At 71.8% G+C, this 56,339-nt stretch carries 51 protein-coding genes and 1 riboswitch (1 of these 52 only partly in view); of the genes, 23 read left to right on the top strand and 28 right to left on the bottom strand.

Annotated elements, in window-relative coordinates; all coding sequences use genetic code 11:
- The first annotated feature begins 119 nt into the window (after window positions 1–119).
- A riboswitch (cobalamin riboswitch) is annotated at window positions 120–273 on the top strand.
- A gap of 174 nt (window positions 274–447) precedes the next feature.
- The 8 genes from J5X86_RS25665 (at window position 448) to cobC (ending at window position 9,828) form a co-directional block, all read left to right on the top strand.
- Window positions 448–1,431: a cobalamin biosynthesis protein gene (locus J5X86_RS25665; protein WP_208519077.1), complete on the top strand. Its 984-nt coding sequence runs from the start codon at window positions 448–450 to the stop codon at window positions 1,429–1,431.
- On the top strand, window positions 1,428–3,056 hold the full coding sequence (locus J5X86_RS25660; protein ID WP_208519076.1) for a cobyric acid synthase: 1,629 nt from the start codon (window positions 1,428–1,430) through the stop codon (window positions 3,054–3,056). The genes J5X86_RS25665 and J5X86_RS25660 overlap by 4 nt, the downstream gene beginning before the upstream one ends.
- A gap of 64 nt (window positions 3,057–3,120) precedes the next feature.
- Window positions 3,121–5,265, top strand: coding sequence for a putative cobaltochelatase (locus J5X86_RS25655; RefSeq protein WP_208519075.1), 2,145 nt, complete (start codon window positions 3,121–3,123; stop codon window positions 5,263–5,265).
- Window positions 5,265–5,861 carry a cob(I)yrinic acid a,c-diamide adenosyltransferase gene (gene cobO / locus J5X86_RS25650; protein WP_208519074.1) on the top strand — a complete coding sequence of 199 codons (597 nt, stop codon included), beginning with the start codon at window positions 5,265–5,267 and terminating at the stop codon, window positions 5,859–5,861. The genes J5X86_RS25655 and cobO overlap by 1 nt, the downstream gene beginning before the upstream one ends.
- Complete coding sequence (locus tag J5X86_RS25645; RefSeq protein WP_208519073.1) at window positions 5,855–7,294, top strand: cobyrinate a,c-diamide synthase; 1,440 nt, start codon at window positions 5,855–5,857, stop codon at window positions 7,292–7,294. Before cobO ends, J5X86_RS25645 begins: the two co-directional genes overlap by 7 nt.
- 19 nt (window positions 7,295–7,313) lie before the next feature.
- Window positions 7,314–7,814 carry a cobalamin biosynthesis protein gene (locus tag J5X86_RS25640; RefSeq protein WP_208519072.1) on the top strand — a complete coding sequence of 167 codons (501 nt, stop codon included), beginning with the start codon at window positions 7,314–7,316 and terminating at the stop codon, window positions 7,812–7,814.
- A 72-nt stretch (window positions 7,815–7,886) separates the two neighbouring features.
- A complete protein-coding gene (locus J5X86_RS25635; RefSeq protein WP_208519071.1) occupies window positions 7,887–8,723 on the top strand; it encodes a sirohydrochlorin chelatase in 837 nt (278 codons plus the stop codon).
- On the top strand, window positions 8,713–9,828 hold the full coding sequence (gene cobC / locus J5X86_RS25630) for an Rv2231c family pyridoxal phosphate-dependent protein CobC (RefSeq protein ID WP_243981336.1): 1,116 nt from the start codon (window positions 8,713–8,715) through the stop codon (window positions 9,826–9,828). The genes J5X86_RS25635 and cobC overlap by 11 nt, the downstream gene beginning before the upstream one ends.
- A 420-nt stretch (window positions 9,829–10,248) precedes the next feature.
- On the opposite strand, the gene J5X86_RS25625 is transcribed toward cobC, so the two are convergent.
- On the bottom strand, window positions 10,249–11,145 hold the full coding sequence (locus tag J5X86_RS25625) for an SCO1860 family LAETG-anchored protein (RefSeq protein WP_208519117.1): 897 nt from the start codon (window positions 11,143–11,145) through the stop codon (window positions 10,249–10,251).
- A gap of 294 nt (window positions 11,146–11,439) precedes the next feature.
- A complete protein-coding gene (locus tag J5X86_RS25620; RefSeq protein WP_208519070.1) occupies window positions 11,440–12,549 on the bottom strand; it encodes an amidohydrolase family protein in 1,110 nt (369 codons plus the stop codon).
- 136 nt (window positions 12,550–12,685) lie between these two features.
- Between J5X86_RS25620 and J5X86_RS25615 the strand changes: the two genes are divergently transcribed.
- The 6 genes from J5X86_RS25615 to thpD all read left to right on the top strand — a co-directional run bounded on the left by J5X86_RS25615 (window position 12,686) and on the right by thpD (window position 17,855).
- Window positions 12,686–13,486, top strand: a complete 801-nt coding sequence (locus J5X86_RS25615; protein ID WP_208519069.1) for a SigE family RNA polymerase sigma factor — start codon at window positions 12,686–12,688, stop codon at window positions 13,484–13,486.
- Entirely contained in the window at window positions 13,486–14,301 is an 816-nt protein-coding gene (locus tag J5X86_RS25610; RefSeq protein WP_208519068.1) for a hypothetical protein, read from the top strand. Before J5X86_RS25615 ends, J5X86_RS25610 begins: the two co-directional genes overlap by 1 nt.
- A gap of 319 nt (window positions 14,302–14,620) precedes the next feature.
- Window positions 14,621–15,181, top strand: a complete 561-nt coding sequence (gene ectA / locus J5X86_RS25605; protein ID WP_208519067.1) for a diaminobutyrate acetyltransferase — start codon at window positions 14,621–14,623, stop codon at window positions 15,179–15,181.
- Window positions 15,182–15,255: 74 nt separating this feature from the next.
- Window positions 15,256–16,518, top strand: coding sequence for a diaminobutyrate--2-oxoglutarate transaminase (gene ectB, locus J5X86_RS25600; protein WP_208519066.1), 1,263 nt, complete (start codon window positions 15,256–15,258; stop codon window positions 16,516–16,518).
- Between the two features lie 40 nt (window positions 16,519–16,558).
- The gene (locus J5X86_RS25595; RefSeq protein WP_208519065.1) at window positions 16,559–16,963 is read left to right on the top strand and encodes an ectoine synthase; all 405 of its coding nucleotides are present in this window, start codon (window positions 16,559–16,561) and stop codon (window positions 16,961–16,963) included.
- 4 nt (window positions 16,964–16,967) lie between these two features.
- Window positions 16,968–17,855: an ectoine hydroxylase gene (thpD, locus tag J5X86_RS25590; RefSeq protein ID WP_208519064.1), complete on the top strand. Its 888-nt coding sequence runs from the start codon at window positions 16,968–16,970 to the stop codon at window positions 17,853–17,855.
- A gap of 148 nt (window positions 17,856–18,003) precedes the next feature.
- Here the strand turns inward: thpD and J5X86_RS25585 are convergent, their stop codons facing one another.
- Both J5X86_RS25585 and J5X86_RS25580 read right to left on the bottom strand, forming a co-directional pair.
- Window positions 18,004–19,050, bottom strand: a complete 1,047-nt coding sequence (locus tag J5X86_RS25585) for an aminotransferase class V-fold PLP-dependent enzyme (protein WP_208519063.1) — start codon at window positions 19,048–19,050, stop codon at window positions 18,004–18,006.
- Window positions 19,051–19,336: 286 nt separating this feature from the next.
- Window positions 19,337–20,920 carry an aldehyde dehydrogenase (NADP(+)) gene (locus J5X86_RS25580; RefSeq protein WP_208519062.1) on the bottom strand — a complete coding sequence of 528 codons (1,584 nt, stop codon included), beginning with the start codon at window positions 20,918–20,920 and terminating at the stop codon, window positions 19,337–19,339.
- A gap of 87 nt (window positions 20,921–21,007) precedes the next feature.
- Here J5X86_RS25580 and J5X86_RS25575 point away from each other — a divergent pair, with 87 nt between their 5' ends.
- The 4 genes from J5X86_RS25575 to J5X86_RS25560 all read left to right on the top strand — a co-directional run bounded on the left by J5X86_RS25575 (window position 21,008) and on the right by J5X86_RS25560 (window position 25,064).
- Window positions 21,008–21,778: an IclR family transcriptional regulator gene (locus J5X86_RS25575; protein ID WP_078640761.1), complete on the top strand. Its 771-nt coding sequence runs from the start codon at window positions 21,008–21,010 to the stop codon at window positions 21,776–21,778.
- Window positions 21,779–22,055: 277 nt separating this feature from the next.
- A complete protein-coding gene (locus J5X86_RS25570) occupies window positions 22,056–23,315 on the top strand; it encodes a histidine kinase (RefSeq protein ID WP_208519061.1) in 1,260 nt (419 codons plus the stop codon).
- A complete protein-coding gene (locus J5X86_RS25565) occupies window positions 23,312–24,013 on the top strand; it encodes a response regulator transcription factor (RefSeq protein WP_208519060.1) in 702 nt (233 codons plus the stop codon). Before J5X86_RS25570 ends, J5X86_RS25565 begins: the two co-directional genes overlap by 4 nt.
- A gap of 70 nt (window positions 24,014–24,083) precedes the next feature.
- Complete coding sequence (locus J5X86_RS25560) at window positions 24,084–25,064, top strand: aldo/keto reductase (RefSeq protein ID WP_208519059.1); 981 nt, start codon at window positions 24,084–24,086, stop codon at window positions 25,062–25,064.
- Between the two features lie 37 nt (window positions 25,065–25,101).
- On the opposite strand, the gene J5X86_RS25555 is transcribed toward J5X86_RS25560, so the two are convergent.
- From J5X86_RS25555 to J5X86_RS25505, 11 genes are all read right to left on the bottom strand, one after another.
- Window positions 25,102–26,547, bottom strand: coding sequence for an NCS2 family permease (locus J5X86_RS25555; RefSeq protein ID WP_208519058.1), 1,446 nt, complete (start codon window positions 26,545–26,547; stop codon window positions 25,102–25,104).
- 93 nt (window positions 26,548–26,640) lie between these two features.
- Window positions 26,641–27,861 (bottom strand): right-handed parallel beta-helix repeat-containing protein, encoded by a 1,221-nt coding sequence (locus tag J5X86_RS25550; RefSeq protein WP_208519057.1) that lies wholly within the window; start codon window positions 27,859–27,861, stop codon window positions 26,641–26,643.
- A gap of 210 nt (window positions 27,862–28,071) precedes the next feature.
- Window positions 28,072–28,881 (bottom strand): polysaccharide deacetylase family protein, encoded by an 810-nt coding sequence (locus tag J5X86_RS25545; RefSeq protein ID WP_208519056.1) that lies wholly within the window; start codon window positions 28,879–28,881, stop codon window positions 28,072–28,074.
- Window positions 28,882–29,054: 173 nt separating this feature from the next.
- The gene (locus J5X86_RS25540) at window positions 29,055–30,389 is read right to left on the bottom strand and encodes a sugar ABC transporter substrate-binding protein (RefSeq protein ID WP_208519055.1); all 1,335 of its coding nucleotides are present in this window, start codon (window positions 30,387–30,389) and stop codon (window positions 29,055–29,057) included.
- A 141-nt stretch (window positions 30,390–30,530) separates the two neighbouring features.
- Window positions 30,531–31,403: a PmoA family protein gene (locus J5X86_RS25535; RefSeq protein WP_208519054.1), complete on the bottom strand. Its 873-nt coding sequence runs from the start codon at window positions 31,401–31,403 to the stop codon at window positions 30,531–30,533.
- Window positions 31,400–32,614: a Gfo/Idh/MocA family protein gene (locus tag J5X86_RS25530; RefSeq protein WP_208519053.1), complete on the bottom strand. Its 1,215-nt coding sequence runs from the start codon at window positions 32,612–32,614 to the stop codon at window positions 31,400–31,402. The genes J5X86_RS25535 and J5X86_RS25530 overlap by 4 nt, the downstream gene beginning before the upstream one ends.
- A gap of 46 nt (window positions 32,615–32,660) precedes the next feature.
- Window positions 32,661–33,560, bottom strand: a complete 900-nt coding sequence (locus tag J5X86_RS25525; protein ID WP_208519052.1) for a carbohydrate ABC transporter permease — start codon at window positions 33,558–33,560, stop codon at window positions 32,661–32,663.
- Complete coding sequence (locus tag J5X86_RS25520; RefSeq protein WP_119986883.1) at window positions 33,557–34,483, bottom strand: carbohydrate ABC transporter permease; 927 nt, start codon at window positions 34,481–34,483, stop codon at window positions 33,557–33,559. The genes J5X86_RS25525 and J5X86_RS25520 overlap by 4 nt, the downstream gene beginning before the upstream one ends.
- A gap of 119 nt (window positions 34,484–34,602) precedes the next feature.
- Window positions 34,603–36,363 carry an L-arabinonate dehydratase gene (gene araD, locus J5X86_RS25515; protein ID WP_208519051.1) on the bottom strand — a complete coding sequence of 587 codons (1,761 nt, stop codon included), beginning with the start codon at window positions 36,361–36,363 and terminating at the stop codon, window positions 34,603–34,605.
- The gene (locus tag J5X86_RS25510; RefSeq protein ID WP_078640773.1) at window positions 36,360–37,262 is read right to left on the bottom strand and encodes a dihydrodipicolinate synthase family protein; all 903 of its coding nucleotides are present in this window, start codon (window positions 37,260–37,262) and stop codon (window positions 36,360–36,362) included. The genes araD and J5X86_RS25510 overlap by 4 nt, the downstream gene beginning before the upstream one ends.
- A gap of 79 nt (window positions 37,263–37,341) precedes the next feature.
- Entirely contained in the window at window positions 37,342–38,025 is a 684-nt protein-coding gene (locus J5X86_RS25505; protein WP_208519050.1) for a GntR family transcriptional regulator, read from the bottom strand.
- A 172-nt stretch (window positions 38,026–38,197) separates the two neighbouring features.
- On the opposite strand from J5X86_RS25505, the gene J5X86_RS25500 reads away from it, so the two are divergent.
- A complete protein-coding gene (locus J5X86_RS25500; protein ID WP_243981334.1) occupies window positions 38,198–38,812 on the top strand; it encodes a kinase in 615 nt (204 codons plus the stop codon).
- Here J5X86_RS25500 and J5X86_RS25495 read toward each other — a convergent pair.
- The 3 genes from J5X86_RS25495 to J5X86_RS25485 form a co-directional block, all read right to left on the bottom strand.
- The gene (locus J5X86_RS25495) at window positions 38,763–39,938 is read right to left on the bottom strand and encodes an MFS transporter (protein ID WP_208519116.1); all 1,176 of its coding nucleotides are present in this window, start codon (window positions 39,936–39,938) and stop codon (window positions 38,763–38,765) included. The genes J5X86_RS25500 and J5X86_RS25495 overlap by 50 nt on opposite strands.
- 191 nt (window positions 39,939–40,129) lie before the next feature.
- Window positions 40,130–41,329 carry a hypothetical protein gene (locus tag J5X86_RS25490; RefSeq protein WP_208519049.1) on the bottom strand — a complete coding sequence of 400 codons (1,200 nt, stop codon included), beginning with the start codon at window positions 41,327–41,329 and terminating at the stop codon, window positions 40,130–40,132.
- Window positions 41,326–42,285, bottom strand: coding sequence for a 5-dehydro-4-deoxyglucarate dehydratase (locus tag J5X86_RS25485; RefSeq protein WP_208519048.1), 960 nt, complete (start codon window positions 42,283–42,285; stop codon window positions 41,326–41,328). Before J5X86_RS25485 ends, J5X86_RS25490 begins: the two co-directional genes overlap by 4 nt.
- A gap of 292 nt (window positions 42,286–42,577) precedes the next feature.
- Here J5X86_RS25485 and J5X86_RS25480 point away from each other — a divergent pair, with 292 nt between their 5' ends.
- On the top strand, window positions 42,578–43,387 hold the full coding sequence (locus tag J5X86_RS25480; RefSeq protein ID WP_078640782.1) for an NAD(P)-dependent oxidoreductase: 810 nt from the start codon (window positions 42,578–42,580) through the stop codon (window positions 43,385–43,387).
- Between the two features lie 70 nt (window positions 43,388–43,457).
- Here the strand turns inward: J5X86_RS25480 and J5X86_RS25475 are convergent, their stop codons facing one another.
- Window positions 43,458–44,237, bottom strand: a complete 780-nt coding sequence (locus J5X86_RS25475) for a TetR/AcrR family transcriptional regulator (RefSeq protein ID WP_208519047.1) — start codon at window positions 44,235–44,237, stop codon at window positions 43,458–43,460.
- A 133-nt stretch (window positions 44,238–44,370) separates the two neighbouring features.
- Here J5X86_RS25475 and J5X86_RS25470 point away from each other — a divergent pair, with 133 nt between their 5' ends.
- A complete protein-coding gene (locus J5X86_RS25470; protein ID WP_208519046.1) occupies window positions 44,371–45,513 on the top strand; it encodes an NAD(P)/FAD-dependent oxidoreductase in 1,143 nt (380 codons plus the stop codon).
- 67 nt (window positions 45,514–45,580) lie between these two features.
- Here J5X86_RS25470 and J5X86_RS25465 read toward each other — a convergent pair whose 3' ends face one another.
- The 7 genes from J5X86_RS25465 to J5X86_RS25435 form a co-directional block, all read right to left on the bottom strand.
- Window positions 45,581–46,132: a cysteine hydrolase family protein gene (locus tag J5X86_RS25465; RefSeq protein WP_208519115.1), complete on the bottom strand. Its 552-nt coding sequence runs from the start codon at window positions 46,130–46,132 to the stop codon at window positions 45,581–45,583.
- 5 nt (window positions 46,133–46,137) lie between these two features.
- The gene (locus J5X86_RS25460) at window positions 46,138–47,568 is read right to left on the bottom strand and encodes an MFS transporter (protein ID WP_208519045.1); all 1,431 of its coding nucleotides are present in this window, start codon (window positions 47,566–47,568) and stop codon (window positions 46,138–46,140) included.
- Window positions 47,565–48,014, bottom strand: coding sequence for a MarR family winged helix-turn-helix transcriptional regulator (locus J5X86_RS25455; RefSeq protein ID WP_374229291.1), 450 nt, complete (start codon window positions 48,012–48,014; stop codon window positions 47,565–47,567). Before J5X86_RS25455 ends, J5X86_RS25460 begins: the two co-directional genes overlap by 4 nt.
- 96 nt (window positions 48,015–48,110) lie before the next feature.
- Window positions 48,111–50,315 carry a PQQ-binding-like beta-propeller repeat protein gene (locus J5X86_RS25450; protein ID WP_208519044.1) on the bottom strand — a complete coding sequence of 735 codons (2,205 nt, stop codon included), beginning with the start codon at window positions 50,313–50,315 and terminating at the stop codon, window positions 48,111–48,113.
- A gap of 13 nt (window positions 50,316–50,328) precedes the next feature.
- Window positions 50,329–52,464: a PQQ-binding-like beta-propeller repeat protein gene (locus J5X86_RS25445; RefSeq protein ID WP_208519043.1), complete on the bottom strand. Its 2,136-nt coding sequence runs from the start codon at window positions 52,462–52,464 to the stop codon at window positions 50,329–50,331.
- 125 nt (window positions 52,465–52,589) lie between these two features.
- On the bottom strand, window positions 52,590–52,796 hold the full coding sequence (locus J5X86_RS25440) for a DUF397 domain-containing protein (protein ID WP_208519042.1): 207 nt from the start codon (window positions 52,794–52,796) through the stop codon (window positions 52,590–52,592).
- Window positions 52,793–53,629, bottom strand: coding sequence for a helix-turn-helix transcriptional regulator (locus J5X86_RS25435; protein WP_208519041.1), 837 nt, complete (start codon window positions 53,627–53,629; stop codon window positions 52,793–52,795). The genes J5X86_RS25440 and J5X86_RS25435 overlap by 4 nt, the downstream gene beginning before the upstream one ends.
- Before the next feature lie 209 nt (window positions 53,630–53,838).
- On the opposite strand from J5X86_RS25435, the gene J5X86_RS25430 reads away from it, so the two are divergent.
- Window positions 53,839–54,285 carry an ATP-binding protein gene (locus J5X86_RS25430; protein WP_374229293.1) on the top strand — a complete coding sequence of 149 codons (447 nt, stop codon included), beginning with the start codon at window positions 53,839–53,841 and terminating at the stop codon, window positions 54,283–54,285.
- Here J5X86_RS25430 and J5X86_RS25425 read toward each other — a convergent pair.
- Window positions 54,250–54,825 carry a TetR/AcrR family transcriptional regulator gene (locus tag J5X86_RS25425; protein ID WP_208519039.1) on the bottom strand — a complete coding sequence of 192 codons (576 nt, stop codon included), beginning with the start codon at window positions 54,823–54,825 and terminating at the stop codon, window positions 54,250–54,252. The genes J5X86_RS25430 and J5X86_RS25425 overlap by 36 nt on opposite strands.
- Before the next feature lie 117 nt (window positions 54,826–54,942).
- On the opposite strand from J5X86_RS25425, the gene J5X86_RS25420 reads away from it, so the two are divergent.
- A complete protein-coding gene (locus J5X86_RS25420; RefSeq protein ID WP_208519038.1) occupies window positions 54,943–55,893 on the top strand; it encodes a DMT family transporter in 951 nt (316 codons plus the stop codon).
- Here J5X86_RS25420 and J5X86_RS25415 read toward each other — a convergent pair.
- Window positions 55,831–56,339 carry the 3' portion of an NAD-dependent epimerase/dehydratase family protein gene (locus tag J5X86_RS25415; RefSeq protein WP_208519037.1) on the bottom strand. Its footprint extends 403 nt past the window's final position, so the window shows 509 of its 912 coding nt (coding positions 404–912); its start codon lies off the right edge, out of view — the gene reads right to left on this strand; it ends in the stop codon at window positions 55,831–55,833. The two genes, J5X86_RS25420 and J5X86_RS25415, sit on opposite strands and share 63 nt — an antisense overlap.

The raw sequence follows: 56,339 nt of genomic DNA, 5'->3' as shown, positions 1-56,339 counted from the left end.
CGGCCGCCTCGTGTGCGGCCGCGCCTGTGGGGCTCGGCACACTCGGGCGTCATGGGTCATATGCGAGTTGACGGCCATTCGCGGCCCATGGTGGACTTCCCGAGCCAAACGGCGGCAGGAGAGGAAGCCGGTGAGAATCCGGCGCGGTCCCGCCACTGTCACCGGGGAGCACTCTCCCATCGCCTGTATGGGGTCACGGCTCGACCGTACGGTTGCTTTCGTACGCGGGGCTGGAAGACCGGGAGGGGCGCGGATCCGGGAGCCAGGAGACTTTCACCGCCGGTGACGTCGAACCAGGGCGCGGACCCTGAGTGAGGACATACCGCCATGCCCGGCACTGCCACGCCGCCAGCCTCCTCTGTCCCCACTGGCTCTTCCGGCCTCTTCAGCCCACCCGGCCCCTTTGGTTACATGTCGTCGCGCCGAGGCGTGACGGCGGCCTGACGGATGCGTGCCGATCACGCCTCGTTCGCGTGCGGCGCGGCCCTCGGCTTCCTCGGTGATCTCGCCACGGGCGATCCGCGCCGCGGCCATCCGGTCGCCGCGTTCGGGCGCGCCGCCGCGGCCGCCGAGCGCCGGCTGTGGCGTGACCACCGCGGTTACGGGGCCCTGCACACCGCGTTGTGCGCGGGCGGCGCGGCCGCTGGTGCCGCGCTGCTGACCCGCGCCGTACGGGCCCTCGGCGGGCGCGGTGGCGCGGAGGTCGCGCTGACCGCCGCCGCCACCTGGGCCGTGCTGGGCGGTACGACGCTGGGCCGTGAGGCACGGGCCGTCGGCGGCGCCCTGGCCGCGGGGGACCTGGAGGTCGCCCGGGAGCGGCTGCCGCATCTGTGCGGGCGCGATCCGCAGGCGCTGGACGGGCCGCAGATCGCCCGCGCGGTCGTCGAATCGGTCGCCGAGAACACCTCCGACGCCGTCGTGGGCGCGCTGGTGTGGGGGGCCGTGGGCGGCGTGCCGGGGCTCATCGGCTTCCGCGCCGTCAACACCCTGGACGCCATGGTGGGCCACAAGTCGCCGCGCTACCGGCGGTTCGGCTGGGCGGCGGCCCGTCTGGACGATGTGGTCGGCTGGCCCGGTGCGCGCCTTACGGCGGCCCTGGCGACACTCGCGGGCCCCGATCCGCGCGGTGCGCGGCGCGCCTGGCGGCGCGACGGCCGGCACCATCCGAGCCCCAACGCGGGCCCCGTGGAAGCGTCGTTCGCGGGCGCGCTCGGCGTACGGCTGGGCGGCACCCTCACGTACGGCGGCCGGGTCGAGCACCGGCCGGTGCTCAACTCCGGCGGGCGGCCGGTGGAGTCGGCCGACATCGAGCGGGCGATACGGCTGTCGCGGCGCGTCGGCGTCCTGGCGCTCGGGGTGTCCGTGGCGGCCCGGCCGGTCCTGAGGGCGTTGACGGGGCGGCTCCGGGCCGCTGGAAGGGGCGGCGGATGAGCGGGATACGCGGTACGGGCGGCACGGACGGTTCCGGGGCGCGGGGCGGGGGGCTGCTCGTCGCGGGCACGACCTCCGACGCGGGCAAGAGCGTGGTGACGGCCGGGATCTGCCGGTGGCTCGCCCGTAAGGGCGTCAGCGTGGCTCCCTTCAAGGCGCAGAACATGTCGCTCAACTCCTTCGTCACCCGGGAGGGGGCGGAGATCGGGCGGGCGCAGGCCATGCAGGCCGCCGCCGCGCGCGTCGAGCCGAGCGCGCTGATGAACCCGGTCCTGCTGAAGCCGGGCAGCGACCGCAGCAGCCAAGTGGTGCTGCTGGGCAAGCCGGTGGGCGAGCTGAGCGCGCGCGGGTACTTCGGGCGGTCGGGGCCCGCGGCGCACCCGCCGTCGGGCGCGGCCTCCCCCGGGCGGACGCGGCCCTCGGGGCGGGAGGCTCTGCTGGGGACCGTCACGGAGTGCCTGGAGGAGCTGCGGCGCACCCATGACGCGGTGATCTGCGAGGGCGCGGGCAGTCCGGCCGAGATCAATCTGCGCCGCACCGACATCGTCAACATGGGGCTGGCGCGCGCCGCCGGGCTTCCGGTCGTGGTAGTCGGGGACATCGACCGCGGTGGCGTCTTCGCGTCCTTCTTCGGCACCACCGCGCTGCTGTCGGCGGCGGACCAACGGCATGTGGCCGCCTATCTGGTGAACAAGTTCCGCGGCGATGTGAGCCTTCTGGAGCCCGGTCTGGAGATGCTGCGCGACCTCACCGGGCGCCCGACCGTCGGTGTGCTCCCGTTCGCCCACGGGCTGGGGATCGACGAGGAGGACGGGCTGCGGGTGTCGCTGCGCGGCACCGTGCGGGAGAGCGTCGTGGCGCCCCCTCACGGCGCGGACGTCCTGCGGATCGCGGTGGCCGCCGTGCCGCTGATGTCCAACTTCACGGACGTGGACGCGCTGGCGGCCGAACCAGGCGTGGTCGTGCGGTTCGTGGACCGGCCCGAGGAGCTGGCCGACGCCGATCTGGTGGTGCTGCCGGGCACCCGGGGCACCGTAAGGGCGCTGGAGTGGCTGCGTGAGCGCGGGCTCGCCGACGCGATCGCCCGGCGGGCCGCCGAGGGCCGTCCGGTGCTGGGCGTCTGCGGCGGCTTCCAGGTGCTCGGGGAGCGCATCGAGGACGAGGTCGAGTCGAAGGCCGGGACGGTCGCCGGGCTCGGGCTGCTGCCGGTGCGGGTGCGGTTCGCGGCGGAGAAGACCCTGGCCCGGCCGGTGGGCGAGGCCCTCGGTGAGCGGGTGGAGGGCTACGAGATCCACCACGGGGTCGCCGAGCTGCTCGACGGGGCCGAGGAGCCCTTCCTGGACGGCTGCCGGGTGGGCTCGGTGTGGGGCACCCACTGGCACGGCTCGCTGGAGAGCGACGGCTTCCGGCGGGCGTTCCTGCGCCGGGTGGCCGCCGCGGCGGGCCGGGCGTTCGTACCGGCGCCGGACACCCGCTTCGGCGAGCTGCGCGAGGAGCAACTCGACCGGCTCGGCGACCTGATCGAGGAGCACGCCGACACCGACGCACTGCTGCGGCTCATCGAGAAGGGCGTCCCGGAGGGGCTGCCGTTCGTCCCTCCTGGGGCGCCAGGGGGGACGTCGTGATGAACCCCGACACCCACACCGGCACCGGACCGGGACGCCCACGCACACCAGGAGGTACCGCCGCGTGACCACCACCTACCCCTTCAGCGCGATCGTCGGCATGGACGGTCTGCGGCTCGCCCTGCTCCTCAACGCCGTCTCACCCGCCGTGGGCGGCGTTCTGGTGCGCGGGGAGAAGGGCACGGCCAAGAGCACCGCCGTAAGAGCGATCGCGGCGCTGCTGCCCGCGGTCGACGTGGTGGCCGGGTGCCGGTTCTCCTGCGATCCGGCCGCGCCCGACCCATCCTGCCCGGACGGCCCTCATGAGCCGGACACCGGCGAGGCGCGCTCCGCGCGGATGGTCGAACTGCCCGTGGGCGCCTCCGAGGACCGCCTGGTCGGCGCCCTCGACATCGAGCGGGCGCTGTCGGACGGGGTGAAGGCGTTCGAGCCCGGACTGCTCGCGGACGCCCACCGCGGGGTGCTCTACGTCGACGAGGTCAACCTGCTCCACGACCATCTGATCGACCTGCTGCTCGACGCGGCCGCCATGGGCGCCTCCTACGTGGAGCGCGAGGGGGTGTCCGTACGGCATGCGGCGCGCTTCCTGCTGGTGGGCACCATGAACCCGGAAGAGGGCGAGCTGCGGCCGCAGTTGCTGGACCGCTTCGGTCTCACAGTGGAGGTCGCGGCGTCCCGGGACACCGATGAGCGGGTCGAGGTGGTGCGGCGGCGGCTGGCGTACGACAAGGACCCCGAGGGGTTCGCGGCGCGCTGGGCTGCGGACGAGGCCGCCCTGCGGGAGCGCATCGCGGCGGCGCGCGCCCTGCTGCCGCGGGTGGCACTGGGCGATCGCGCGCTGCGGCAGATCGCGGCGGTGTGCGCCGGGTTCGAGGTGGACGGGATGCGCGCGGACATCGTGACGGCCCGTACGGCGACCGCGCTGGCCGCCTGGGCGGACCGCACCGACGTGCGGACCGAGGACGTACGGGGGGCGGCGCTGCTGTCGCTCCCCCACCGCCGGCGGCGGGCTCCGTTCGACGCGCCGGGGCTCGACGAGGACAAACTCGACGAGATCCTGCGGCAGTTCGAGGAGGACGAGCCGGAGCCGGAGCCGGACCCGGAGGGCCCCGACAGCCCGGACGACGGGCCGGACGGCCCGGGCGGCCCCGAGAACCCCGGCGGCGGGCCCCAGGAGGGCGCGGGCGACGGGGCAGGGGAGCAGGCGCCGCCCGCCGCGCCCGAGCCGTCCGTCCCCGACCAGCGCACGGATGAGCACGAGACGGCCGACCGCGAGACCGACTCCGCCCGGGCCGATGGCGACGACGGGGCGGGGGAAGCGGACGAAGGTACCGGCGGAGCCGGCGGTGAGCGGGCGGCCGTGGGCGCCGCCGAGCCGTTCCGCACCCGGCGGCTCGACGTCCCCGGTCTGGGCGAGGGCGCGGCCGGGCGTCGGTCGCGCGCCCGCAGCGCGCACGGCCGCACCACCGGGTCGCGCCGCCCACGGGGGACGCTCTCCGCGCTGCATCTGGCGGCGACCGTCCGGGCGGCCGCCCCGCATCAGCGGGCGCGCGGGCGGCGCGGTCCCGGGCTCCTCGTGCGCCGGGACGATCTGCGCGAGGCGGTACGCGAGGGCCGCGAGGGCAATCTCGTGCTGTTCGTGGTGGACGCGTCGGGCTCGATGGCCGCGCGGACGCGGATGAGCGCGATCAAGGGCGCGGTGCTGTCACTGCTGCTGGACGCCTACCAGCGGCGGGACAAGGTCGGGCTGATCACCTTCCGGGGCGCGGACGCCGAGCTGGCGCTGCCGCCCACCTCGTCGGTGGACGCGGCGGCCGTGCGGCTGGAGCGGCTGCCGACCGGCGGCCGTACGCCGCTGGCGGCCGGGCTGCTGAAGGCCCGGGAGGTGCTGCGGCTGGAGCGGCTGCGGGATCCCTCACGCCGTCCGCTGCTGGTCGTGGTGACCGACGGACGGGCCACGGAGGCAAAGCGGGCCGGCGGGCCCACGCCGGTCGAGCGGGCCGGACGCGCGGCGCGGATGCTCGCGGGCGACAGGGTCGCCTCGGTGGTCGTGGACTGCGAGTCGGGGCCGGTGCGGCTGGGGCTGGCGGGCGCCCTCGCCCGCGAACTGCGGGCCACGCCGGTGACGCTCGACGAGCTGCGCGCGGACAGCGTGACAGCGCTGGTGCGCGATGTACGAACCGTATCGAACCCTCGGAGGGCCGCCTGATGCCGCAAGGACAACCGACCGTCGTCCCGGACGACGGGCTGACCACCCGCCAGCGCCGCAACCGTCCGCTCGTGTTCGTCCACACCGGTCAGGGCAAGGGCAAGTCGACCGCGGCGTTCGGGCTGGCGCTGCGGGCATGGAACCAAAACTGGCCGGTCGGTGTATTCCAGTTTGTAAAGTCCGCGAAATGGCGGGTCGGTGAGGAGCGTGCGCTGCGCGTCCTCGGCGACTCGGGCGAAGGGGGGACCGTCGCATGGCACAAGATGGGCGAGGGCTGGTCGTGGGTCCAGCGCGACATGGCTTCCAGCGAGGAGGCCGCACGCGAGGGCTGGGAGCAGGTCAAGCGCGATCTCGCGGCGGAGACATACCGGCTCTATGTGCTGGACGAATTCGCGTATCCGATGCACTGGGGCTGGGTGGACCCCGACGAGGTGGTGTCGGTGCTGCGGGACCGGCCCGGGACGCAGCACGTCGTCATCACGGGGCGTAACGCACCGGCGCAGCTGGTGGACTTCGCCGACCTGGTCACCGACATGTCCAAGGTCAAGCATCCGATGGACAGCGGTCAGAAGGGCCAGCGAGGCATCGAGTGGTGAGTGTCCCGCGTCTGGTGATCGCGGCGCCCGCCTCCGGCAGCGGGAAGACGACGGTCACCGCGGGGCTCATGGCCGCCTTCGCGGAGCGCGGTCTGGACGTGTCCCCGCACAAGGTCGGCCCGGACTACATCGACCCTGGCTATCACGCGCTCGCGATCTCCTCGGCCGCCTCCTCGGCCGGGCGGTCCCGGGCCGGGGGCGCGCGCCCGGGCCGGAATCTGGACGCCTATCTGTGCGGCCCACAGCGGATCGCCCCGCTGTTCCTGCATGGGGCGGCGGGCTGCGATCTGGCCCTGGTCGAAGGGGTGATGGGGCTGTTCGACGGGGCGGCCGGGCAGGGCGAGCTGGCCTCGACGGCGCATGTGGCCAAGCTGCTGCGGGCGCCGGTGGTGCTGGTCGTGGACGCGTCGTCGCAGTCGCGGTCGGTGGCCGCGCTGGTGCATGGCTTCGCGTCCTGGGACCCCGAGGTGCGGGTCGCGGGGGTGATCCTCAACAAGGTCGGTTCGGACCGTCACGAGGCGATGCTGCGCGAGGCGCTGGAGGGGTGCGGAGTGCCGGTGTTCGGCGCGCTGCGCCGGACGCGGGAGGTGCGGGCACCGAGCCGCCACCTGGGTCTGGTGCCGGTGGCCGAGCGCCAGGCGGAGGCGGTCGATTCGGCGGCCGCGCTGGCCGCCCGGGTGCGGGAGGGCTGCGATCTCGACGGGCTGTTGGCGCTTGCGCGCAGCGCACCGCCCCTGTCCGAGCCGGTCTGGGATCCGGAGGAGGAGATGCGCCGGGCGGTGGAGGCCGTCCCCGGTGCCGGGGGCCGGGGAGGGCGCGCGACCCGGCCGGTGGTCGCCGTGGCCGGCGGGGCCGCGTTCACCTTCTCGTACGCGGAGCACACCGAGCTGCTCACGGCGGCCGGGGCGCGGGTCGTCCCCTTCGATCCGCTGCGGGACGAGCACCTCCCGGAAGGCACCGGCGGTCTGGTGATCGGCGGCGGGTTCCCGGAGGTCTACGCCCCCGAGCTGTCCGCGAACGAGCCGCTTCGGGCAGCCGTCGCAAAGCTCGCCGCGTCCGGCGCGCCCATCGCCGCCGAATGTGCCGGACTGCTGTATCTGGCGCACTCGCTGGACGGGGAGCCGATGTGCGGGGTGCTGGCCGCCGAGGCACGGATGTCGGAACGTCTGACGCTGGGCTACCGTGAGGCCGTGGCCATCTCCGACACCGCACTCGCCGCCGCGGGGACGCGGGTGCGCGGCCATGAGTTCCACCGCACGACCATCGTGCCCGGAGCGGGGGCGGAGCCCGCCTGGGGGCTCGTCCACCCGGAGCGTCGTACCGAAGGGTTCGCACAGGGAAATGTGCATGCCTCCTATCTGCATGTGCACTGGGCCTCGGTCCCAGGGGCGGCGGCCCGGTTCGCCGACAGATGTGTGTCCCCTGCCGATTGAGCCGAGGCGGTGAGCTGACGTGGAGGTCATCGGCCGGGACACGGCGTGTCCCCTGCCCGGGGCACCGCTTGTCGTCGGGGTCGGGGCCAGCCGGGGTGTGTCCGTCGGCGAGGTGATCGGGCTGGTCGAGACGACCCTGGCGGAGGCGGGCCTTTCACCGCGCGGCGTGGCCGAGTTGGCGACCGTGGAGGCCAAGGCCGGGGAGGCCGGACTGCTGACGGCGGCCGAGCGGCTGGGGGTGCCCCTGTGCGGATACCCGGCGGCGGCGCTGGCCGCGGTGGAGGTGCCGAACCCGTCCGCGGCACCGCTCGCGGCCGTGGGCACGGCCGGGGTCGCCGAGGCGGCCGCGCTGCTGGCCGCCGGACCTGGCGGCGAACTCCTGGTCGCCAAGCGGAAGTCCGCGCCGCACGGCCGCCCCGGGATGGCCACCTGCGCCGTCGCTCGCCGTCCGGCGGCGGTCAAATCCGGGCAGGGCGGGCAGCGAAGACCTGCCGTCGACCGTCCCGACGCAGGTCAGTAACGTCTCGGGGCGGAACAGCCCGCCGCCCCCTGCTGACCGTGACACCCGCACCACCTGCACCAAGGAGACCTCGTGACGACCCCGCCCGCCCTGCTCCTCGCAGGCATCGGCACGCGAGACGAAAGGCATGCCACCGCCTTTCACGCATTCGTAAGGGAGTTGGCCGCACGCCACCCGGATCTGCCCGTGGCGGGTGGCCTCACCGGACCGGGCAGCCACCCGCTGTCCGATGCGGTCACCCGGCTCGTCGGCGAGGGAGTGAGCCGCTTCGCGGTCGTCCCGCTGACGCTGATCCCGGCGGCTCCCCCAAGAGACGGCATCGCGGCCGCGCTGGCCCAGGAGGCGGAGCGGCATGCCGATGCCTCGTTCGCCTCCGCCCGGCCGCTCGGCCCGCACCCCACGCTGCTGAGCGTGCTGGAGCGGCGGCTCGACGAGGCGCTGGGCAACCGGCCCCGGCTGCCCTCGGACCGCGCGGAGACCACCGTGCTGCTGGTGGGCGACGGTTCGCCGCTCCCCGAGGCCAACGCCGAGGTGCACCGCGCCGCCCGGCTGCTGTGGGAGGGCCGTGGCTTCGCGGGCGTCGAGGTGGCCTTCTCCTCGCTCGCCGCACCGGATGTGGCCTCGGGCCTCGACCGCTGCGCCAAGCTGGGGGCCACTCGGGTCGTGGTGCTGCCGTACTTCCTGTTCGCCGGTGACACCCTGGAGCGGGTGCGGCAGCAGGCGGAGGGCTGGGGGCTCGCCTACCCCGAGGTCGAGGTGGTCTCCGCCGATGTCATCGGCCCGGCTAAGGAGTTGGCCGACCTCGTCATGGAGCGCTATGAGGAGGTGGCCGACACCGCCGGGCGCGCCGGGTTCGGCGATGAGGCCCACGCCTTCGCGCATCCCGATACCCACGCCGATGTCCACTGATCCATCTGCGGGCCTGCCCACGAGCGGGTCCGCCGCCCCAGCCGCCGATGGCGGGTCCGCCGGGTTCGATCTGCGGCATCACGGGGACGCGGAGGTGCGGGGGGCCGATGCCGACCTGACGGACCTCGCGGTCAATGTCCGGGCCGGTACGCCTCCGGACTGGCTCAAGGCCCGTATCGCCGCCTCCCTCGACGGGCTGGCCGCCTATCCGGACGGGCGGGCGGCGCGGGAGGCGGTCGCCGCGTGTCATGGGCTTCCGGTCGGCCGGGTGCTGCTGACGGCGGGCGCCGCGGAGGCGTTCGTCCTGCTCGCCCGTGCCATCGCGGCCCAACGGCCGGTGGTGGTGCATCCGCAGTTCACCGAACCGGAGGCGGCGCTGCGGGACGCGGGGCACACCGTGGAGCGGGTGATCCTCGATGAGCGGAACGGCTTCCGGCTGGCCCCGGACGCGGTGCCGGAGGACGCCGATCTGGTGGTGATCGGAAACCCCACCAACCCCACATCCGTGCTGCACCCGGCCGATGCCCTGGCCGGTCTCGCCCGGCCGGGACGGACGCTGGTGGTGGACGAGGCGTTCATGGACGCCGTCCCGGGCGAGCGCGAGTCGCTGGCGGCCCGCACCGATGTGCCGGGGCTCGTGGTGCTGCGCAGCCTCACCAAGACCTGGGGTCTGGCGGGGCTGCGGATCGGCTATGTGCTGGCGGAGCCGGACACCGTCACGGCGCTGGAGCGGGTCCAGCCGCTGTGGCCGGTGTCCAGCCCGGCCCTGACGGCGGCCGAGGCGTGCTGCGCCCCGCCCGCCCTCGCCGAGGCCGCGCGGGCCGCCGACCGTACGGCCGCCGACCGGGCCCATCTGGCCGATCGGCTGGCCGAGTTGACGGAGGTGCGGGTGTGCGGCCCGGCGGCCGGGCCCTTTCTATTGATCCATCTGCCGGGCGCGGCGGCGATCCGCACCCGGCTGCGCGAGCTGGGCTTCGCCGTCCGCCGCGGTGACACGTTCCCGGGCCTTGGCCCGGACTGGCTCCGGATCGCCGTCCGCGACCGTGCCACGACGGACCGCTTCGTCATCGCCCTGGCGAAGGCCATCGCCGAATCGGACGCCTGAACACGCTGCCTGACCGGGCTGCCTGAACGCGCAACCTGATCGCGCCGCCGGACCGCGCACCGCGCGGAGCGGCGCGCGGTCACGTAGGGCTTGCCCGAGCCCCGTGACCCGGCTCGGCGCCCGCACCCGCGCCCGGGCGAATGTCGTGCCCCGGGCCGCGGCCGGGCCCAACGCCCAAGCCCGAGCCGCGGCCCAGCACCGGAGCCCCGGCCCGTAGGCCGCGGCTCTGGCCTGGCGCCCGCGGCCCGGCCCAATGCCCGTGCCCAACACCCGCCGCCGGACCCAATGCGGCCCCCGGGCACCCGCTCCCAGGCCCGGCACCCGAGCCGTTGGGCACGGCACGGGCACCGGACCCAACGGGCCAGGACAGGTCATCCGTCAGGCATCAGGCATCAGGCATCAGGCGCCAGGCATCAGGCGTCAGCCGGCGTCGCCGCTGGCGCCGGCGCGCCGGCGGCGGGCCAGGACGACGGCCCCGCCGCCCACGGCGAGCAGCAGGGCGCCGCCACCCACCAGATACGGCGTGGCCGAGCTGCCACCGGTCTCGGCCAGGTGCTCCGGCTTCGGCTCGGGCGTGGTCTGCGGGCCCACGCTCGGGCTGGGCTGGACCGCCGCGGCGACGGGCGCCTCGCAGGTCGCCCGGGCGAGGGTGACCTGACCCTCGACCTCGGAGACATTGAGCTTGAGCGGGTTCACGGAGACCTTCAGGTTGAGGGCCGTGGCCGCCGCCGTGCGCGAGGTGGTGGCCGTCCGTGACAGATCGAGCCGGACCTGGCCGAGCGTCGGCACATCCACGGTGGTGGTGCCGCTCGTGCTCAGAGTGACCTTCCTGCCGAGCACGCTGACGCTGCCGAGCAGGTTGGACTGGGCGGTCGGCCGCTTCCCGGCGGCGCACACCGCCTTCGAGGTCACCTGCTCGACCGAGATCAGCGGCACCCCGGCCAGACCCGGCACATGGACCTTGGCGTTGACGAGGTTGGAGTACCCCTCGGCGCGCTGCTTGTCCGCGGCGGCCCGGGCGGTGGCCACGTCCGCCCGCAGCACACTGAACGGCCGGCCCCCGTCCACGCCGTCCAGGGTCGCGGTGAGCGCCGTCTTGCTGGCCGTCGCGGGTGCGTGCACCTCGTTCAGCACCACCGAGAGCGGAGCCGTGACGGTCTTGTTGAGCAGGGAGACATCGAGATCGGTGCGGAGCACGACCGCACCCGCCTTACCGGTGGTCGCACCGGTGTCGGCCTGCGCGGTCGCCGCGGGCAGCAGGCCCAGGACGGAGACCGCGGCAGCGGCAGTGGCGGCCGCCAGACGGCGGGTGGGCATGCCGAAGTAGGTGTTGCTGGAACAGGACACGTGAGTTGACCCCCACAGGAGACATGGAGCCGCCGGCGCCTGCCGCGGGGGACTCCACGGGCGCCGACGGCCTCGACCACGCCATATTTGCGCACTGAGGGTAAACAGGCAGACACATGATGTCCGTTCATCCCAAAGGGTGTGGTTCGCCGTCGCGTTCGAGCCGCGTTCCCTTCAGGAGCCCCCTCAGGACCCCCTGCCCCACCCGTCCCCGAGCCCCGTCGGCCTGCGCCCCGTGCCCTGTCGGCCCGTCCCCGCGCCCCGTCAGCCGACCACGCGGCCTCGCAGTACTACCCGCCGCGGCGTCGTCAGCACCCGCACATCGGCACGCGGATCCGCGTCGTAGACGACGAGATCGGCGGAGGCCCCCTCGGTGAGCCCCGGCCGTCCGAGCCAGGTCCGCGCCCCCCAGGTCGCCGCCGAGAGCGCGGCCCGCGCCGGGATGCCCGCCTTCACCAGCTCGGCCACCTCCTGCCCGACCAGCCCATGGGCCAGGCCGCCGCCCGCGTCGGTGCCGGTGTAGATCGGGATGCCCGCGTCGTAGGCCGCCCGCACCGTCTCGTACCGGCGCGCGTGCAGTCGCCGCATATGGTCGGCCCAGCGCGGGAACCTCACCTCGCCGCCCAGCGCCAGCCGGGGGAACGTGGCGATGTTGACCAGCGTCGGGACGATCGCCACGCCCCGCTCGGCGAACAGCGGGATGGTCTCCTCGGTGAGCCCGGTGGCGTGCTCGATGCAGTCGATACCCGCCTCGACCAGCGGCGCGAGGCTCTCCTCGGCGAAACAGTGCGCCGTGACCCGCGCGCCCAGCCGGTGCGCCTCCGCGATGGCCGCCTCGACCGCGCCGCGCGGCCAGCAGGCGCCCAGGTCGCCGGTCTCCCGGTCGATCCAGTCGCCGACCAGCTTGACCCAGCCGTCGCCGCGCCGCGCCTCCGCGGCCACGTAGGCGACCAGGTCCTCCGGCTCGATCTCATGCGCGTAGTTGCGGATGTACCGCTTGGTGCGGGCGATATGGCGGCCGGCCCGGATGATGCGGGGCAGATCCTCGCGGTCGTCGATCCAGCGGGTGTCGGCCGGCGATCCGGCATCCCGCAGCAGCAGCGCCCCGGCGTCGCGGTCGGTCAGCGCCTGTTTCTCGCTCGTCGAATCATCCACCGCCCCATGGGCGTCGAGTCCGACATGGCAGTGGGCGTCGACGAGGCCGGGCAGCACCCAGCCCTCGACCAACCGGATGTCCCTGGCCCCGGCCGGCCGCTCGAACGTGATCCTGCCGTCGACCACCCACAGCTCGTCCCGGACGTCCCCGGCAGCGTCGCCGGTGTCCGGTCCGACCAGGACCCGGCCCTTGATGTGGAGCACCGCGCTATCCCTCATGCAACGCACTGTACGAGACCGGGGCAGGGCGTTGACCGGCCAATTCCCAGGAGCTGGAACGGCGCCACTCGAACAACATGCGCAGCGCTGCTACGCTCACGCAACCCACCGGAGGAGCGGCAGTGAGGAGGTCCTCGTGAACGCTCCCGCCGATGACGCGGCCGCCGCGGGCACCGCGCGAGCGCCCGGCGCACCGGAGGACTCCGAAGGCTTATCGGCCGACGCCCGGACCCGCCCGCACACCGGCTCACAGACGGACTTACAGGCCCACGCCGCCACACAGACCGACCCGCAGGCCCACCCCACCGACCCACAGGCCGAATTCCGGGACTTCTTCGAGCGGCACCACGCCGAACTCGCCCGCCTCGCCCATCTGTTGCTCGGCAGCTCCGACGGGGCGGACGACCTGGCGGCCGACGCGCTGGTGGCGGTCTGGCACCAGTGGGACCGAGTGCGGGCCGCCGACCATCCGGCCGCGTACGCCCGGGGTGTGGTCGCCAACCTGGCCCGCTCCCGGATCCGCAGTCTGGTGCGTGAGCGACGGCGGGTGGCGCTCTTCTCCTCGCAGCGCTCCGACCATGTGGACGACCCGGATGTGTCCGCCGTGGTGGATGTGCAGGCCGCGCTGGTCCGGCTGCCGTTCCGCAAGCGCGCATGTGTGGTGCTGCGGCACGCCTTCGACCTCTCCGAGCGGGAGACGGCCCGTACGCTGGGCATTTCGGTGGGCACGGTCAAGAGCCAGACCTCCCGCGGAATCGCCGAGCTGGAGCGGCTGCTCGGCCCTCCGGACGGCGAGGGCGAGCTGCCCGGGACAACGGAGGCCGAGCAGACGGTACGAACGCTCCACTCTGGGAACACAGGCCACACAGGCCACACAGGACCCACGCGCCACTCGGGTCACATGGGCCACGCCGGGCATGCAGGAGGGGGCAGTTGATGATCGAGCATCGCGAGCGCTCCGAGGGCCGCGATGTCGTCGCCGAGCTGCGTACGGCCGCCGCCTCCCATGAGCCGGACCGGATCCGGATGCTGGCCCGGGTCACGGCGGGCATGGCGGCCGACGGCCGGAGCCGGGGCGCACGGACGGGCCCGCGCTGGACCCGGGCGACCCGGCTGGTGGGCCCGGTCGCCGGGCTGGCCGCGGCGGTCGCGGCGACGGGGATCGCGGTGGTGGCCACGGACGGTGCCGAGCGGCCGCAGACGGTGCGCACCTCGAGCGAGCCTCCCGCGCCTCCGGCGGGCGCGGACGCGGACAGGCGGCCCGGGGAGGAGCCGGGCGCCGGGTCGCAGAGCGATGCTGAGCGGCACACGCCGAGCGCCTATCCCACCGCGGCCGGTCCAAACCATCTCGCCGAGCCGACCGTTCGGTCCAAGGGCGCCATCAACGCCCATTCCAATCCGTACTGGGCGCAGAGTGACATTACGCTCACGATCGGTAGGCCGCTGACCTCGCTGACGGTGGAGCTGCGGGTCGCGGACACCGGGGATGTGCTGTCCACCGGGTCCTGGAGCTCGCTGCCGACCGGCGATGTGGCCACCGCCACCCGCGTCGAGGACGGTGTGCTGGTCTACCGCTGGACGCTCCGGAAGGGTGCGACCGTGCGCCCGGGCCGGTATGTCTTCGCGGGGCAGTACAACCACGCCGAGGGGGGCCGGGACACCGGCCGGGACGCGTACTCGGCCTCGGGCAACGGGGCCTCCGGGGCCTTCGCGGTGCGGGGCGACTTCCCTCGGTTCACCGTGGGGGATTGAATTCATGGCAGCGTGGCCAGAAATTCCCCGCGTTTTTCCGCTACTGCTTCCACATTCGTCTGCCCGCCATTGCGATTCCTAAACAAAAAATTTTTCACGGGTTCCTGATCCCGTAATTCAAGACGGTCACCGGCCGATTACATATATGTGACGGACCCCACATGGGATCCACTTTGCCCGAGTAACTCCCCTACAAATTACCGCCTTTCGGCCGACGGCCGCGCGCACGCGCGCTCCCGCGTGATAACACATCGACCCCCCTCCACGTAACCCCCCACCGCGATGCATTTTCTGATTCTGCTGGGTAAATTGAATTTGCATGACCGCCGCACAAGCAGACCTAGTCCGTAGCGAATTGGATTTGCCGGAGGGCCTCACCCTCGACACACCGCGCGTCGAGGATGGAGCCGCGATCTGGCGAATCGCTCGCGACTCCAAAACCCTGGACCTCAACTCCTCCTACAGCTACCTCCTGTGGTGCCGCGACTTCGCCGCCACATCCGTAGTGGCGCGCGACGCCGACGGCGGACCGGTCGGCTTCATCACCGGCTACGTCCGTCCCGAGCGCCCCGAGACCCTCGTCGTCTGGCAGGTCGCCGTCGACCACGCCTGGCGTGGCCGCAAACTGGCCGCCACCCTGCTGGACGGGCTGGTCGCCCGGGTCGCCACGGCGGGCGTCCGCGGCATCGAGACGACGATCACCCCTGACAACACCGCCTCGAACCGGCTGTTCACCTCGTTCGCCGAACGGCACGAAGCGTCGCTCGAGCGCGAGGTGCTCTTCCACGGCGGTCTCTTCCCCGACGGTGGGCACGAGCCCGAGGTGCTCTACCGCATCGGTCCACTCGGCCCGCTCGGGCCGCGCGCGGACCGGACCTGATCTCCCCTGATCACACCCCGATCACCCCGATCCCCCTCCTCACCCCCCTCACACCCCTCTCCCAGGAGAACGCTGTGACCATCACCCCGCCCGCCCTGAGCGTCTTCGAGGCCCTGGAGTCGGAGGTGCGCAGCTACTGCCGTGGCTGGCCCGCCGTCTTCGACCGTGCCCAGGGCAGCCACATGTTCGACGAGGACGGCCACACCTACCTCGACTTCTTCGCCGGAGCCGGGTCGCTCAACTACGGCCACAACAACCCGGTACTGAAACGGGCGCTGATCGACTACATCGAGCGTGACGGCGTCACCCATGGCCTGGACATGTCCACCACGGCCAAGCGCGCGTTCCTCGAGTCGTTCCAGAACAACATCCTGCGCCCGCGCGATCTGCCCTACAAGGTCATGTTCCCGGGCCCGACCGGCACCAACGCCGTCGAGGCCGCGCTGAAGCTGGCCCGTAAGGTCAAGGGCCGCGAGTCCATCGTCTCCTTCACCAATGCCTTCCACGGCATGTCGCTGGGCTCGCTGGCCGTGACCGGCAACGCCTTCAAGCGCGCCGGCGCGGGCATCCCGCTGGTCCACGGCACCCCGATGCCGTTCGACAACTACTTCGACGGCACGATCCCGGACTTCCTGTGGTTCGAGCGGCTGCTGGAGGACCAGGGCTCCGGCCTCAACCAGCCCGCCGCCGTGATCGTCGAGACCGTGCAGGGCGAGGGCGGTATCAACGTGGCCCGGCCCGAGTGGCTGCGCGCCCTGGCCGAGCTGTGCGAGCGCCAGGACATGCTGCTGATCGTCGACGACATCCAGATGGGCTGCGGCCGCACCGGCGCCTTCTTCTCCTTCGAGGAGGCGGGCATCACCCCGGACATCGTGACCGTGTCGAAGTCCATCAGCGGCTACGGCATGCCGATGTCGCTCGCGCTCTTCAAGCCCGAGCTGGACGTCTGGGAGCCCGGCGAGCACAACGGCACCTTCCGCGGCAACAACCCCGCCTTCGTCACCGCCGCCGCGACCCTGGACACCTACTGGGCCGACAGCCAGATGGAGAAGCAGACCCTGGCCCGCGGCGAGCAGGTCGAGCAGGCCCTGCGCGCCATCTGCGAGGAGCAGTCCGGCACCCACTTCCGCGGCCGTGGCCTGGTGTGGGGCCTGGAGTTCGAGGACAAGCCGCGCGCCTCGGCCGTCTGCAAGCGCGCCTTCGAACTCGGTCTGCTGGTCGAGACGTCCGGCCCCGAGAGCGAGGTCGTCAAGCTGCTGCCCGCGCTGACCATCTCCCCCGATGACCTGGACGAGGGGCTGCGGACCCTCGCCCGCGCGGTCCGCGAGACCGCATAACCCTCCCGTACCGCAGAGAAGAGAAAGGCAAGAACTCACCGTGATCGTCCGATCCTTCAAGGACATCGAGGACACCGAGAGGCATGTGAAGGCCAAGACCGGCACCTGGGAGAGCAAGCGCATTGTGCTCGCCCGTGAAGGCGTCGGCTTCTCGTTGCACGAGACCATCCTCTACGCGGGCACCGAGACGTCGATGTGGTACGCCAACCACATCGAGGCGGTGCTGTGCGTCGAGGGTGAGGCCGAGCTCACCAACGACGAGACCGGTGAGAAGCACTGGATCACGCCCGGCACCATGTACCTGCTGAACGGGCACGAGAAGCACACGATGCGCCCCAAAACAGACTTCCGGTGTGTCTGTGTCTTCAACCCGCCGATCACGGGACGGGAGGACCATGATGAGAACGGCGTATACCCGCTGATGACCGAGACCGAGGAGGCATGATCCGATGACCACGGTCACTGACCTGTACCCGACCCGTGGTGCCGTTGAGGTGGCCACACCGCGCGTGGACCCCGTCGTGTGGTCCGAGGTGGGCACTCCGGGGCCGATGCAACCGTCCGAGCTGAGCGACTTCGATCGCGACGGCTTCCTGGCGATCGACCAGCTGATCACTCCGGATGAGGTCGCGGTGTACCGCGCCGAGCTGGAACGGCTGGTCACCGACCCGGGCGTGCGCGCCGACGAACGCTCGATCATCGAGTCGAAGTCGCAGGACGTACGGTCGGTGTTCGAGGTGCACCGGATCAGCGAGGTCTTCGCCGGCCTGGTGCGCGACCCACGAGTGGTGGGTCGCGCACGGCAGATCCTGGGCTCGGAGGTCTATGTCCACCAGAGCCGGATCAACGTCAAGCCGGGCTTCGGAGCCTCGGGCTTCTACTGGCACTCGGACTTCGAGACCTGGCACGCCGAGGACGGGCTGCCGAACATGCGGACTGTGTCGGTCTCGATCGCCCTGACCGAGAACTTCGACACCAACGGCGGCCTGATGATCATGCCGGGCTCGCACCGCACCTTTCTCGGCTGTGAAGGCGCGACGCCGAAGGACAACTACAAGAGGTCGCTGCAGATGCAGGACGCCGGCATTCCGTCGGACGAGGCCCTCACCGGCTTCGCCGACAAGCACGGCATCAAACTGTTCACCGGCATGGCCGGGTCGGCAACGTGGTTCGACTGCAACTGCATGCACGGGTCCGGCGACAACATCACGCCGTACCCCCGCAGCAATGTGTTCATCGTGTTCAACAGCGTGGAGAACACGGCGGTCAAGCCGTTCGCCGCACCGGTCCCCCGGCCGGATTTCATCGGGGCAAGGGACTTCACACCCGTACGGTGATCACCGCCGTGCGCTGAGCTGACGTCCGTGATCTGAGGGAAGCCGGGGTGCCCCGGCTTCCCTCAGATTTTTTCTGGCGCCGATCTGGCCCCGTTCTGCCGCCGTTCTGGCCCCGGGAGCGGTTTTCTCTGTGCCCCGGGAGACAGTCTCAGCGGGACAGCTCCTCCAGCAGCCGGTCCACATCGGCCGCCGTGTTGTACAGGTGGAAGGAGGCGCGGAGGTTGCCGGCCCGCGCCGAGACATGCACCTCCGCCTCCGCCAGCCGGGACGCGGCGTCCCCCAGCCCCGGTACGGAGACGATGGCCGAGCCGGGGGCGGCGACGGGCCGGTGGCCGAGCCCGGTGACCCCGGCCCGGAAGCGGTCGGCGAGCGCGCGGTCATGGGCGGCGATGGCCTCGGTGCCCAGCTCCTCGATCAGCGCGAGGGAGTGCCGGGCCGCGACGTAGGAGTACACGCTCGGGCTCTCGTCGAAGCGGCGGGCGGAGTGGGCGAGTTCGGCCACCGGTCCGTAGCAGCTGTCCCAGGGCCTCTCGCCCGCGACCCAGCCCGCGAAGACGGGGGTGAGCCCGCCGAGGTCCTCGGGCACGGTCAGGAAGGCGGCTCCGCGCGGGCACATCAGCCACTTGTAGGCCACGCAGACGGTGTAGTCGGCCTCGTCGGCGTTCACCGGGAACCAGCCGGCCGCCTGACTGGTGTCCACCAGAGTGCGGGCCCCGTGGGTCCGGGCCGCCTCCCCGATGGCGTCGAGATCGGCGATCCGCCCGTCCGCGGACTGGACGGCGCTCACGGCCACCAGCGCCGTACCGGGCCGCACCGCCTCCGCGATCTCCTCCAGCGGCACGATGCGCAGCTTGAGGTCGCCGCGGACGGCGAAGGGGTTGACCAGGGAACTGAAGTCGCCGTCGGCGACGATGACTTCGGCCCCGGGCGGCAGCGAGGTGGCGATCATCCCCGCGTAGGCGGCGACCGAGCTGCCCGCCGCGACCCGCCGCGCCGGTACGCCGACGAGCCGGGCGTAGGTGGCCCGGCTCTCCTCGACCGCCTCGAAGGCCACATCGATGACGGGCCGTCCGGCGGCCGAGCCGTCGAGGACCGCCTTCACGGCGGCCACGGAGCGTGCGGGGATCAGACCGCTGGACGCGGTGGTGAGATACGTCGTGTGTGGCGCGAATTCGGCGCCCGCCAGGCTCTCCATGTCCAACCACTATGGAACGGGCTCACCCCGGCGTCCATCGCGTTTCCCTGTCGGATGCCTTCAAGGGAACCTTATGGATCCCCGCTGACCTGCGGCGATTCCCATGCCTGGCGCGGCATCCGGGTGACCACCCCGGCGGATCGGCCGCCGGAAGACCCCGGGAACCGTACGTGGCCGCGGGCATGCCGACACGGCCGCCGGAACCGCGGGTCCGGTCCGCGGGTCCGGCGGCCGCGCCGTCGGTCCGGGCTTCAGCGGTGCTGCTCCCGGAGTGCGTTCCGGGGATTCAGCCGCGCTGCTCCCGGATGCCGTTGATCCGCCGGGGCAGCTCCAGCGGGTTCTCGTCCCGCAGCTCCGGCGGCAGCAGGGCGGCCGGGGTGTCCTGGTAGGCGACCGGCCGCAGCCAGCGCTCGATGGCGGTGCCGCCGACCGAGGTGGAGGTGGAGGTGGTGGCCGGGTAGGGGCCGCCGTGGTGCTGGGCCGGGGCGACGGCGACACCGGTCGGCCAGCCGTTGACCAGGACCCGTCCGGCCAGCGGGGTGAGCTCGGCGATCAGCGCACCGGCCCGGCCCTCGGTGCCCTCGCCCTCGGCGGCGGAGATCTGGACGGTGGCGGTGAGGTTGCCCGGGAGCCGGCCGAGCACCGCGCTGATCTCGTCGTCGCTCTCGTAGCGCGCCACGACGGTCACCGGGCCGAAGCACTCCTCCAGCAGCACATCGTGCGGGCCGTCCTCGGTGAGCCGCCGCGCCGGGACGGTCAGGAAGCCCGCGCTGACCGTGTGCTCACCGCCGGAGCCGGGGGTGACCGGGGCGTCCACGTCCGCCAGTTCGGCGCGCTCCTTGACCCCGGCGACGAAGTTGTCCCGCATCCGGTGGTCGAGCAGAACGCCCGCGTCGGTGTTGCTGACCGCCTCGGTGAGGGACTTCACCAGGCCGTCGCCCGCCGGGCCGGCCGGGGCCAGCACAAAGCCGGGCTTGGTGCAGAACTGGCCCACGCCCAGCGTCATGGAGCCCGCGAGCCCCGCGCCGATCTGGTCGCCGCGCTCGGTGGCCGCGGCCTCGGTGACCACGACCGGGTTGAGGCTGCCCAGCTCGCCGTGGAAGGGGATCGGCACCGGCCGGGAGGCCGCCGCGTCGTGCAGGGCGCGGCCGCCGCGGACCGATCCGGTGAAACCGGCGGCGGCGATCAGCGGATGCTTGACCAGCTCCAGCCCTGCGTCGAAACCGTGCACCACCGCGATCACCTCGGCGGGCACCCCGACCCGCTCGGCGGCGCGGCGCAGTGCGGAGGCGGCCACCTCGGAGGTGGCGGGGTGGTCGGGGTGGGCCTTGACGACGACCGGGCAGCCCGCGGCGAGGGCGCTCGCGGTGTCGCCGCCGGGCACGGAGAAGGCGAGCGGGAAGTTGCTGGCGGCGTAGACGGCGACGACGCCGAGCGGCAGCTTGTAGCGGCGCAGATCGGGCCAGGGCGGGGTCTGGGTGGCGTCGGCGTGGTCGATGCGGACGTCGAGGAAGGCGCCCTCGTCCACGATGGTCGCGAAGGCCCGCAGTTGGTAGGTGGTGCGGGCGAGTTCGCCGGTGAGCCGGGCGGGGCCGAGCGCGGTCTCCGCGTCGGCGGCCTCGACCAGCTGGTCACGGGCCTCGTCGAGGAGATCGGCGGCGGTGCGCAGCAGGGCGGCGCGCACCGTACGGTCGGCCAGGGAGCCGCGGGCGGCGTGGGCCGCACGCACCACGCGGTCGACCTCCTCCGCCGTGGCTTCGACCGCTACCTGCTCCCGCTGCTTTCCGGTTCGGGGGTCGACGCTCCACACTGGTGCTGACACCGCGGATTCCTCCTGCTGTGGTGTTACCGCTGCTTGCGTCCCACACATCGACGGTGTTCGATATGCTGAACGCTGTCCCGGGTGATGAATTTCCCCTCGGGACTCTATGGCTGGTCGAACAGAGGGGTCAAGGCGATGTCAGCTGCCGAGACGGGCGGGGCCCAGGTCAAATCGGCTGTCCGCACAGTCGAACTGCTGGAGTTCTTCGCCGGGCGGCCCGGAATGCACAGCCTCGCCGCGGTCCAGGAGGCCGTGGGCTATCCCAAGTCGAGCCTCTACATGCTGCTGCGCACCCTGGTGGAGCTCGGCTGGGTGGAGACGGATGCCACCGGCACCCGCTACGGCATCGGGGTGCGCGCCCTGCTCGTCGGCACCTCCTACATCGACGGCGACGAGGTCGTGGCCGCCGCCCGCCCCACCCTGGACCGGCTCTCGGACGACACCACCGAGACCATCCACCTCGCCCGCCTCGACGGCACCAACGTCGTCTATCTCGCCACCCGGCAGTCGCAGCACTATCTGCGCCCGTTCACCCGCGTCGGCCGCCGGCTGCCCGCCCACTCGACCTCGCTGGGCAAGGCGCTGCTGGCCACGTACTCCGACGAGCAGGTGCGCAAGCTGCTGCCGGAGACGCTGGGCCAGCTCACCGAGCACACCATCACCGACCGCGAGAAGCTGATCGAGGAGCTGCACCTCATCCGGGAGCAGGGGTACGCGGTGGACCGCGAGGAGAACACCCTGGGCCTGCGCTGCTTCGGCATCGCCATCCCGTACCGCACCCCCTCGCGCGACGCCATCAGCTGCTCGGTGCCGGTGGCCCGGCTCACCCCCACCCATGAGCAGATGATCAAGGACGCCCTGTTCGACGCCCGGGACCGGCTCACCCTCGCGACGCGACGTCTTTGACCCACGGGAGGACGGCCCCCTCCGCCGCGCGGCGGAGGCGGATCGTCGGGCAGGGTGAGGCGCGGCGCCCGCCGCGCCGCGAGGCTGGTCCCCGTGACCAACACCCTTCCCGGCGGGCGGACGCGTCCCGCACCCGCCCGCCCGCCAAGGAGCCGACCGCGCCGATGAATCTGACCTACGCTGTGCGGATGACCGTCGGATTACCCGTCCTCACGGCCGGCGGGCGCTTCTTCCGCGAGCGCGGCTCCGCCGGGGGCGCGGCAGCGCACCGGGCCCCGTGACCGGGGCGTGGTGGCGGCGGGCGGTCCGTGCGGTGGCCGGCCGCCGGGCCCAGCTCCGCTGGGTCCATCTGGTGCTCGGCGGCGCCCTGTTGATGCCGTATTACCTGCTGACCGGCGTCGTCTTCGCGATGCTCCTGCGGGACGCGGTTCCCTTCACCTCCCTGGTGTGGCAGCTGGGCACCTTCGGCCTGGCCCTGCCGCTGGCCGTGCCGACCGCGCTGCTCCCGCTCGTACGCCCCCTGGAGGCCACCGCCGCGCGTTCGCTGTGCGGGCTTCCGGAGTCCGCGGAGCTCGCGGCCGGGCCCGCCGGGTCGTGGGACGCGCGCGCCCGCACCTTGCTCTGGTACGGACTGCATCTGGCCATCGGCGGGCTGGTCAGCGGGCTCACCCTGTCCCTGCTGCCCGCCTCGGCACTGCTGATCGCCCTGCCGTTCACCGACGGTTCGTACGCCGACGAGGGCTGGCCGCACGCCTTCGCCTCGGCCCCCCACGCGTTGGCGCCCCTGGCCGGGGTGCTGCTCCTGGGTGTGATCATGGGGATCGCCGCGGCCGCCGGGGCGCTGCTGGCCCGCTGTGCGCCGGCGCTGCTCGGCCCGGCCCCCGCCGAGCGGCTCGCCGCCGCCGAGCAGCGGGCCACCCGGCTGGCCGCCCGCAACCGGCTCGCCCGCGAGCTGCACGACTCGGTCGGCCATGCGCTGAGCGCGGTGACCCTCCAGGCGAGCGCGGCCCGTAAGGTCCTCGACGCCGATCCGGACTTCGCCCGGGAGGCGCTGGCGGCCATCGAGGAGACCACCCGGGACGCGGTCGGCGAACTCGACAGCGTGCTCGGCCTGTTGCGGGAAGGTGAGGACCGTCCGGCCCCCGCCCCCTCCCCCACCCTCATGGATCTGGACGGGCTGCTGGCCCGCACCCGGGCCGCGGGCGTCGACGTCGAGCTGACGGCCCCGGGCGCGCTGGACCGGCTGCCGCCCGTCGTCTCCCGCGAGGCGTACCGCATCGTCCAGGAGGGGCTCAGCAACGCGCTGCGCCACGCGGGCCGGGTGCCGGTGCGGCTCCGGATCGCCGAGGACCCGAAGAAGGTGGAGATCACGATGGAGAACCCGGTGAACGGAGCCACCCGAGCACGGCCCACCGGCGGCCGCGGGCTGCGCGGCATCGCCGAGCGGGCCACCCTGCTGCGCGGCACCTGTGCGTGGGACACCGTGGACGGCGTCTGGCGGCTGACGGTCCGGCTCCCGCTGGAGGCGTCCCGATGAGCACCCCGCCGTCCCCGGTGAGCGCCCCGCCGTCCCCGCTGCGCATCGTGCTCGTCGACGACGAGCGGATGGTGCGCACCGCGCTGCGCGCGATCCTCTCCAGCGAACCGGACCTGGAGGTCGTCGGCGAGGCCGGAAGCGGCGCCGAGGCCGTACCGGTGGTCCGTGAACTGCGCCCGGACGTCGTGCTGATGGACGTCCGGATGCCCGATGTCGACGGCATCCGCGCCACCGAGCGGATCCTGAGCACCATGGAGGACCCGCCGCGCGTCATCGTGGTGACGACGTTCGAGAACGACAGCTATGTGTACGACGCGCTGCGCGCCGGGGCCAGCGGCTTTCTGCTCAAGCGGGCCCGTGCGGAGGACCTGATGCAGGCGGTGCGGCTGGTGGCGCGCAGCGATTCGCTGCTGTTCCCGGCCGCGGTGCGGGCGCTGGCCGCCGAGCACGCCGCCGCCCGGGGCCCGGACCGCGAGGCGAGCGCGCGGGCGCTGCGCGACCGGCTCTCCGAGCGGGAGGCCGTGGTGCTGCGGCTGATGACTGACGGGCTGTCCAACTCCGAGATCGCGGCCCGGATGGCGGTGGGACCGGCCACGGTCAAAACGCATGTGGGGGCGGTGCTCACCAAGTTGGGGGTGCGGGACCGCACCCAGGCGGTGATCGCCGCGTACGAGAGCGGTTTCGTCACTCCGGGCTGACATCCGGCGACCGGGGTGGTCTGCTGTGGCGGGTCGGCCGAACGGGCGGATGGGCGGGAGGAGCAGGCGCATGGAGTACGCACGGCTGGGCGCGTCGGGCATCAAGGTGTCGCGGATCTGCCTCGGCATGATGAGCTACGGCAGCCCCGAACACCGGCCCTGGCAGTTGGACATCGACGACGCGCGGCCGATCGTGCGGCGCGCGGTCGAGGAGGGGGTGACCTTCTTCGACACCGCCGACATGTACTCGTTGGGCCGGAGCGAGGAGATCACCGGCGAGCTGCTGCGGGAGCTCTTCCCCGGCCGCGACGACTATGTCCTCGCCACGAAGGTCTACTCCCCGATGGGAGAGGGACCCAACGACCGCGGGCTGTCCCGTAAGCACATCCTGGCGGGCATCGACGCCTCGCTGCGGCGGCTGGGCACCGACCATGTGGATCTCTATCAGATCCACCGCTTCGACCCCGGGACGCCCATCGAGGAGACGATGGAGGCGCTCCACGATGTGGTGCGGGCCGGAAAGGCCCGGTACATCGGCGCGTCCTCCATGTACGCCTGGCAGTTCGCCAAGGCCCAGCACACGGCCGAGGCGCACGGCTGGACCCGGTTCGTCTCCATGCAGAACCACTACAACCTGCTCTACCGGGAGGAGGAGCGGGAGATGAACCCGCTCTGCCTGGACCAGGGCGTCGGTGTCATCCCCTGGAGCCCGCTGGCGCGCGGGCTGCTGGCGGGCACCCGCGACCGGAACCGCACCGGGCCGACGGTCCGGGCAGGCAACGATCCGCTGGTGGAGAAGTGGTACGCGGACGCGGAGTTCTCCATACTCGACGACACCCGCGCGGTCGCCGAGAAGCGCGGGGTGTCCCCCGCGCGGGTCGCGCTGGCGTGGCTGCTCGGCAGGCCCGCGGTCACCGCGCCGATCGTCGGGGCCACGAAGATCGGCCATCTGGAGGACGCGGTCGCGGCGGTCGGGCTGACGCTCGACGAGGCGGAGGTGGCCCGCCTGGAGGCCCCCTACCGCCCGCGCCCCATCATGGGCCACAGCTGACGGGGCGGAGGGGCTCCCAGGGGGAGGACGTCACGGCTCAGGTGAGCAGCTGCTCGAGGGGATCGATGGCGAAGTAGACGACGAACAGCGCGGCCGTCCCCCACAGCAGCCAGTGCACCTCACGCGCCTTGCCCAGCACCGCCTTGATCACCACGTAGGAGATGAACCCGGCGCCGATCCCGTTGGAGATGGAGTAGCTGAACGGCATCACGGCGATGGTGAGGAACGCCGGGACGGCGATGTCCAGGCGCTCCCAGTCGATGGACCGCACCTGGCTCATCAGCAGGAAGCCGACGGCGATCAGCGCCGGGGCGGCGGCCTGCGCGGGCACCACGGTGGCCAGCGGAGTCAGGAAGAGCGCGAGCCCGAACAGCGCCCCGGTGACCACGCTGGCGAAGCCGGTGCGCGCGCCCTCGCCGACCCCCGCCGCGGACTCGATATAGCTGGTGTTGGACGAGGCGGAGGCGGCGCCGCCGAGGGCGGCCGCCGCGCCGTCGATGAGCAGCACCCGCCCCAGGCCCGGCACCCTGCCCTCGGCGTCGAGCAGCCCGGCCTCGTTGCTCACGCCGACGACCGTGCCCATGGTGTCGAAGAAGTCGGACAGGATGAGGGTGAAGATCAGCAGGACGATGGTGATGACGCCGACCTGCTGGAACGCCCCGAAGAGGCTGAAGGAGCCGATCAGCCCGAAGTCCGGGGTGTCGACCACGCTGTCGGGGAGGGTGGGCGCGGTCAGCCCCCATGCCTCCGGCCGGATGTCGGCGATCTCGTTGATGACGATCGCGAGCAGGGTGGAGCCGACGATGCTGATCAGCAGGGCGCCCTTGACCTTGCGCGCCATCAGCGCGACGGTCAGCAGCACTCCCACGCAGAAGACCAGGACGGGCCAGCCGGTGAGCCGGCCGTCCGCGCCGAGCTGTACGGGCGTAGAGCCGGTGGGGCCCGGGATACGGGAGACGAACCCGGCGTCGATGAAGCCGATGAAGGCGATGAACAGCCCGATCCCCACGCTGATCGCCTGCTTCAGCGAATGCGGGATGGCATGCATCACCGCCTCGCGCAGCCCGGTCAGCACCAGCGCGCAGATGATCAGGCCCTCCAGGACCACCAGACCCATGGCGTCGGCCCAGCTCATCTGCGGGGCGATCTGGAAGGCGACGACGGCGTTGAGCCCGAGGCCCGCGGCGAGGGCGAGCGGAAGATTGCCGCCGATGCCCATGAGGACGGTCATCACGGCGGCCACCAGGGCGGTGGCGGTGGCGAGTTGGGTGCCGGAGAGCTGCTCGCCGAACTTGTCCTTCGCCCCGCCCAGGATGATCGGGTTCAGCACGAGGATGTACGCCATCGTGAAGAAGGTGGCGAGTCCGCCCCGGATCTCGCGGCCGAGGGTGGAGCCGCGTTCGGATATCCGGAAGTACCGGTCGAGTATGGGGAGTCCGGGCGGCGGTGGGGCCGGGGCCTTGTCGGTGATCTGTCTCGCCATGGTCGCGCTCCTCGGGGACGGCGTGCGGGCCGGCGGCGTGCCGGATCAGGGGATTGTGCCCGCCATGAGCGCGACTCAGGTTTTCCCGAGGTTTCAGTTCATCGTCGAGCCGATCTCGGTGCGGTCCATGACCACGAGGAAGCTGGTGACCGGAAGGGAGCCGTCCTGCCGCCGGGGACCGAGGGCCGTGGTGGGGTCGGTGGTGACCAGCGGCGGGGTGGCCGGGCCGCCCGGCGTCCAACTGTTGTCCCGGGAGGCGGCGAGGCGCCCGGTGTCGGCGCTGCCGCGGCCGTTGGAGACCGCGAGGTTGCGGGTCAGCAGGGCGCGGGAGCCGGCGAAGGAGTAGCCCTTGCCCCAGTTGTCGAAGGCCGTGGTGCGCTGGAGATGGAGGGCTCCGGTGTTGCCTCCCGCCTCGAAGCCGCTCTTGGTGTTGGCCCAGGCGGCGGAGGTCCGTACGACATGGGCGGGCGAGGGGGCACCGCGGCGGTCGGCGCCGAGCTGGAAGCCGCTGCCGTCGCCCTTGAAGTAGGGGATGTGCCAGCGGTTCCGGCCGTTTCCGAAGGCCCAGGAGTGCTCGATGGTGACGGGGCTCGCCCACATCCACAGGTCGAGGCCGTCGTCGCTGTTGCGGAACAGCCGGGATCCGGTGACCACGTTGCCGGTGCCGGAACCGTGGGTGAGGGCCATGCCGTCGGCTCTCTGGCCGCCGGTGGCGTCGTCGTGGTTGCCGTAGGAGTCCAGGTTCCGGATGACGTTGCCGTTGGTGTCGTCGCCGCGGAGGGTGAGGCCGGTGTCCCCGTTGCCGTGGGTGCTGAGGTTCTGGAAGACGTTTCTCGCACAGGAGGTGCACACCAGGCCGCCGCCCGGGGCGTTGCGCAGCTCGATCCCGGAGACCGTCCAGTAGTCGGCGCTGAGGGAGACCAGGGAGGAGCCCTCGCCCAGCCGGGAGCCGTCGAGCCGGACCTTCTCCGCCCTGTAGGGCCGCAGTTGGACGCGCTCGCGGGAGGTGCCGCTGACGGAGCTGCGCAGCGTCCTGGCGGGGTAGTACGTGCCGCCGCGCACCTCGATGGTGGTGCCCGCCTTGGCGGCCGATATCGCCTTTCCGAGGCTTCGGTAGGGGGACTTGAGGGTGCCGCTGTCGCCGTCGCTGCCGTTGGTGGCCACGTACACGGTGGTGGGCACGGCGCTCGCGCCCTCCGGCGAAGCCGTCAGATACACCCCGGCCACGGCCGACGCCACGATCACGGCGCTGCCCAACGGCAGCGTGCGGTCCTTACGGCGACGGTGGCGGCCCCGTTTACGCCTCAGCCCCATGGCAACTCCTGTTCCGCGTCGGAGAACGGGCCGGAGGATCCGGACCGGCCCGTCCCATGTCGTAGTTGCCGCCAGTCCAGATTAGGTTGCCGGGCACCCGAGAATTCTTAGATTACGAAATTCCGATCGCCTCGCGATAGCTTGCGACAAGTCTTGATCGTTTTGTGGCCGAGGATGTTCGGAAACGGGAGGTCCTGTTGGTCTGTTGCCTCATGGGCGATAGACCTTGCCCGGTTCCGGGGTGGCCGGGGCCATCAGCTGGGAGACCGTCACCACCGTATAGCCGTCCTTCTTCAGCTTCGCCAGGATCCCCGGCACCGCCGGCACCGTGCCCTTGTAGATGTCGTGCAGCAGGATGACCCCGTCGCGCTTCGTCTGCTCCAGCACCCGCTTCTCGATCAGCGCGGAGTCGTTCGTCAAGTAGTCCTTCGCCGTCACGCTCCACAGCACCTGCGCCACGCCCAGCTCCCGGCAGATCTTGGAGACCCGCTCGTCGGTACGCCCCTGCGGCGGCCGCATCAGCAGCGGCGTACGGCCGGTGAGCTTCTTGACGGCGCTCTGGACGCGGGTGATCTCCGAGCGGACCACGTCGTCGTCGCTCTTGGTCAGGATCTCGTGCGACCAGGTGTGGTTGGCCAGCTCATGCCCCTCATCCGCGATGCGGCGCACCAGGTCGGGGTGTTTGTCGATGTGCTTCTTGCCGAGCATGAAGAAGGTCGCGTGGACCTTCTCCCGCTTGAGGATCTTCAGCAGCCGGGGCGTGTTCTCGCTGGGGCCCGCGTCGAAGGTGAGGGCGACGCATTTGGCGCGGGAGCAGTCGACCGAGCCGTTCGCCCCGTCGCCCTTCTTCTCCACGTCCGGCTTCGAGGCGGCCGGTGTCGCGTTCCCGGCATCCTTCAGCGCGTGCTCCCGGGCGCTGCGCGGTGAGGTGGTGTCGTAGGACGCGCCGCAGCCGGTGAGGCCCAGCGTCAGACAGACGGCACTCACGAGCAGTCCGGATATTCGACCTTTTCGCCCCATTGATATCCCCGAAGTCCTTTTGTTGCCAGTAGTGGTCGCAATGCCGCCAACAGACATATAACTGCGTACTGTTGGCGGCATAAACTGCGAGCACTATACACGCAACGTATACATGGGGTTCATAGAGGCCCGCGGGCCCAGGGGCCGTGGAGCGACGTGGTGATCGAGCGCGGCTAGCCCTGGTGCTTCTTCCAGTCCGCCTGTGCCGCGTTGAGCTCGTCCGCGACCTTGTCGCAGAACGCCTTGGCGGTCATCCGGCCGAGCAGCACCTTCTGGAAGCCGGGCTCGTTGTCGGCCTTGCTGATGTTGTTCCAGTCCGGGAGGTAGTACGGAAGCTGGACGACCTTGGTCCGCGGATCGTTGAGCGACTCCAGCGCGGCCTTGGTCGGCGGGGCCTCGGCGATCCAGTCGTCGTCCGCGGCACCGACGTTGGCGGGGATCGCGCCGACGTCCTCGTTCCAGAGGCTGTTCATCTCCGGCGAGGCCGCGAACTCGATGAACTTCCAGGCCGCCGCCTTGTTCTTGCCCGCCTTGAACAGCCCGAGGCCGTCGACCGGGTTGGAGACGATGGTGCGCGCCGCCCCGGCCCGGGAGGGCGGCAGCGGTATGCCCGCGATCTTCTCCTTGCCGAGCAGCCGTACGTGGTCGACATAGCTGCCGAGGTTGTGCTGCAGCATCCCGATGTCGCCCTGGTCGAACTGGGCGACCATCTTGGCGAAGTCGTTGTTGAGGTCCGCGGCGGGCGTGACCTTCTTGAAGAGGGCGATGTACTTCTCGAGCGCCGCGACGTTCCTGGGGTCGTTGAGGGTGGTCTTGTCGCCGTCCCAGAAGGACGCGATGCCGGACTGGGCGTACATCATGTCCAGCGCCTGGGCGATCGAGCCCGCGCCGCCGCGCAGGGTGAAGCCGAACTTGTTCCCGCCCTTGTCGGTCAGCTCGTCGGCGGCCTTGTAGAACCTCTCCCAGCTGTCCGGCGCCGGCAGCTTCACCGCCTTGAAGAGGTCGGTGCGGTACCAGAGGGTGCCCTGGTTGGCGGAGGTCGGGACGGAGTACAGCTCCTGGTCCTCCCCGCCGGCCGCGCGGACGCTGTCGACCATGTTCTTGATCAGCTTGCCCCGGAGGGCGCTGTCGTCGATGCGGTCGGTCACGGGGTCGAGGGCGCCCTGGGCCACCAGATTGGCCAGATACGCGGTGCCCACGCCGCCGACGTCGGGCAGGCTGTCGCCGCCGCTCTGGATGGCGGTGTCGTACTTCGACTGCACATTGGTGATCGGGATCGGGACGTACTTGACCGTGATGTCGGGGTACTTGTCCTCGAACTTGGCGATGATCCGCTTCCAGACCTTGGTGCGGGGGCCGCCGTTGTTGTCCCAGAAGGTGATGGTGCCCTTGCCGGAGCCCTCCTCGCCGGTGGTCGAGCCGTCGTCGCCGCAAGCCGTGGCGGTCAGGGCGAGCAATGCCGCTAGGGCGGTTGCGGTGTGGGGTGCTCTGCGGGTGCGTGGAGTCATGGTGTGCGTCCGTCTCCTCGTGGGTTCCCTTGCGGTTGCTGGTCTTGAGGTCGCGCCGTCTTGGCTAGGAGCGGTGGCCGTGTGCGGGTCGGTTGTGCCCACCCGTTCCGCCCCGCGGAACGATTGCCCACAACCTTTTGCTCATACGGCCGCGCCCTTGTCCGAGAGGTGGCTCGCTATGCGGGCTGCCTGCGGGCGGGGGAGGCGGCCGTCGGTTATCGCGGTGACGATGCGTCGGGTGACCGTGTCGGCGGGGGCGAGGGGCAGTGGCCGGTCCGAGGCGAGGGACGAGCCGACGCCCGCGTGTTCCCCGGTGCGCACACACCACGGGTCGGCGCGGGTGTCGCCGGTCGCGCCGGCGAAGACCAGCGTCCACTCGTCGGTGGCCAGCGCCAGCCAGTCCGCGGGCCGTCCGTGCACCGCCGCCGCGCCCTCGCCGTCGGCGCTGAAGACCTGCGCGGGCTCGGGGCGCCGCGGGACGCGCCAGAAGAAGCCGCCTGCCTGGCCCGCCCCGCCGAGGGCGAGCTCCTGGCCCGTCACATTGGTGAGGGCGGAGGTGAAGTCCAGCGCCCAGCACGCCGTTCCCAGGGACCGTACGGCCACCGTGCGCCGCTCCAGCAGCAGTTGCCGCCCGCCGACCGCCCATGACAGCTCCTCCACGAAGCCATCGGGATCGCGCAGCAGCCAGCTCAGATGGCGCTGGCTCCCCATGTGGTCCAGGCGGCCCTGGTGGTCCAGGCGGCCCTGGCCGCCCCGGAAGTCGTGTCCCGCCACCTCCGGGATGGCCATGGACACACCCAGGTGGGCCGGATCCTCGGCGGGCCGCAGCCCGGTGACGGTGACGCCGCCGAGGGTGCGCACGGGGTGCAGATACGGGCGCGGTGCGACCGTGCCGGGCAGTTGGGGGCGGTGCACATACGACCCGACGACCCGGTTCTCATGGCGCAGCACGGTGCAGGGGGGACGGCGGGTGAGGGAGGGGGTCAGCGGGTTCGAGGGGGTCAGGGGTGTCATGGGTGCGGGACCTCCGCGGGGCGTGCGGCCCAGGGGGCACGCAGTTCCGAGTACAGGGCGAGGCGCTCGGCGCCGGCGGTGACCAGTCGGTCGATGCCGGTCACCACGCGCCGCTTGGCGGCTCGCGAGGCGACGCCCGCACCGGGCTCGGTGCGCCAGGCGTCGGCGGGCAGCGGGACCGGTACGGGGGCGGTGCGGACCGCCTCGACGACACGCATGAACGCGCCGGTGCGGTCCGGTGGGACGAGCAGTTCGGTGCCGTCGCGCAGATGGGCGACGAGGTTGTCCAGCAGATCGGTGCGCGCGTGGTCGGTAATCTCGGGCGGCGCTCCGTCGCGTTCGACGCGGACCCGGTCCAGCTTGTACCAGAAGGTGATCCGCCCCCGGTCGCCGTGGAGGACCACATACGGCTCCCCGGGCTCCTCGGCGCACAGGGTGACGGCGGCGGCGACGGTGGTACCGCGGCTGGTGCGGATCCGTACGCAGGAGGTGTCGTCGGCCTCGATGGCGTTGGCCCGGTACAGCTCCAGCTCGATACCGGCCACGTCCTCGGCCCGGTCGGCGCCGCCGAGGTGCAGGGCGGTGGCGACGGCGTGGGCGAGGGGGTTGGTGAGGACGCCGTCGACGACGTCCCGGCCGTCGAGGGTGCGGTGTCCGGCCCAGGGGGCGCGGGCGTAGTAGTCCTCGTCGCGGGCCCATGCCCCGGCCGCGCCGATGCCGCGGAGCGCCCCTATGCGGCCGTCGGCGACGATGTTCCGGATGGCGGGCAGGGCGTGGGAGCCGAGCGACTGGAAGCCGATCTGGCAGACGGTTCCGTAGCCGCGCAGTCCTTCGCTCATCCGGGCGAATTCGGCGTACGAGGGTGTGGGCGGCTTCTCCAGCAGAAGGTGCGCACCGCGTTCGGCGGCGGCGAGGGCGAGGTCGGCGTGGGTCTGGATCGGGGTGCAGATGACGGCGATCCGGGCGCCGGTCCGGGCCACAAGTGCGGCCAGGTCGGTGGACTGCCCGGGCTCGCCGAGCCCGTCGCCCAGCTCCTCCCGGGTGAGCGGCTGAAGTTCGCACACCCCGGCGAGCCGGACCGTTCCTTCGGCGGCCAGTCGGCGGATGTTGTCCAGGTGCCAGCGCCCATGGCCTCGGGCGCCCGCGAGGACGACGGGTATCGGTTCGTCGGCCGGGGCTTCCCCTCGTCCCCGGGGGTGCGCCATGCCCATGCTCGGACCTCCTTGTCCGCATACGTTGTGCCGCCGACCGTTTCGGTCAGCCCTTGACCGCCCCCGCGCTGAAGCCGGTGATCAGCCATTTCTGGATGAAGGCGAAGACGATGACGACGGGCACCGCGGCGATCACCCCGCCCGCCGCGAGCGCGCCCAGGTCGACGCTGTCCGCGCCGATGAGGGTGTTGAGGCCGACCGGGATGGTCTGTTTGTCCTGGGAGCTGAGGAACATCAGCGCGAACAGGAAGTGGTTCCAGCTGTGTACGAAGGCGAAGGAGCCGACCGCGATCAGCCCGGGGCGCAGCAGCGGCAGCACCACCGCGCAGAAGGCCCGGAAGCGACCGCAGCCGTCGACCCACGCCTGTTCCTCGAGCGACACCGGCACGTTTTTGATGAAGCCGCTGATGAGGATGATCGACAGGGGTAGCTGGAAGACCGTCTCCGCGATGACCACGCTCCCCAGCGAGTTGATCATCTGCAGGTTCTTGAAGATCTCGAAGAGCGGTACCAGCATCAGCGCGCCCGGGATGAACTGCGAGGCCAGCAGCGCCAGCATGAAGCCTTTTTTGATCCGGAAGTCGAAGCGCGCGAGGGCGTAGCCGCCGGCCAGCGCGACCGCTGTCGTCATCACCAGCGAGGCGACGCCGACGATCATGCTGTTCTGGAAGAAGATCCCGAAGCTGCGCTCGTTCCACACCTTCTGGAAGTGCTCACCGGTGATCGGCCAGGGCACCAGCGCGTTCGAGCCCGCGGGGCGCAGCGCGAACAGCAGCATCCAGTAGAAGGGGACGAGGGTGAACAGCAGATACAGGCACAGCGGCAGATAGATCTGCCAGCGCGGTATGCCCTGGTCGATCCGGCGCCGGCGCCTCCTGCGGGCGGCGGGCGGCGGGGTGGCCGCGGGGGCGGGCCGGGTGCCCTGCTCGGCGAGTGCGGCGGTCACTTGGTCTCGCCTCCGAACTTGCTCAGACGCAGATAGAGGATCGAGCAGAAGAGGAGGATCACGAAGGCGACGGTGGTCAGCGCGGAGGCGTAGCCGAAGTCATGGCCGTTGATCCCGGTGTTGGCGACGTACAGCGGAAGGGTGGTGGTCTGCCCGGCCGGTCCGCCGCCGGTGAGGGTGTAGAGCAGATCGACGTTGTTGAACTCCCATACGCCGCGCAGCAGCGTGGAGAGGATGATCGCGTCCTTCAGATGCGGCAGGGTGATGTGGAAGAACCGCCGCGCCCGGCCCGCGCCGTCGACGGAGGCCGCCTCGTAGAGGTCCTGGGGGATGGACTGGAGGTCGGCGAGGATGAGGATCGCGAAGAACGGGACACCGCGCCAGAGTTCGGCGACGACGGCGGCCCAGAAGACGGTTCCGGTGTCGGAGAGCACCGAGGTGCCGTACGTGCCGATCCCGGCGTCCGCGAGATAGCGGCTGATGCCGGTCGAGGGGTTGTAGAGCAGCATCCAGATGGTGGTGGTCAGCACCCCGGACACGGCCCAGGGCGAGAAGACCAGGGCGCGGGCGAGGCCGCGGCCGAGGAAGGTCTGGTGGACCAGCAGGGCGAGCGCGAGGCCGAGCAGGAGCTGCAGCAGCACCTCGGTGACGACCCATTTGCCGCTGAAGACGAGCGTGTCCCAGAACTGCGGGTCGTCGGTGAGGATCCGGGTGAAGTTGCCGAAGCCCGCGTAGCCGTTCCGCCAGGGCTTGGTGACGTTGTAGTTCCGCAGGCTGTAGTAGAGGACGCTGAGCATCGGATAGGCGATGAAGCCCAGCATCAGCAGCCCGGCGGGGGCGATCAGCAGATACGGGAGGCGGCGGGCCGGTCCTCCCGTACGGCGCCGGGTGACCCGGGGCGGTTTCGCCACGGCGTCGGCCATGACTGCTTCTCCGTTCTCGGAGTCGACGGTGTACGGGTCGGTGAAGCGCTTCCGTGAAGCGCTTACCGAATGTCGTTCGGTATCTCGTACAAAAAAAATTTGGCGCTGAAGTGGTGGCGTCAGCCCGCGTAGGGTTCGGGCACCGCCCCGGGGCGGGCCAGGAAGCGGAAGTCGCAGCCGGTGTCCGCCTGGGTCATCTGGTCCTGGTAGAGCGCGCCGTAGCCGCGCTCGTAGCGGGGCGGCGGGGCGGTCCACCCCGCCCGGCGCCGCGCCAGCTCGGCGTCGTCCACCTCCAGCCGCAGCACCCGCGCCGCCACGTCGAGGGTGATCTGATCGCCGTCGCGGACCAGGGCGAGCGGGCCGCCCACATACGACTCGGGCGCGATGTGCAGCACACAGGCCCCGTAACTGGTGCCGCTCATCCGGGCGTCGGAGATCCGCACCATGTCACGCACCCCCTGCTTGAGCAGATGGTCGGGGATCGGCAGCATCCCGTACTCGGGCATTCCGGGGCCGCCGAGCGGACCGGCGTTGCGCAGCACCAGCACACTGTTCTCGGTGATGCCGAGACCGGGGTCGTTGATGGTGGCCTGCATCGTCTTGTAGTCGTCGAAGACCACGGCGGGGCCGGTGTGTTTCAGCAGCCGGGGCTCGGCCGCGATGTGCTTGATGACCGCGCCGTCGGGGCACAGATTGCCGCGCAGGACGGCCACTCCGCCCTCCTCGGCCAGCGGGTTGTCGCGGGGCCGGATCACCTCGGGGTTGTGCACCAGGGCGCCGTCGAGCTGTTCGCGAAGCGTGGGGTGGGCGACGGTGGGGCGGTCCAGGTGCAGAACGTCCGTCAGCCGGGAGAGGAAGCCCGGGAGCCCGCCGGCGAAGTGGAAGTCCTCCATCAGATACCGGCCGCCGGGCCGCAGATCGGCCAGCACGGGGACGGCACGGGCGATGCGGTCGAAGTCGTCGAGGGTGAGCCGCACCCCGGACCGGCCCGCCATGGCGATCAGATGGATCACCGCGTTGGTGGAGCCGCCGAGGGCGAGCACGGTCGCGACCGCGTCCTCGTACGCCTCCCGGGTGAGGATCTCCGAGAGCCTGAGGTCCTGCCAGACCAGCTCGACCACGCGTAACCCGGCGGCGGCGGCCATCCGGTCGTGCCCGGAGTCCACGGCCGGGATGGACGAGGCGCCGGGGACGGTCACGCCCAGTGCCTCGGCGGCGGCCGTCAGCGTGGAGGCGGTACCCATCGTCATGCAGTGGCCTGGCGAACGGGCCAGCCCCCGCTCCAGCTCGGACATCTCGCAGTCGCCGATCAGCCCGGCCCGCTTGTCGTCCCAGTACTTCCACATATCGGTGCCCGAGCCCAGCACCTCATTGCGCCAGTGCCCCGGCAGCATCGGCCCGGCCGGGACGAAGACCGCCGGAAGATCGGCGCTGGCCGCGCCCATCAGCAGCGCCGGGGTGGACTTGTCGCAGCCGCCCAGCAGCACGGCGCCGTCGACCGGATAGGAGCGGGCAAGCTCCTCGGTCTCCATGGCGAGGAGGTTGCGGTAGAGCATGGGGGTGGGCTTCTGGAAGGTCTCGGAGAGCGTGGAGACCGGGAACTCCAGGGGGAAGCCGCCCGCCTGCCAGACCCCGCGCTTGACCGCCTGGGCGCGGTCGCGCAAGTGGACGTGGCAGGGGTTGATGTCGCTCCAGGTGTTGAGGATCGCGATGACCGGCTTGCCCAGGTGCTCCTCGGGGAGATAGCCGAGCTGGCGGGTGCGGGCACGGTGGCTGAAGGAACGCAGGCCCTCGGTGCCGTACCACTGGTGGCTGCGCAGCTCCTCGGGGCGCTTGCGCGGTCTCGGCGAGGTGCCCGCATCGATGGGACGGGCGCTCATACCGACCACCCCTCGACGATCGCGGCGACTTCCGCGCGCCTCGGCTCGGGCAGCGGCTTGCTCGGGGCGCGCACATCGCGGCGGCACAGGCCCATCGCGGCCAGCGCTTCCTTGACGACCGTGACGTTGTTGGCGGACTGCCGCTCGGCTCTGAGGTCCTCGAACCGCCGGATCTGTTCCCACACCTTCATCGCACCCGGATAGTCCCCCGCGCGCAGCGCGCCCAGCATGTTGAGCGAGACGTTGGGGGCCACATTGACCAGGCCCGAGGTGAAGCCGGTGGCGCCGACCGCCCAGTAGGAGGGCGCGTACAGCTCGGCGAGCCCGGCCACCCAGACGAACCGGTCCAGCCCGGCGTCGCGCGCGACGGCCGCGAAGCGGGTGGCGTCGTGGACCGCGTACTTGACCCCGATGACCTGGGGGCACTCCTCGCCGAGCCGGGCGATCGCCGCGCCCTCGATCAGCGGATTGCGCAGATACGGCACCACGCCCAGCTCGGGGACGGCCTCGGCGATGGTGCGGTGATAGTCGATCCAGCCGTCCTGGGCGACGTAGGGATGCACCGGCTGATGGACCATCACCATGTCGGCCCCGGCCGCGCGGGCGTGGCGGGCGGCCTCGACGGCGGTGGCCGCGTCATGGCCGACGCCGACGAGGACGGCGGCCCGGCCGGCGGCCTCCTCGACGGTCAGCTCGGTGACCAGCCGCCGCTCTTCGAGGGTGAGGGCGTAGAACTCCCCGGTGTTGCCGTTCGGAGTGACGGCCTTGACCCCGCCGTCGAGAAGCCGGCGCAGCAGGGCGCGGTAGGCGGTGCGGTCCACGGCGCCGTCGGCGTCGTACGGAGTCACCGGGATCGCCACGACATCCGCGAGCGCCGTCCTCAGCGGTGAGTAGTCCATACGAACCCTTTCTCTCGATGTTCGGCATCGGGCGAGCTGTTCGGATGGTGCTGGGGTCGGCGACCGGGGCCGCCGGGCGTTACTCCCGGTCCGGGGACTCCCCGTCAGGGGACTTCCCGTCCGGACACTCCCGGTCCGGGAAGGCGCGCTGGACAAAGGAGGCGATGTGGTCGTGCAGGGCGCGGCCCGCCCCGTCGGCGTCGCCGCCGAGCGCGCGGGCCAGGATCTCCCGGTGCTCATGGGCCTCCTGCTCCCAGGAGGGCACCGCCTGCCAGGCGACGGCGGACACCAGCGCCGCCTGGTCCCGCAGTTCGTCGAGCATCCGGGTCAGCAGGGGGTTGCCGCAGGGCAGATAGAGCGCCCGGTGAAAGTCGCGGTTGGCCAGCGACCGCCCGGCCGGATCATCAGCCGCGTCCGACCGCTCCAGCGCGGCCCCGGCGGCCTCCAGCCCGGCCCCCGCGGCGACGGTCCGGCGCAGCGCCTCGGGCTCCAGGAGCAGCCGCACATCGTAGACGGCATGCGCCATCGCGGTGTCGACGGTCCTGACGGTGGCCCCCTTGTACTCGCTCATCACCACGAGCCCTCGCCCCGCGAGAGTCTTGAGCGCCTCCCGTACGGGCGTCTTGGACACCCCGAACTGCGCGGCCAACTCGGCCTCCACCAACGCCTGCCCGGGGCGCAGCCGCCCGGTGAGAATCGCGTGCTTGACCGCCTCCAGCACGTACTGGGTGCGGGAGGGGATCGGGCTCGGGGCGATGTCCATGGCTGCTCTCAGATCTCACATATCGCGTCTCATATATGACGTATGAAGTACGACGCGATGAAGTTAGGGCGGCCCCAGGGCTTCGTCAACGGTTCTGGCAAAAATTGCGCACGGCGGGCAATCGCCCGCACACGCCCCGCAACTCTCCGCCGACGCCGCTAGCGTGGCCCGGATGAGGGTGGGTTCCGCGACGACGCGGCTGATCGTGCTGCGCGGCAACTCCGCGTCCGGCAAGTCCTCCGTCGCCGCCGAGCTGCGCGCCCGCTACGGACGCGGCCTCGCGCTGGTGGGCCAGGACCAACTGCGCCGGGTCGTGCTGCGGGAGCGGGACACCCCGGACGCGGCGAACATCGGCCTCATCGACACCGTGGCCCGCTACGCCCTCGACCACGGCTTCCACGCTGTGGTCGAGGGCATCCTCTACGCCGCGCACTACGGCCCGATGCTGGACGCCCTGTGCCGCGACCACCTGGGCCGCACCCACGCCTACTACCTCGACGTCCCGTTCGCCGAGACGCTGCGGCGCCACGCCACCAAGCCGCAGGCGGACGAGTACGGCGAGCCGGAGATGCGCGACTGGTACCGGCCGCTGGACCTGCTGCCGGGCGGGGGCGAGACGGTGATCCCGGCGACGAGCGCGCTGGCGGAGACGGTGGAACGGGTGATGCGGGACGCGGGGTGGGCGGCCCCGCCCGAGACCGACGGCGCCGAGGCCCAAGGACCGGCGTCTGCCGCCCCTATGCCCGCTCGGGCGCCTCGGCTTCCGCCGGGTGGGAGTGGCCGGTGAGGGCTTCGGGGAGGGTGGGCTCGTGCAGGGGGCGCAGGAGGAGCCAGCCGAGGGCGGGGAGGGCGATCAGGGGAGCGAGGGCGGTCCGCAGGGTCGTGGCGTCGGCGAGGGCGCCGATGAGGGGGCTCGCGAGGCCGCCGACGCTGACGGCAAGACCCAGGGTGACGCCGCTCGCGGTGCCCACGCGGCGGGGCAGATAGTCCTGGCCGAGCGTGATGTGCAGGGAGAAGGGCACGTACAGCCCGGCCGAGGCGAGCGCCACGCAGAGGTAGAGCGCCGGGCCGGGGACGAGGACGACGCCCGCGACGGCGAGGACGGTCAGGGCGTAGGACCACTGGACGACCGGGATACGGCCGTAGCGGGCGGCGAGCCCGCCTCCGGCCACCGTGCCCGCCGCGCCGCCGACGTAGAGCACGAACAGGGCGGCCGTACCGGCCAGTTCGCCTCCGCCGACGCGCTCGCGCACATACAGCGAGATGAACGCGCTCAGCCCGACGAAGACGATCGAGCGGCACATGATGGCCCCGGACAACCGGAGGAAGGAGGGCCAGTCGTCCCTTCCGCCTCCCCCACGGCTCGTCCGGGCGGACCCGGTCGCCGCGCCGGGGGCCCTGAGCGCCCGTAGCGTGGCCGCGCACAGGGCCGCTCCGGCGACGGCGGGGACGGCCAGCAGCGGGGAGGCGCGCAGGCCGCCGGTGGCGATGACGGCGGCGACCGCGAGCGGCGCGGCGGCGAAGCCGATGTTGCCGCCGAGGGAGAACCAGCTCATCGCGGTGTGGCTGCCCCGGCTGGCGAGCCGGGCGACCCGGGCGGACTCGGGGTGGTACGCGGCGACGCCGACCCCGGAGACGGCGACCACCATCAGGGTCAGCGCATCGGAGCCGGTGACCCCGCTCAGCGCCACGCCGGCTCCGCCCACCAGCGTGCTCACCGGCAGCAGCCACGGCATGGCCCACCGGTCGGTGAGCGCCCCGAACAGCGGCTGCACCACGGACGACAGCAGCGAGGCCGCCAGCACGACACCGGAGGCGGCGGCGTAGCTGTAGGCCCGCTCGGAGACGAAGTACGGCACCAGCGCGGCCACCGCTCCTTGGTAGATGTCCACGCAGGCGTGGCCCAGGGACATCAGCGCGATGGCTCTGCGATGTGGGGTGGTCCGTTTCGTCGACACCCTTCGATCGTGGCGATGCCACAAGGTGTCGCGCTTCCGATAATCCGCCGACCCGTCCCGGAAACCCGCCACAAGGGCGGGCCCCGGGCCGGGTCTCAGGGCTCAGCTCAGTTCAGGTGCTCGGCTCGGCCCCGGCTCAGCCCAGCTCAGTTCAGCTCGGCGAGGGCCGTGCGGACGGCCACGAGGTCCTGGTCCGAGGCCAGACCCGCGTGGTACAGGCGGAGTTCGTCGGCGCCGAGCTCCACCGCGTGGGCCGCGTCCTCGGCCAGTGTCGCCGGGCTGCCGCCCATCCCCGTCACCACCGTGAAGTTGGCGGCGAGCACGGTCCGTTCGGTCCGGTGCGGGACGAAGGGAGGCAGGACCGCGGAGCGCGCTGCCTCGCCCCCTGTGCAAGGCAGCACGACCCCGTCGGCCTGGGCCAGCACATCGGCCGGGTCCACGCCGACGTTGGCACCGAGCCGGTGCGGGGCCGGGTCGGCGTGCAGCAGAACCCGGAAGTCCGCTTCCGCCGCGCTCCTTACGGCGGCCACGGCCTCGGCCCGCAGACTGCTGGCGACCCGGTTGCGCCAGGCCGCGAAGAGCGCGGCGTGGTCGGCGCCGAGCAGCTTCTCGACCTCGGCCCACTCCCCCGCACGGTCACCGCCGTCCGCGGTCGTCTCACCCGTCCACACCGGCCGCAGCGCGCGCACGACCGCCTGGCGAAGCTCCTCCGCGTCGGCCCCGAGTTCCGCATAGCCCGCGCCGCAGCTCTCGCAGAAGCACAGCGACATCAGATACTGGCCGGCGCCGCCCAGCGGCACCCCGCCGATCTTGTCGTGGGCGTGCAGATGGGCCAGCCCGTACCAGCCGCAGGACTCCAGCTCGGTGCCGCGGGTGCCGGGCCGTACGGCCGCCTCGGCGGCCAGGTCCACCAGATAGGCGCGCACCTCGGGGCGGGCGATGCACGGCGCCCACGGGTAGCGGTCGCCATAGGCGTTGCGCACCGCGATCCGCGGATGCTCCTCGCCCAGCCGGGTGTTGTGCGCGAGCACCACCCAGGCGTGGACGTCGAGACCCGCGTCGGCCAGCGCGGCTGCCGCCTCGCCGTACGGGTCGTCGCCCGCCACCCACGACTGCTCGTACGGGCGCAGCTCGCGCCCCTGCCAGCGCTCGGCGTCCGGCGGGTAGAGCACGGCCGCGTGTCGGGCGGTGACGATGCGGTGGTCGGGGTGACGCGGGGTCAGGGCCCGGGTGGAGTGGTAGGCGGAGGCCAGCGTCACCTGCTGGACGCCGAGATCGGCGATGCGGCGCGCGGCGTCCGGGTCTCCGACGACGTCCCAGGGGTAGACGAAGGCGGAGGCTCTCACCGCGCCTCCCCGTCCCCGTCCCCGTCCCCGTCCCCGATCAGCGCCATACCGCGCTCGATCAGCTCGGCCAGCTCCTTGACGTGTGCGGGGCTGGGCTCGCTCAGCGGCGGCCGCACCTCGCCCACGTCCAGCCCGCGCAGCCGGACGCCCGCCTTGACCAGCGACACCGCATAGCCGCGGCCCTGGTTGCGGAGCTCGACCAGCGGCCGGTAGAAGCCGTCGAGCAGCTTGTTGACGGTCTCGTCGTCGCCCGTCATGAGCGCCTTGTGGAAGGCGAGGGCGAGCTCGGGAACGAAGCAGAAGACGGCGGAGGAGTACAGCGTCACGCCGATCCCGCGGTATGCGAGGCCGGTCAGCTCGGCCGTCGGCAGCCCGTTGAAGTAGCGGAAGTCCTCGTCGGGGGCGCCCTCCCGCACCGCGCTGACGATGCGCTGCATCAGGTCGAGGTCGCCGAGGCCGTCCTTGAGGCCGATGATGCCGGGCACCTTGGCGAGCCGGGCCACGGACTCCGGGGCCAGGACGGCGTTGTCCCGCTGATAGACGATGATGTCGAGGTCGGTCGCGCCGGCGAGGGCGCTGTAGTGGCGGATCAGCCCCTCCTGATCGGCCACGACCAGATACGGCGGCATGGCGAGCAGCCCGTCCGCACCGGCCCGCTCGGCCAGCTTGGCGTACTGGATCGCCAGCGCGGTCCCGTACCCGGCGCCCGCGACCACCGGGACCCGCCCGGCGGACTCCTCCACGGCGGCCACGACGCAGTCGTGGAACTCCTCCGGCGTCAGGGCGTGGAACTCGCCCGTGCCGCAGCACGCGAAGACGGCGCCCGCCCCCGCTTCGATCCCGGCGCGGACATGCGCGCGGTAGATCTCCAGGTCCAGGGCGCCATCGGGACCGTAGGCGGTCACGGGGAAGAACAGCAGTCCGTCAAGGCGCTCGGCGAGTGAAGCTGAGGTCACGGGCTTCTCCCTGTCGTGTACACCGACCCGCCGTCACCCACCGACGCAGTGTGCACGTTTCTGATCGTCATCTACATTCGTGAACACGCTCACCGTAAGGCAGCCATCGGTCACCGGTCAAGGGTGCCAACGGGGTGACGCCCCTCACCCGGCGGTGAATTCCGCGGCACCGCGCCACCCTTGACGGCTCCTGCGCCGATCCTTACGGTGGCCATGAATCTGAATCGCATACATGAATAAAAACCACATATAAAAACCCCATACGTGATTCCCCCACGGAGGAGATCCGCCCATGCCCGCTCCCCGCACCGTCCTCCTCACCGGCGCCGCAGGCGGCATGGGCACGTTGATGCGCGAGCTGCTGCCGCCGTACGGATACCAGTTGCGGCTGCTCGACCAGCTCCCCATCGAGGGCGAGCCGGACGCGATCACCGCGGATCTGTCCGACCGGGACGCCCTGCGCGAGGCCGCGCGGGGCGTCGACGCGATCATCCATCTCGCGGGCATCTCCCTGGAAGCCCCATTCGAGAAGATCCTGCGGGCCAATATCGAGGGCACGTACAACATGTACGAGGCGGCCCGCGAGGCGGGCGTCCGCCGCGTCGTCTTCGCCTCCAGCAACCACGCCGTGGGCTTCACCCCGCGCCCGGTCGGAGACGACCCGCTCATCCCGCTCGACACCCCGCGCCGCCCCGACACCTTCTACGGGCTGTCGAAGTCGTTCGGCGAGGACCTGGCCTCGTTCTACTGGGACAAGTACGGCATCGAGACGGTCGCCATCCGCATCGGCTCCTGCTTCCCCGAGCCGACGACGGTCCGCATGCTGTCGATCTGGATGAGCCCGGCGGACGGCGCCCGGCTGCTCCACGCCGCCCTTACGGCGGAGAACGTGGGCTACACCGCGGTCTACGGCAGCTCGGCCAACACCCGCCTGTGGTGGGACCTCTCCTCGGCCCGCGCCCTGGGCTACGAGCCCCAGGACGACTCCGAGCCGTACGCCGCGAAGCTGATCGCCGAACAGGGCGAGCTGGAGCCGGGCAACCCCGACCACGAGAACCTCGGCGGCGCGTTCTGCACCAACCCGCCCATCTGGCCCCGCTGACACCGCCCGGCGGCCCGGCGCCCCTGGGCCACGATCCGGCGGCGCCGAGCCCCAACCCCCGGACCCGAACTCAGATCACGGGTGAGGTGCCCGCCTCCCCACTGGACAGGTGGAGTGCGGTGATGCCGGTAAGGACAAGATCGATCCCGGCGAGGAACTGCTCGCGGTCGTCGTGCTCGCGCATCTGCTCCGCGACAGCCCGGGTGAACGGATAGTCGTCGGGGTCGAGCTCCTGCCACGCCCTCGACGCGGCGTCGAGGAACTCGCCACGGTCCACGTCGGGCGCGAGATCGCGGCCGTTCGCGGCGTTCTGGCCGGCCGCGCCGAGGATGTAGTGCACCAACGCGGAGGCCGCCGTGAACTGGCTGCCCTCGGGCACGCCCAGCGCACAGACCTGCCGGCCGACGCTTTCGAGGATCCGCGGCGTCACCGAGCCCCAGGGGCTGCGGGAGAGCTGCGCGGTGAGCTGTGTGGCGAGCCACGGGTGTTCGTCGATCGCGTCGAACAGGCCGAGCGCGACAGCGCGGATCTTCTCCTGCGGCGAGTCCGGCGACTCGGCAGGCTCGACGGACTCGGCGGGCTCGGCGGGCTCGATGGGCTCGATGGGCTCGATGGGCTCGATGGCCAGAGCGGCGGCGACGACGGCGTCGGTCACGGCGTCGAGCAGCTCACTCTTGTTCGCCACATGCCAATAGATCGCCCCGGGCCCGGTGGCGAGGCGCTCGGTCAGCGCCCGGAACGTCAGCCCGCCCTCACCGGCCGCGTCGAGCAGCTCGACGGCGGCCTCGACGATGCGCTCCCGGGAGAGCGCCTCTGTGCGCCGCTGTGACCGGCGCGTCCGCGTTGCCATGCCGCGATTTTGACATGCCTGGAGCGTTGTTCCAACATTGGAACGCCATACCAACTTGGAACGGCGTACCAGAGAGGCCGGCCCGAGGACGCCCTCACCGGGCGGCGGCGGCCTCGATCCCGAAGGAGCCACGATGCGCACTCCCGTCACGATCATCGGCGCCGGACTCGGCGGCCTCACCCTGGCCCGCGTCCTGCACGTCCACGGCATCCCGGCCACCGTCTACGAGGCGGAGCCCTCGCCGATGGCTCGTGCACAGGGCGGGATGCTCGACATCCACGACTACAACGGCCAACTGGCGCTGCGGGCGGCCGGTCTGATGGACGAGTTCCACGCCATCGTCCTGGAGGGCCGCCAGGCCATGCGGGTCCTCGACCGGGACGGGACCGTCCTGCTCGACAAGGCCGACGACGGCACGGGCGGACGCCCCGAGGTACAGCGCGGCGAACTGCGGCAGATCCTGCTCGACTCCCTCCCGGCCGACACCGTCCGGTGGGGCCACAAGGTCAGCGGCACCCGCGCCCTCGGCGAGGGCCGCCACGAGGTGACCTTCGCCGACGGCAGCACCATCGCCACCAGCCTGCTGGTCGGCGCGGACGGCGCTTGGTCACCGGTCCGGCCGCTGCTCTCCGACGCCGCACCCGAATACGTCGGCCGGTCGTTCGTCGAGACCTACCTGTTCGACGCCGAAACCCGGCACCCGGCCGCCGCGAAGGCGGTCGGCGGCGGGTCGATGTTCGCGATCGCCCCGGGCGGGAAGAGGCAGTGGATCGGGGCTCACCGGGAAAGCGGCGAGACCCTCCACACCTACCTGGTGCTGTCCAAGCCGCAGGACTGGTTCGCCGCCATCGACTTCACCGACCCCGCCGCGGCCACCGCGCGGATAGCGCGGGAGTTGGACGGCTGGGCACCGGAACTCACCGCGCTGATCACCGACAGCGACACCGCGCCGGTCCTGCGCCCCCACCACACGCTGCCGGTCGGGCACCGCTGGGACCGGGTGCCGGGAGTGACCCTGGTCGGCGACGCCGCCCATCTCGCGGCCCCGAACGGCGAAGGCGCCAACCTGGCCATGCAGGACGGCGCCGAACTCGGCACGGCCCTCGCCGCGCACCCCGACGACATCGAGGCCGCGCTCACCGCATACGAGCAGGCCATGTTCCCCCGCAGCGCCGAGGAAGCCACCGAAGCCGACCGCCTCCACGAGCTCATGTCCGGCGAGAACGCACCCCACACCCTGCTCGCCATGCTGACCGGAGACGAACCGACCTCATGAGCCACTGGCGCGAGACGGCGCCGCAGCCGACCGAGCCGCTCGGCCCCCGCCGCTCAGCTCCCTTCGCTCAGCCCGTCGTCTCCGCCCACTCCCCCACCGTCGTGACCTCGGCCTGCGACGGGAACACCGTCTCGATGAGCAGCCGGTGGATCTCCGGGTCCGGGTCGTAGCAGGCGTCGGACAGCACCGTGAGCCGGAAGTCTAGGTCGGCGGCCTGCCGGAGCGTGGACAGGACGACGCCGCCGGTCGCGACGCCGGTCAGGACGAGGTGGGTGATGTCTCCGGACCGCAACACCACATCCAGGTCGCTGCCAGAAAAGGCACTGACCCGCCGCTTCGTGACCACGACCTCGCCCGGCCGGGGCGTGACACCGTCATGGATGGCGATCTTGGGGTCGTCCTCGGTGTAGAGACCCGGCGGCAGGGAGAGGAACACCTTGTTGCGGGCCGACGCTTCGGGACGGCCGGACCGGAAGCCGATGACGACGTACACGACGGGGATTCCGGCGTCGCGGGCGGCGTCGATCGCCCGGGCCACGCGCGGCACGTAGTCGGGGTCCTCGACTCGGGCCACGATGCCCTCTTGGACGTCCATCACGAGCAGAGCCGTGTTGTTCACGTTCATCAAGCCTTTCGTTGCTGCGGTTGTCGAGCGGAGGAGGAAGCGCCGGACCCGATACGGCCCAGCGAGCGGTCCACGACCGTCAGCGCCAGAAACAGGCCGGTGACGGCGAGCATGAACCAGGCCAGGCCGTGCAGCCCGCCGGTGTCGGCGCGGGCGCCGAAGAAGGCGCCGTTGGCGCTGGAGGCGACCATCGCACCGAGGTAGAGGAAGGTACGGAGCAGCCCCGCCGAGGAGCCCATCCGTTCCGGATCGGCCTGGTGGTACACCGCGTTCTGCAGGGCGAGGCTGATCAGCCCCTGCGGTATGCCGAAGACGAGCGCGACGGTGATCAGCAGCCCTATCGCGCTGTGCGGCTGGAGCAGGAGCAGCAGGGAGCAGCCGGCGATCTGCCCCACGGCGCCCACGAGCAGCTTGCCGCGCACGGCGGTGCGGCGGCCGGTGAGGGTGGACACCGCGATCCCGGTGAGGAACATCGGCAGTTGGGCGAGGCCCGCCTGCGAGGCCGTCAGCCCCCGGCCGTCCTGGAGCCACTGGGTGTAGCCGTACAGGAAGACGTACGAGACGACGGAGACGAGCAGGGCGCGGGCGTAGGTGAGCAGCAGGGGTGCGTTGCCGCCGAACACCCGCAGATCGATGAACGGCTCCGCCACCCGCAGTTCCCGCACCGCGAACCCGGCCGCCGCCACCGCCATCAGCACGGGCAGATACCAGCGGTCGGCCCGGGGCTGCATCAGGAAGAGCAGCAGCGAGACGAGCATCGCGGCGAACAGCGCCATCCCCGGCAGATCCAGCCGGATCTCCTTCGCCGCGCGTGCCTCCCGGGGCGCCTTGGGCAGCCGCCGGGCGCCGAGGAGCAGACCGGCCACCGCGAGGGGGATGTTGACGGCGAACGTGGTGCGCCAGCCGCCCAGCCCGATCAGCAGTCCGCCCAGGGGTGGTCCGATGACCGCGACGGTCTGGCCGGCGACCGCGAGCGTGGCGAGGATCGCGGCGGGGCTGTCCTGGCCGGTCCGCCGGGCTTCGCTGCGGATGAGGGACATCGCCGCCGGATAGCCCGCGCAGGTGCCGAATCCGAGCACCACCCGCGAGACGATCAGCGCCCCCATGTTCGGGGCCAGCAGACCGATCAGCCCGGCGATCCCGGTCAGCGTCGCCCCGGCGAGGAAGAGGCGGCGCGGCCCGTAGAGATCGATCAGCCGGCCCACGACCGGCTGGCCTATCGCGGTGGCCAGATAGAGCGCGGAGACCAGCCAGGCCGTCTGCGACGGCGGCGCCCCGAACGCGGCGCCGATGGGCACCAACGACACGGAGATGATGGAGGAGTTGACCGGGTTCAGTACCGAACCCAGCATCATCGGGGCGAGGAGCTTACGGTCGAAGGAGCCCCGCGCGGCGGTTTTGGTCTTGCGTCGTGTAAGCCGCTCGATCATGCGCGGCTGAGCCGGTCCAGCAGGGCCAGCGCCTCGAGGATGGTTTCCCGTTCCGCTTCCGTATAGCCGGTCTCCAGGGCCCGGGTGAGCCATTCCTCGCCCGCCCGCCGCTTGTCGTCCAGGAACGCGCTGCCGGTGTCGCTCGTCGAAACCAACTGCCGCCGCCCGTCATGGGGATCGGGGCGCCGCTGGATCAGCCCGCGCTCCTCCAGCACGCCGAGCGTGGCGGCCATCGACTGCGGCCGTACGCGCTCGGCCGCCGCCAGGGCGCTGGTCGAGGCGGGGCCCTCCTTGCTGAGCCTGCTGAGCACGGACGTCTGCGAGGGGGTGAGTTCCTCGTTGTCGTACGTCTCCTTGATCCGCCGCCGCAGCCGGCCGATCACCACACGGATCTCATGCGCGGCGCGCACGGCGGACGAGGACATGCCGCCAGGGGTCTCTGCCATGCCCCTCACGGTAATTTCTTCAGTCCAGCCTGTCCAGTTCAAACTGAACAGGCTGGGCTGTTTATCTGAGGCTGGGCTGTTCACCTGGCGGCGGAATCAGCGGGTGACCGTGGCCGCGTGGAGGCGCCCGTCACCACCGTCGAAGTAGGCCACCCCGTCCACGACGGTCACGTTCGGTTCATGGTCATCCGCCAGGCGGACCTGCCCCAAGGAGTCGCCGCTGTCGGCGCTCAGGAGTTCCAGAGCGCCGGCCTCGGTACTGACGTAGACCGTGCCCGCCGTGACGGTGGGCGGCGAACTCACCCGTGGCATCCGGTACTTCCACCGCAAGGCGCCGGTCTCCGCGTCGACGGCGAATACGTGGCCGGACCCCGATTCGTCTTCGGTGTTTCCGCCGATGTAGACGACCCCGTCGGCGACGACCGGGGGGCTCGCATCCGGGAAGTCGGAGAGATCGGTCCGGTACTTCCACAGCAGATCGCCGCTGTCGGCGTCCCGGGCGGACAGAACGCCGTCGTCGCCGACGGTGTGGATGACACCGTGGGAGACGGTCAGCGACGTCATCGCGCTGGGGAGGATGTCCGCGCTGATGTGCACCTTCCACACCTGCTTGCCGGTGTCGGCGTCAAGGGCATAGAGATGCGAACCGCGTACGGTACGGGCCCCGAAGTAGACGACCCCGTCGTCATAGGCCAGCCCGGCGCCCCGGCCGAGTACATGGCTCCACTCCTTTTCACCGGTTGCGGCATCCACCGCGTACAGGGTGGCGTCGCCGCCGAGTTTGCTGCTGGAGAAATAGGCGGTTCCGCCGACCACGACCGGGCCCGCGTCCACCCAGCCGTTGGGCTCGAACTCCCACCGATGTCTTCCGGTGGCGGCGTCCAGGGCGTACACGCGGCTGCGGTCCTGGTCGAATCCGTCGTCGCGACTGCTGAAGTAGACCGCCCCTTCGGCGAAGACCGGCGAGCCGTCGTCGCCCATCGTCCGGCCGAATTCCCACACGCGGTCGCCGGTGTCGGCGTCCAGGGCGGACACGCCGCCGTCGTCCTCGCCGAAGTAGACCCGTCCGCCCTCGACCGACGGTGGCGATTTCGTGCCCTGCGAGTAGGACCACAACTGCTTCAGTACCGGCGCGGGGGGCTTCTTCCCGGTCTGCTTCCCGGTCTGCCTCCCGCTCTGTTTCCCGCCGGACCCGTGGTCGGGGAGAAGCGTCACGGTGACCACGACCGCGAGGACGACGGCCACCGCGAGACCCGCCAGCACCGGGCCCCGCGTGAACCAGCGCCTCCAGCGCCGCTCGCCGCCGGAGCCGGGCGCCTCCGGTGGGCCCGGCACGGGCGCCGTCGCGCGGACGGTGGGGGGCACGGCCTCGACCGTGGCCTGTCCGGCGGGCGCGTCCCATGGTTCGGCCTGCCTGCGGCTGATGTCGGTCGTCACCCGCTCGGGCAGCCAGCCCACTCTCATCGACGAGCCGTCGGAGGTTCCGGCCTGCGCGGCCCGGCTCAGCTCTGCCACCAGGTCCGGCACCGTGGGCCGTTGGCCCGGGTCCTTGGCCAGGCACCGGGCCACGACGTCCGCCAGTCGGGGCGGCAGGCCGGTCAGGTCCGGTTCCGCATGGACCACCCGGTAGTTCAGGGCGTGGGCGGGGCCGCCGCCGAACGGGCCGGATCCGGTCGCCGCGTAAGCCAGGACGGCACCGAGGGCGAAGACGTCGCTCGCCGCTCCCACCGTGTCGCCCGCCAGTTGCTCGGGGGACATGAAACCGGGCGTGCCGATCGTCGCCCCGGTCTCCGTGAGCTTGGTGGCCTCGGCCGCCAGGGAGATGCCGAAATCGATCAGCCGCGGGCCGTTTGCGGCCAGCAGTACGTTCGACGGCTTGAGATCGCGGTGCACCACATCAGCACCGTGTACGGCCTCCAGCGCCTCGGCCAGCGCGGCGCCCAGCGCCAGCACCGAGGGCTCCGGCCAGGCGCCGTGCACGTCCACCGCCGCGTCCAGGGACATCCCCGGCACGTATTCGGTGGCCAGCCACGGCGGCATGGCCTCCGGCTCGGCGTCCACCACAGCGGCGGTGAAGAACCCCGTCACCCGGCGGGCCGCCTTCACCTCGCGGTCGAACCGGCGCCGGAAATCGGGATCCTCCGCAAGCTCGGCCCGTACGACCTTCACCGCGACCGCGCGGCCACCCGGTGACCGGCCCAGATACACCTGCCCCATCCCGCCTCGGCCCAGCCGTGCGACGATCCGGTACCGCCCGACCCGCTCGGGGTCCCCCGCTTCCAGCGGCGCGAACTCCCCCACTTCGCCCCCTCACTCAATCCCGTGGCCGGGACGCGTGCAGACGCCCGGCATCCTCGTAGTAGAGCGTGCCGCCGACGACGGTCGGATTCTCCCCCGGCTCCCCTTTCCACAGTCGCTTGCCGGTGTCGGCGTCCAGGGCGTACAGCGCGCGGCTGCCGTCCTCGCCGTCGGTGAACTGGACGGTACCGCCCGCGACGGACACCAACTCCACATCCGCCAGGCCCGGCTTGTGCCGCCACAGCGGCTTTCCGCTGTCGGCGGCGAAAGCGCACACATAGCCGTCGTTCTCGAAATAGACCACGCCGTCGGCGACTATCGGGTCACCCGCCCCGTTGGCCACGGCCGGATCCCACAACTTCCCGTCGAAGGCACGCTTCCACGCCTCCTGGCCGGAGTCGGAGTCGACCGCGTGCAGGGTGCCGTCCTTGGTGCCGACGTAGACGGTCCCGTCGGCGACGGCGGGTGAGGACGCGATGTCGCTACCGGCATTGAACCGCCACAGGTCGTCGCCGGTCCTGGCGTCCACGGCGTACAGAGCGTCGCCTTCGGCACCCGAGACGGGGTAGACGACTCCACCGGCGACGGTCGCCCCTTGCCGCAGTGATCCGTCGTACTTCTTCTTCCAGATCACTTCGCCCGTACCGGATTTCAGCGCGGCCAGGAAGGCGCCGTAGGTCACATAGGTGGTGTCACCGACCTTGGTGGGCGTCGCATGAACCCCACCGTCCTCGACCTTCCAGACTTCCTCACCGCTGTCGGCGTCCAGAGCGTACATATGGTCCTTGTCGCCGTAGAAGGCCATCCCGTCGGAGGCCCCCAGCAGAAAGAGCGTGGCTTCCGCGCGGTGCCGATGCCACAACTCGTCGCCGGTGTCGGCGTCCAGCGCGTACAGGCTGTCTTCGCTGTTGTCGACGTAGACCGTGCCGTCCGCCACCGTGGACAGTTCCATTTGGTCGTCCAAGGCATAGGACCACAGCTCCTTGCGCACCGGTTCCTTCCGCGCCGGCTCCTTCCGCGCCGGTGCGCCGCTGGAGGCATCATCGCCCTGGCCGTCGCCGCCGGACAGACGACCGGAGAGGAGCGCCGTCGTGCAGACGAGGGCGAGGACTGCGATGACGACGAGCCCCGTCAGGACGCGGCCTCGGGTGAGCCTGCGCTTTCCGCCGCCGGGGGTGGAGTCGGACGGTGGGGGGTGGGCTCCCGAGGAGGCCGGGGACGGTGCCGTGGCAACGGTGGTGGGAACGGTCACGACGGTGGTCGGTCCGCCGGACGTGGGCGGGAGGGTGGGCAGGGGCGTGGCCTGCGCGCGGGCGATCTCCTCGGCCACCGGCTCGGGCAGCCAGTCGGCCTCGGTGTAGAAGCCGTCGGCCCGCTCGATCCCCGGCGCCCGGCCCAGTTCCTCCATCAGCCGTGGCATGGTGGGCCGTTGACCAGGGTCCTTGGCCAGGCACCGGGCCACGACGTCCGCCAGTGCGGACGGCAGGCCGGTCAGATCCGGCTCCGCATGGACCACCCGGTAGTTCAGAGCCTGGGCATTGCCGGTCCCGAACGGGCGGGTTCCGCTCGCCACGTAGGCCAGGACAGCGCCCAGGGCGAAGACGTCACTGGCAGCCGAAACCCTGTCGTCCACCAGTTGCTCGGGCGAGATGAAGCCGGGCGTACCGATCACCGCTCCGGTTTCGGTGAGCTTGGTGCTCTCGGCCGCCCGCGAGATACCGAAGTCGATCACGCGCGGGCCGTCCGCGGCCAACAGCACGTTCGAGGGCTTCAGATCGCGGTGTACCAGGCCGGTGCGGTGGATGGCGTCCAGCGCCTCGGCCAGCGCGGCGCCCAGCGCCAGCGCCGAGGGCTCCGGCCAGGCGCCGTGCACGTCCACCGCCGCGTCCAGGGACATCCCCGGCACGTATTCGGTGGCCAGCCACGCCGGGGTGCCTTCGGGGTCCGCGTCCACGACCGCGGCGGTGAAGATGCCGGTCACCTGACGGGCCGCCGCCACCTCGCGCGCGAACCGGCGCCGGAATTCCAGGTCGTCCGCCAGCGCGGACCGCACCACCTTCACGGCGGCCGCGCGACCACTCGGTAGCAGGCCCAGATACACCTGGCCCATCCCGCCCCGGCCCAACCGCCCGACGATCCGGTACCGCCCCACGCGTTCGGGGTCCCCCGCCTGCAATGGTGCGCACGCCGCCATTCCGTTCCCCCGTTCTTCCAGCACTATGGTGCACCGAGGGGCCGTCAGCAGGCTGACGGCCCCTCATGAACGATCGTGATGAGCTAGGCGCTCGCGCTTGCGTGTGCGGTGAACCCTACGAACTCGGCCCACTGGTGGGCGGTGAAGGTGAGGATCGGACCGGAGGTGTTCTTGCTGTCCCGGACGTGCACGGTGTCGGGGCGGCATGCGGCGACCTCGATGCATGCGCCGCCCTCGCCGCCGCTATAGCTGCTCTTGAACCACACCAACTGGCCTATGTGCTTGCTCATAGCTCTCCCAGCAGCTTCTCAATGAAGATGGACGACTCCCGTGGAGTGAGAGCCTGCGCCCGGATAATCCCATATCGTGCGGCAACAGTCCGGACGTGTTCTCGATCGGTGAGCAGGGTGCTTCGCCCTTGGCCTTCGAGGTACGCAACCTGCTCACCCCCTTTGGCGGTCATCAGAATGAACGGGCCATCGATTCCGGCGTTGTCCTCCCGAGCCGTCGGCATGACCTGGATTTCCACATGCCGCTTCTGCCCGATCAGGAGCAACTGTTCCAACTGTCCACGCAGGACGCACTTCCCGCCAAATGGGCGCTGGAGAACAGCTTCTTCGACGACGAAGCTAAGGAGCGGCGCAGGCCGTGCGTCAAAAATCGCCTGGCGAGCCACCCGTGCGGCTACGCGCTGCTCAACAGTCTCCTCGTCCAACAACGGACGGCGCAGCGTGAACATTGCTCGCGCGTAGTCATCCGTCTGCAAGAGGCCGTTCATCACCTGCACGTCGTAAGAGTGCACCTCAACAGCGCCCGCCTCAATCCGCGCCGCATCGCGAAAGAACGCCGGATACCGCGCCCGCGCCACCTCCCCCTTCATCGCCTTCAGCAGGCCCCCGCCGCCCAGCACCTCATCCGCCTTGTCGATCAACTCCGGCTTGGGGATCCGCCGTCCCTGTTCGACCGCCGCGATCTGATCCGCGCCGTAGCCGACCCGCGAGCCCAACTCGGCCTGCGTGAGCCCGGCGCGCTCCCGTAACAGCTTGACCTGCACGCCGAAGCTCTTGATGAACGCCCCGGAGTCCTCCCCGTCCGGCAACTCCGGCCGCCCCGCACTCGCCATGTTCCATCACCTCCGCCGCGCCGACCGCAGGTCACGGTCGACAACCCCGACACCAAACCCACCGTGCCCCTACAGACACGGTCAGTACTTGCGCGCTTCCTGGTCAGGCTAGGCACAGCCCCGCAAGGCTCGTGCCCATGACGACCGAAAATGCCCCCTCACGAGGTACGCGGCCGGGACAACCCACGCCCGCACCCGGCGAGTTCGCCATGCGCTTCACCTCGACTCCGCGCGGTGCGCGCCTCGCTCGGCGACTTGTGTCGCACCGACTCGCCGCGTGGGGCTACCCGTACGATTCCGGCCCCAACGAGACCGCGACCCTGATCGCCAGCGAGCTGACCGCCAACGCCGTACGGCACGGCCGCGTCCCGGGGCGGGACTTCCACGTACGGCTGACCGCGCCCCTGGGCGACGCCCCCGGGGCGATCCGCATCGAGGTATCGGACACCCGCACCCAGAAGCGGCCCGCGCTCACCACCGCCGCGCCCGACGCCGAAACGGGTCGCGGCCTGTACCTCGTCTCGCAGCTCGCCGAGCGCTGGGCGGTCGGGCCCCGCCCCTGCGGCGGGCCCGGGAAGACCGTATGGGCCGAGATCGCGACCGAGACCAAACCGTCAGGCTCAGGCCCGGGCCCGCTCCAGCGCCCGCACGGCTAGCCGCCGCGCGATGCCGACCGCATCGGCGACCACCGACAGCCCGTTCAGCACCGTCGCGCCCTCGTGGAGCAGCAGCAGCTCGTCCGCCAGCTCGTCGGGGGCCGTCACGCCCGCCTCCTCGCACAGTTGCCGCAGATACTCGCGCAGCCATCGCTTCTGGTCGGCGATCACCTGCCGGGCCGGATGGGCGGCGTCCGGCAGTTCGGCCGCAGCGTTCACGAAACCGCAGCCACGGGGGTTCTCGCGGGCCACCCATAGCGCGAGCGCGTCGAACGTGGCCAGGGCGCGGTCCGCCGGGGGCGACTTCTCGACCTCGGCGGTGAGCCACGCCCGCCACCGCTCATCGCGCTCCCGCAGATACGCGGCGACCAGGGCCTCCTTGGAGCCGAAGCGGTCGTAGAGCGTCTTCTTCGTGACACCGGAGCGCTTGGCGATCAGATCCACGCCGACCGCGTTGATCCCCTGCCCGTAGAACAGCTCGGCGGCGGTGTCGAGGATGCGGCGCGCGGCGGGGGTGAGCACTCCCGTAGGCGCTTCCATGCCGTGATCACCTCCGGGTCGGGGTTGACGTGTATACCGATCTGTTTAGTCTAGTGGATGAGGGAGTAAACAGATCGGTATACCCGGAGCAGACCCCAACCAGAACGAGGACACCCCATGCCCGTCAGCGCCGCCGTCACCTCCATCGGCCTCGTCGTGATGTGGAGCTCCGGCTTCATTGGAGCCGAGCTCGGCACGAGGGAGGCCGCCGCCGACACCCTGCTGATGTGGCGCTTCCTCGCGGCGGCGGCGATCTTGGGCGGCGCCTGGGCGCTGTTCAGGCGCCGCAGGCTGCGCCCACGCGCCCTGGCCGAGCAGGCGGCGATCGGGGCGCTTTCACAGGGCGGCTATCTCGGCGGGATCGTCTGGGCGGTCGGGCTCGGCGTGCCGTCCGGCACCGCCGCGCTGATCGCCGCGTTGCAGCCGCTCGCGGCGGGCGCGCTGGCCGGGCGGCTGCTCGGGGAGACGGTCAGCCCGCGCCAGTGGGCGGGGCTGGCCATCGGCCTCGGCGGGGTCGCGCTCGTCGTCCAGGGCGATCTGTCGGCGGGCCCCACCACCGCCCCGGCCTGGGCGTACGGGCTGCCCTTCGCCGCCATGGCGGCACTGCTGGCCGCGAGCTTCCTCGAACGCAGGGCCCGGGCGCCGCTCGCCCCCATGGACGCCATACCGCTCCACTGCCTCGTCAGCGCCGTACTGTTCACCGGGGTCGCCCTCGTCGGAGGCCATGCCGCACCCCCGGCGGGCGGGGGCTTCTGGGCCGCGGTGGCGTGGACGGTGCTGCTCTCCACGGTCGGCGGCTACGGCTTCTACTGGCTGAGCCTGCGCCGCAACGGCGTCACCGGCACCAGCGCGCTGATCTACCTCACGCCCCCGACCACGCTGGTGTGGGCCTACGCGATGTTCGGGGACGCGCCCGGGTGGACCGCCCTCGCGGGCATGGCGGTGTGCGTGATCGGCGTGACGGCCGCCACCGTGCGCCGCCCTGTGCACCGCCGCCCCGATCGGTCAGCGCAGCTCGCGGAGGATCCAGTCCGCGATCGAGCGGTGTCGCGGGTCCCAGCCGAGTAGCGCGCGGGCACGGCGCGCCCGTACGCGGCTGTTGGAGCCCAGGGCGTGCCGGGCGAACTGGGGGTTCCAGACGTTGTCCGGCGCGTCGGGGTCCCAGGGGCGGGGGCCGGGCAGTCCAAGAGAGCGGGCGATGGCCTCGGCGATCGCGCCGAACGACTCCTCACCGTTCTCCACGAAGTAGAAGGCGCCCGGAGGCGTCTTCTCCAGCGCGAGGAGGTAGAGGTCGGCGACGTCGTCGACATGGACGGTGGACCAGATGTTGCGGCCGGGGCCGACATGGCGGACCACCCCACCGGCGCGGGCCTGCCGGACCAGTGCGGCGATCAGGACACTGTCCCGGCCCGGGCCCCGCCCGTGCCCGTAGATCAGGCTGTCGCACAGCACCGCCGACCGCACCTCCCGCTCGGCCGCGCCGAGCACCAGGCGGTCGATGGCGACCCGGGCCG

The organism is Streptomyces sp. NEAU-YJ-81, assembly GCF_017592595.1.
In the GTDB taxonomy this organism is placed as follows: Bacteria; Actinomycetota; Actinomycetes; order Streptomycetales; family Streptomycetaceae; genus Streptomyces; species Streptomyces hygroscopicus_B.
This window is presented reverse-complemented; position numbering and strand designations above follow the sequence as displayed.

Excerpts from the sequence above, each read along its gene's own strand:
- J5X86_RS25580 (WP_208519062.1), bottom strand. The coding sequence starts at position 20,920 with ATGTGTGGGACGCAAGCAGCGGTAACACCACAGCAGGAGGAATCCGCG.
- J5X86_RS25425 (WP_208519039.1), bottom strand. The coding sequence starts at position 54,825 with ATGGAAGCGCCTACGGGAGTGCTCACCCCCGCCGCGCGCCGCATCCTC.
- thpD (WP_208519064.1), top strand. The coding sequence starts at position 16,968 with ATGACCACGGTCACTGACCTGTACCCGACCCGTGGTGCCGTTGAGGTG.
- J5X86_RS25545 (WP_208519056.1), bottom strand. The coding sequence starts at position 28,881 with ATGGGGCGAAAAGGTCGAATATCCGGACTGCTCGTGAGTGCCGTCTGT.
- J5X86_RS25585 (WP_208519063.1), bottom strand. The coding sequence starts at position 19,050 with ATGGAGAGCCTGGCGGGCGCCGAATTCGCGCCACACACGACGTATCTC.
- J5X86_RS25470 (WP_208519046.1), top strand. The coding sequence starts at position 44,371 with ATGCGCACTCCCGTCACGATCATCGGCGCCGGACTCGGCGGCCTCACC.
- J5X86_RS25550 (WP_208519057.1), bottom strand. The coding sequence starts at position 27,861 with ATGGGGCTGAGGCGTAAACGGGGCCGCCACCGTCGCCGTAAGGACCGC.
- J5X86_RS25620 (WP_208519070.1), bottom strand. The coding sequence starts at position 12,549 with ATGAGGGATAGCGCGGTGCTCCACATCAAGGGCCGGGTCCTGGTCGGA.
- J5X86_RS25455 (WP_374229291.1), bottom strand. The coding sequence starts at position 48,014 with ATGGCAGAGACCCCTGGCGGCATGTCCTCGTCCGCCGTGCGCGCCGCG.
- cobC (WP_243981336.1), top strand. The coding sequence starts at position 8,713 with ATGTCCACTGATCCATCTGCGGGCCTGCCCACGAGCGGGTCCGCCGCC.
- J5X86_RS25555 (WP_208519058.1), bottom strand. The coding sequence starts at position 26,547 with ATGGCGAGACAGATCACCGACAAGGCCCCGGCCCCACCGCCGCCCGGA.
- J5X86_RS25430 (WP_374229293.1), top strand. The coding sequence starts at position 53,839 with ATGCGCTTCACCTCGACTCCGCGCGGTGCGCGCCTCGCTCGGCGACTT.
- J5X86_RS25435 (WP_208519041.1), bottom strand. The coding sequence starts at position 53,629 with ATGGCGAGTGCGGGGCGGCCGGAGTTGCCGGACGGGGAGGACTCCGGG.
- ectA (WP_208519067.1), top strand. The coding sequence starts at position 14,621 with ATGACCGCCGCACAAGCAGACCTAGTCCGTAGCGAATTGGATTTGCCG.
- J5X86_RS25420 (WP_208519038.1), top strand. The coding sequence starts at position 54,943 with ATGCCCGTCAGCGCCGCCGTCACCTCCATCGGCCTCGTCGTGATGTGG.
- J5X86_RS25540 (WP_208519055.1), bottom strand. The coding sequence starts at position 30,389 with ATGACTCCACGCACCCGCAGAGCACCCCACACCGCAACCGCCCTAGCG.
- J5X86_RS25500 (WP_243981334.1), top strand. The coding sequence starts at position 38,198 with ATGAGGGTGGGTTCCGCGACGACGCGGCTGATCGTGCTGCGCGGCAAC.
- cobO (WP_208519074.1), top strand. The coding sequence starts at position 5,265 with ATGCCGCAAGGACAACCGACCGTCGTCCCGGACGACGGGCTGACCACC.
- J5X86_RS25495 (WP_208519116.1), bottom strand. The coding sequence starts at position 39,938 with ATGTCCCTGGGCCACGCCTGCGTGGACATCTACCAAGGAGCGGTGGCC.
- J5X86_RS25520 (WP_119986883.1), bottom strand. The coding sequence starts at position 34,483 with ATGGCCGACGCCGTGGCGAAACCGCCCCGGGTCACCCGGCGCCGTACG.
- J5X86_RS25665 (WP_208519077.1), top strand. The coding sequence starts at position 448 with ATGCGTGCCGATCACGCCTCGTTCGCGTGCGGCGCGGCCCTCGGCTTC.
- J5X86_RS25480 (WP_078640782.1), top strand. The coding sequence starts at position 42,578 with ATGCCCGCTCCCCGCACCGTCCTCCTCACCGGCGCCGCAGGCGGCATG.
- J5X86_RS25625 (WP_208519117.1), bottom strand. The coding sequence starts at position 11,145 with ATGCCCACCCGCCGTCTGGCGGCCGCCACTGCCGCTGCCGCGGTCTCC.
- J5X86_RS25535 (WP_208519054.1), bottom strand. The coding sequence starts at position 31,403 with ATGACACCCCTGACCCCCTCGAACCCGCTGACCCCCTCCCTCACCCGC.
- J5X86_RS25610 (WP_208519068.1), top strand. The coding sequence starts at position 13,486 with ATGATCGAGCATCGCGAGCGCTCCGAGGGCCGCGATGTCGTCGCCGAG.
- J5X86_RS25560 (WP_208519059.1), top strand. The coding sequence starts at position 24,084 with ATGGAGTACGCACGGCTGGGCGCGTCGGGCATCAAGGTGTCGCGGATC.
- J5X86_RS25660 (WP_208519076.1), top strand. The coding sequence starts at position 1,428 with ATGAGCGGGATACGCGGTACGGGCGGCACGGACGGTTCCGGGGCGCGG.
- J5X86_RS25460 (WP_208519045.1), bottom strand. The coding sequence starts at position 47,568 with ATGATCGAGCGGCTTACACGACGCAAGACCAAAACCGCCGCGCGGGGC.
- araD (WP_208519051.1), bottom strand. The coding sequence starts at position 36,363 with ATGAGCGCCCGTCCCATCGATGCGGGCACCTCGCCGAGACCGCGCAAG.
- J5X86_RS25510 (WP_078640773.1), bottom strand. The coding sequence starts at position 37,262 with ATGGACTACTCACCGCTGAGGACGGCGCTCGCGGATGTCGTGGCGATC.
- J5X86_RS25440 (WP_208519042.1), bottom strand. The coding sequence starts at position 52,796 with ATGAGCAAGCACATAGGCCAGTTGGTGTGGTTCAAGAGCAGCTATAGC.
- J5X86_RS25505 (WP_208519050.1), bottom strand. The coding sequence starts at position 38,025 with ATGGACATCGCCCCGAGCCCGATCCCCTCCCGCACCCAGTACGTGCTG.
- J5X86_RS25530 (WP_208519053.1), bottom strand. The coding sequence starts at position 32,614 with ATGGGCATGGCGCACCCCCGGGGACGAGGGGAAGCCCCGGCCGACGAA.
- J5X86_RS25575 (WP_078640761.1), top strand. The coding sequence starts at position 21,008 with ATGTCAGCTGCCGAGACGGGCGGGGCCCAGGTCAAATCGGCTGTCCGC.
- J5X86_RS25565 (WP_208519060.1), top strand. The coding sequence starts at position 23,312 with ATGAGCACCCCGCCGTCCCCGGTGAGCGCCCCGCCGTCCCCGCTGCGC.
- J5X86_RS25475 (WP_208519047.1), bottom strand. The coding sequence starts at position 44,237 with ATGGCAACGCGGACGCGCCGGTCACAGCGGCGCACAGAGGCGCTCTCC.